The organism is Lysinibacillus sp. COL-1 (assembly GCF_059814265.1).
On the sequence record NZ_JCAWSJ010000004.1, the window covers coordinates 2,763,103 to 2,820,773 of the forward strand.

Genomic DNA, 57,671 nt, shown 5'->3' on the forward strand with positions numbered 1-57,671 from the left:
TTCTTCAGTACAATAACAGGTAGTAATGTAATGACAAACGCAATAAAGATAGAAACAACTGTTTGATAACCAATAAATAACGTCACTGTTTTTGCAGTAAACATTAAATACAATAAAAGACCAATAACTGCACAGGAGATGGAGCCTAACACTTTCTCCATTCCTTTTGGTAGCTTATCAATGATATATCCACTACCATACACACCAATAATCGTTGTAATGGCAGGAATTGTTTGTGCCCAGCCAATGGACATTAGATCCAATCCCCGATTTTTTTGCAGATAAGTCGGGATCCAGGAAACCAAGCCCCAGTTCACGGCATAAATACAGAAATAAGCAATAATTAAATTCCACATCAATGGTGTTTTCAATAGTTCTTTAAAGTTCACTTTATGTGCAGGATTTTCTGTACTAGCATCTTCTGCTTCGTTTTCTGGAAGTTTAATATATTTCCAATATAAAAAGGCAATAATAGCGCCAATAGCTCCAATAATGATAAACATCATGCGCCAGCCAATCGTCCCTAATAAATAAGCTGCTAGCAGCGGCACGATGAGTGAAACAATGCCACCAGAAGTAAGCATGATGGACATAGCTCTGCCTCTTTCCTCTTTTGGGAAGATTGTGGCAATAATTTTAGAGCTTGCTGGCTGAAATCCACCCTCGCCAATCCCAAATAAAAATCGAATCACAATCATCGCTGTTAATGACCAAGCAATCGCTGTTAGACCCGTAAAAATAGACCACATAATAACAGCCATCAATAAAATTCTTTTAGCGCCAAATTTATCTGCCAGCCAGCCACCTGGTATTTGCATAATGGCATAGCCTAAAAAGAAAGCGCTTAAAATGATACCCGTAGAAGATGCATCCAGTTGCAAATCACCCGTAATCGATACAACTGCATAGTTCATAATGTAGCGATCTAAATTACCTAAAGACCAACCTAAAAATAATAGTGCAAGGATGACATTTCTAGATTTTTTCGTTACTTCATTTGCTGTCATTCATATCCCTCCCATTGATCAGAAACATTTTCTTGATTGCAATGTTTGCTTCATTGCTCTTATTGTTCTTGATGATCTTTGCCCCCTTGCCATAACTAGTAAAATCAACACCCCTTTTATATACCGACATTTTCGTTATATATTCGTATAATAATCAAAGTTCTATGAAATGACAATATTTTTTTGAAAATTTCTAATAGATAATCGTCTTTGATTTACTAAAAAGGTGTACAATTCGTTGATGTAGCTGGGTTGCTCAAAAAATGCCTAATTCTAAAAATAGCAAAAAAATGCCCCAAACCATTTAATGGTTTGGGACATTTTTGCCAGATTCTAAACAAGCTGATACATTTTTATTGGTCTACCACGTGTATGCTGTAACTCTTCTCCACAGATTCTCGCTAAATCTACATTACATAAATCAGCTACGATCCGTTGGGCATTTCTTTCGCTCATTTGAAGCTGTGTCGCTAAATCCTTTGTTGTGAAATGCTTCCAGTGCATTTTCTGCACGAGTGCATTTATTTTCATATACGTTTTAATACTAATATTACCCTTTTTTAGTTTTTCTAAAATATAAGGATCTTCTGCTCGATAGGAATAAGCAAGCTCTTCTACATTCCCAACCGATTCAATAATCGTGCCATCATCCTGAATCATGACAATATCAATCGCTTCATTTTCCTTTGTCTGTCTTAGTCCTCGATGTGCATGTAACTCGGCATTAAATACCGTTTGAGCAAAGCCAATGCCTGCTGTCACCTTTGCTTCCATTTCGATCGACAGCTGGTACATTTTTTCTTGTAAAAATTTTATTTGTCCTTCGATGGCTCCCCTTGTACTAAAAATAGTATACTTTCCATTTCCCTCTTCAATAAGAGAGCCATCTATCTGTTCACAAAGCTGGAGCAAATATTCCTTCGTGCGCAATTCTAAATATTGAATGCGATAACCTTGCTTCATGCGCTCTTTCAATGAATCGAAGTCCTTTATTTCAAGCATAACTGCACCAATTTGTGTTTCTTTATAGTAGGATGTTTTGATTTTTTCAGTAAAAAGCTGAACGGTATGGTAAATTTCTGTTTTCGTCGGTGAAACCCAATAAGATGGAACACCCTGTTTCCTCAGCTCTTCATCAACAGAAGGATAGCAAGTAATGGCAAAATCAATCTTTCCTTCCTGCCAGAGACTATAGTGGAAATCAAATAACTCCTGCGGATCAATGGCCACATCGAATTCCTTTAAATACATGTGATTTACATTGTGCTGAATCTCCGCGAGACTCTCTGACGCCATTTGAGAAGGGGATGGGATGATATCGATACTAACATTTTCAATAAACTTTTTTTGTTGATAGGACTGCTCTAAAAATCCACGATAAATGGCAGCCTCTGAAAAAATAATATGAGCCAATTTCTCCTGAGAAACATTCGTTTGACGAGCAAGCTTATAAGGGATATAGCCAGAAAATAGCCAGAAATCCACGTCCTGATTATGTTTCTCTACTAGATGCTTTGTTTCAGTTGCTACTTCATAAACATACGGAATAAATTCCATATCCTGTTCAATTTCCCGTGCTAATGCAATAATTCTTTCAACGGATTTAACGGGACCAACAACACCTATTTTATACATCTTTCGTTCCTACCTTCTTTGTGCAACTGCAATCATTATGTAAAAATTTTCTTTCTCTGTTGTACATAGTATAGCGGACAATTAAATGACAAGACAAATAAAAATGGCTTCCTGTATAAAGAAAAGCCCCGAAAATAGTTCGGGGCCATCTTTGAATAAAAATTATTTTTCAGTTGGATACATTTTTGTATAAAGTAATTCTAATTTTTTGGAAAGCTTACCATAAGCAGTTTGCCATGCCTTCCGAGCCGCATCATCGCCATCTGCTTTGTATAAAGCATGGACTTCTGCTACCTTTTTCAAATCATTTTCAGCCTGAGTTAGCTTCGAATAATTTTTAACAATTTTCTTATCAGTAGCACTTAATTCATCATACTTGGCACGTATTTCTTTCACTTTATCTTCTAAACCATCCACATACTCGCCTTTTACAAGTAGAGAATTTATGGATTCAATTAACATTAAAGCATTTTCATTCGTTTGTTGCTGACCTTGTTGCTTCTCCATAATCAATTGTCTAGTCCCTGCATCAATAAGACTCACTTGTTTAGACGTTAGCTTTTCAAATGCCTTAATGACTGTGCTCGGATTACTACTAAACGATTTTTCATAGGTCTTCATAAAGGATTCTACTTTTTTCACATCAGCTATTGCAGCTTTTAAAATATCATAATTCGTAATCAGCTTTTTATCACTTGAGCTAAGACTACTATATTGTGTAGAAAGATTTTGAATTTTTTCCATTGAGACGGTATAGAGTTCATTTGAAACGATTATTGCAATTTCATTATTTAGCTGTGTGATATTCGGTGCATTTTCATCGATAATTTGATTATTTAATAAAGCTTCATACTGTTCTTTTGCTAAATGCTGCTGATTTGCAGGTAATTTTGCATAAGCCTTTTGCACTGTTTCAATTTTTTTAGCTTGTTTCGCAGCATCTGTTTCTTCTCTAGCTGTCTGTACTTTTTTATGGAATGATTTTACACCTGAAATATCCTTCTTCGCCGCTGTTAATAAGTAATAATTCGTCACGTATTTTCTTCCACCAGAAGATAGTGCTTTATAGGATTCTGATGCTGTATCAACAGCAGATTCTAATTGTTTAAATGTAAATGTAGTAACATTTGCCAATTTCGCGATATTCGCCTTTAAAGCCTCAGCTGCTGCCTTATCAGCAGGCACTTTACCATTGTCATCAATCGAAACTTTTGGCGTATTCAGTAAAAAATCATCTGCATTATATACAAGAGACTGTTGTAATGTCGTCAGCTTATTATAAGCTTTTAACGCACTGGAATAACTTGAAGTCAATTTACTTTCCTTAACACCTGTTATGCCCATCAACTTCTGATAAGCGTCCATATCTTTTATTACTTTTTCAGCCGTTTTCAAATCCTTTTGTAGCGTGACAAGATCATCATATCCAATAATTTGTGCTGCTGACGCTTTTGTTAAGCTCTTATATTCTTTAATCATTCGATTAACATTATTGACATGACTTTGCCATGAACTAGCCGATGGATTGATTGGATAGATATCATCGCCAATATAGCTGTCTATATCATGATTTAGTGCAGCAATTTGACTTTCTTCAGCACTTTCTGCAACTGTTAAACGCTGCAAATACGTATCTGATACTAATTTTAATTGCTTATATGTTAATTTTTCATAGGCAGAACGAATGGACTTGGCAGCCGTAACTTGCTTATTGGGCGTATTGTTTGGTGATAATTTATCAAATGACTTAATAAATTGCTCAACCTTTTTAATATCCGCTTTAGCTTCCGTTAAAATAGTCTGATTTTGAATAGCGCCTCGGTAATTTTGGGATAGCTTTGCGATATCCGCTTCAATGCTAGTAACTAGCGTTTGTAGGGCATCCTTATCTGAAGGTACATATTGCGCGAGAGAATTCTCGTAGGATAGTAAATGAACAATTGCTTGATTTAGTCTTCGTACTTCTGTTATTTCCTCAAGGTCATTTGGCTCATTTAAAAGATCTTTAATGTTCGTATATAGGGTATCATTCACATCTAAGCTACGTTGTAACTGATCGAGCTTATTATATGCCTCTTCAATTTCTTGAATATATTTAGGTCGGTCTTTTTCATTAACGTCCTTTATTTTATCGACTTTTTCTTCTAATTTACTGACTAGTTCCACATCAGCAAGTGCTCTCTTTAGGACTTCATAATTGGATACATTTGCTTTAGCTGGTACTGATAAGGCTTGATATTTACTTTCTAATGCTGTTAGCTGTCCCTTAAATGATTCTAGGCTCGATACATTGTATTGATTATCATGCACCAGTAAGGCCTTAATATCATTCATTAACGTATCCGTTGGTTCTTTAGATACAGTAATAGCGGTAGAAAAATCTGACTCCACAAACGCAGTACCTACCTGTGCTTTTACTTTAACAATAATATCTTTGATGCCCTTTTCAATGGCATCCTTTGGTATTGTATATGTGCCACCAGCGGCTCCCTCAATAATGGTAAAGGAACTATCACCAAGTTTATAAAACCATTGATAACTATATGTAATTTGGCCACTCTGTAATTTCGCGCCTGCTTTATCCGTTACAGTAACACCTGCCACTTTAACGGTTTCCCCAGGTGCAACAAAATCAGAAGCGGAATAGCCCTCCAGCGTTGGAGCTGTTATCTCAAGATCTAATTGATTAATCTTACGTGTTTCACTTTGAAACTTTTTACCATCAGTTGTAGTAGCCTCCACGAAAATTGATTTTCCAGCCGCTTCAACCGGTACTTTTAAAGTAGACGATGTAGCACCTGAAATTGGCTTATTCGTCGCATTTTTTGAACCATCTTCACCATCAATTTTCTCTAAATAATACCATTGATAAGCATTAACTACTGTATTTTCTGGCAATTTATCAACTGTTAATGTTTCATTGACAATATTTTGTCCAGTAATGATAACCGTTTCTGCTGCACCTGCTACGGTTGGTACAATAAGTGCTACAGGAATAGCTGCTGCTGTTAAAAATAATTTCTTATTCAAATCGATTAACCTCCTCTATCCATCTAATGAATTATATCGACCATAAAGCCATAATTTCCTTTGTTCTGCAGAAAGAATTCTAAAAAGTGTATTTTCTCCTGAATTAATATTAAGACAATAATAATATTTTGATTAAACAATAAAAAATCTAGCAGAGATTGACTGCTAGATTGCTGTTTATTATGAGTTTATTGATTCATATAGCTGTTCTAATTTCTTAGATAATTTATTATATGCCTTTTGCCATGCTTCCTCATCATCTTTAAGTAATATTACTTCTTTCACTTTTTGTAAATCACTTTCAGCCTGTGTAAGCTTGCTATAATTTTTGACAAGTTTTTGTTGCATAGCTGTTAAGTGATTATATTTGTTCTTTATATCAATTATTCGATTTTCTAAGTCGGACACATAATATCCATCTATTTGTAATTCATTGATTGAATCAATCGTCTCTAATACAAGATCATTGGCTGTTTGCTCACTTGTTTCCATTTTTTGAATCTCTTCCAATAAACTCGTTAACTGTCCATTCATCTCGGCCTCATAGCCCTCTAATAAACTAATCTGTAGCGTTGTGAGCTTTCGAAAATCTTTAATAATCGCCGATGGATTTTTTTCTAGATTCGTCTGGAATTTCTTAATGAAGGACTCAACAGCTTTGACGTCACTTATTGCTTGTTTAAGATCCTGAGCATTGGTAATTAGTTTTTTCTCAGCAGAGGAAAGAGCATTGTACTTGTTAATCATATCCTTTACTTCAGTTAGCGAAAAAATATAGCCATTTGCATCCATAAGTTCTTTATTTAAATCGTTATAATTCTCTGTATATTCTTCGATTTTATTGCTGATTTTTACATAAAGAGGTTGAGCTAATCCTTGCTGAATGGCATTTAATTTGCTGTATGCTTTTTGAACAGTCTGTAGCTTCGAATATTGTTTAGTGGAATCTGCTACAGATAATGCCTCATTGACCTTCTTATCAAAGGATCTGACCGCTCTCACATTGGCTTCGGCAGCTTTTAAGTCTGCATAATTTATCACATATTTCTTTACGCCTTTAGGCAACTCTTTATATTTATTGACTAATTCGTCCACAGCTCTAGCATAGCTTTCAAAGTCAGATGAATCGTTAAGAGCATTTTTAATGTCATCACTGAATTTCTTACCTACAGTTGCATCGTTACTTGTCTCACCAGGAATCTCATTATTCGTAGGAATTTCATTCAAAAGAGTAGCATTATAAACATACTTTTGCTGAGATATTGTTAATTTATTATACGCTTTTAATGCAGAATGAAAGGCTGACTGTATTTTGTTAAATTTCGTTTCAGGTTTCAATAGCGCCTTATATTTTTCTATTTGGATAATGACTTTTTCAGCTGCCTTTAAATCCTTTTGCATTTGAAGCATTTCGTTTTTTGTCGCCATATCATTATAGGACTTTAAACTTTTTTGCAGTGAGATGATGGTATTAACTTTCGATTTAAGTGTTTCCCATTCATTCGCTAATCCTGCTGCCCCTTTCACCTCGGCTAGCAATTGCTCCAGCTCTTCGATTGTCGTACGTTCTGCGTTTTCAGCTTCCACTAGGAGGGGTAGCTTATATTCTACCAATCCTTGCTGACGTAAGTTCAGCTTCAAATAGGCTGACCGAATGCTTTTAGCTGTTGCTACCTTTTGTTTAGGCGTCTGTCCTAGTAATTTATCAAATAGCTTTTCCAATTTTTGTGCACTTTTTAAATCCGCTTTTGCCATTGTTAAAATGGCTTGATTTTGCACAACCGTTTTATACTCCGGTAAAAGGGCATTAATTTTAGCATCTATATCTGCTATTTTTTCCGCTAAGACATTCGTTGTTTCTGGAGCGTATTGTGGGATCGGATCCATACCGCCTCCCAATAACTCTGTAATCAGTCTATTGATTTCACCAAGCTTTGCAAGCTCCTTTTGACTATCTGGATTTTTCAGCAATAAATCTACTATTTGCTGATAATTATTACCTGCATCTAAGCTTCGTTGTAAATAATCCAGTTGATCATATTCAGCCTTTAGTTGTTGAAGCTGTTGGAGGCTACTCTTTCCATCTAATGCTTTTATTTGCGCTGCAATACGCTCTACTTTGGCAATATCAGCTACAGCACGCTGCAATATCGAGTAGTTTGTCACCTGTGCCTTTGCTGCTGGTGTTAATTTTTGATATTGATTGTCTATCTGAGATAGAACTGACTTTATATCTTCTCTATAGATAACACGTTTTTGGGTATCCATTGTGAGCAACGTGACAATTTGTTTTTCAATAGCTTTTATGTGATTGTCTGAAATACGGATTGGCGTTACGGCAATACCAGAAATCACTTGATCTCCCACTTTTGCAGTAACCTTCACCACAATATCCTTCATTGCTGAATCCTGTGTATCTTTAGGAATCATATAGGAAGGAGTGGAGGCATTGGGGATGATAGAATAACTACTTCCTACCTTATATAGCCATTGATAGGTAAACGAAATTTGTTTCGACTCTAACGTGATTTTTTGTGAAGTATCCGTTTCTGTTGTAACGACAGGGATTTTCACTTTAAGCGTATCTCCAGGCACGACAAAATCTCCACCTGTGAAGCCTTCAAATTCAATTGCTTCTATACTTAAATTCAGCTTCTGAATCTTTTTATTCGGACTTACATATACCAATCCATCTTCTGTTTTGGCCTCCACAAAGATCAGTTTATCAGCAGCTAAAGGTGGTATAACGAGCTCTAATTTCGTTTCATTTGCAATGGGTTTCGCCTTATTATCTTCTAGGACATACCATTGAAAATTTGTAAATACAGTCGGTTTATTTGTGTTACTTGATAAACCTTCAATTTTAGCGACTAACTTACCATTCACATAATCATTGCCTTCAGTGGAAAGAGTTCCTTTAACAACGATTTTTTTACTTTCATACATTTTCCCACGATCATCTGTAACCTTAACAATAATGGATTTTCCTAATGCATCTGAAGGTATTAAATAGACGTTGCTAGTTTGTGAAGAAAGCAGCTCCTCTACGCCCGCTTTCACAAAATACCATTCGTACTGATAATTAGCATCTTTTGGTAAGGAGGTGATATCAGCCTTTAATTCTGTCCCTACCATACCACTTCCTTCAATAGTTACCTGCTCTGAAGCAGCATGTGCATCGATAGGCATAATAATAGCTGCTGGGGCTACTGCCATTAGTAAGAATTTTGCCTTAGTCATTCAAAATCCGCTCCTTACATTATGTATATATCACATATTATAGCAATACTTTCCACCTACTAGCAATGACACTTCAAATAATGGGATCTCTAATGAGAGCGTTTCACTAGTATAAAATGTTATGAAAAAACAAAAGCCTTCTAATCCACATTCGTAGCATCGACGAAGAGATTAAAAGGTGAAAAAAGTATGCCTATGTGCTTCTGCTTCATTTGCTTATCCACGAATCATATAAGTTGGACGGTTCAGGGTACTATACGTATAAGAGTGTGTATGATTCGTTTCACTTACGATAATTCGAATGGTCATCCCTTCTCCTACTTTGCTGTCTAAGGTGAATTTCCCATTAAAAGCCTGAACTCGCTCTTGCATACCTTGAATGCCCATAGAATCGGCAAGTAAAATATCATCTATATGACAACCCACCCCGTCATCGGTATACAATATTTCAAAGCCCTCTTCGGTACCCAATAAATAAATTTCTACTGTATGGGCATACGAATGCTTTAAAGCATTGTTTAATAATTCTTGGAACAGTCGATAAATCATTAAATTCAAACGCTCATCCTCTAAATAAAGACGGTCAATGGTATAGATCAAGACAAAATCAGCGCGTTTATGGATTTTTTGTATAAGCTTCTCAAGGGCTGCATTTAAACCCAATGTATCTAAGAGTGGAGGCTTTAAATTTTCACAATAGCCCCTTAAATCATTCAATGAGGTAAGCATATGTTCATGAAGCTTCACAAGTTTTGTGGGGATCTCCTCTTTTTCCTTTGTATGCATGAGGACACCCATTTCTCTGGCGATATGAAGCTGTTCTTGTAAAATCGTATCATGAAGTTCTTGAGCAAGCTGATATTTTTCTTCCTCGAAGCGTAGCCAAAGTAATTTGTTGAGCCATGGCAGCTGTCGATTATCAGCCTCTTTCATATGCTTTAACTGATTTAGTAGCTCCTCGACCATTTTTGTATTTTCGATAAAATTATTTAAATAGAGCAGCAGCAATTCGAGCCATAACAATTCCTCATCCTTCAGATAAATCGATTTATTATGATCCACAACAAGAATGCGTTTATAATTTGCATCTTGATGAATAAAGGCGATATAGAAATGGTCTGTTTTTTTAATATCCCCTAAACCTAATCGTTCGACTAGAACCTCATCAATCTGATGCTGCGTGTATTCCTTGGATTTGTTCGTCAATGTCACTTGATGTGTTTGAAAATCATAGGTTAAAACATATACCCTTTCCATTTCAAGCTGGAGCACAACCTCCTGCACAAATTTCTCCAATAAATCCTCAATCTTTACAACTCTCCCAATACTATCGACGGTTGTATACAAGCGGTGGATGTAATCCCCTTTTGTAGAAAATAAAATTTTCCGCTTACGATAATCAATCCGCTCTTTTATATAAAACAAAGCCATTAACGATAGAAAGGCGAAAAAGAAAATCTCCGTCATGCGCGTAATGGATAGATCGGTCAATAAATATAAACCGGCTAATAACCAAATTGTAAAGCCAAAGGAAAAATTAAAATAATAACGTAATCGAGAAATAAAATACTCCATATCGAAAATACGTTCAGTTAGCTGTGTGAATATGAAGCTAAATGGAATAAGCATTAAAAATAATGAACATACGTCGGCGGATAATAGTTGTTTATGAAATAGGATTTCAGGTAGTGCGTAAAGAAATAAAAAAGGCAAAAATGGGATGATGATACTACTTAATAGTATTTTTAATTGTGGAGTTCTATATTTGAAATATCCTTCTATTATAATTCCAAGAATTAATAGTAATAAGAAGAAAAATAACCCCAAAATGATATATGAATTTTGAAAATGAGTTGAAGGATACAGAACACTGAAAATACTAAGTAATACACCAAAAATAGGAATGACATAAACAGTACTAATTCGCTTTATAAACAACCATTTTATCTCTATGAATTCAAAATATATCTTCAAAAAGTGCATTAATATCACTAAACATAGTAACATGCTGCTACGGTTGATTATAATACCTACAATATTTAATCTACTAGAAGCTCCACTACTAACATAAGCCAATGAAACTGTTAAAATAAAAAGAATTAACAAATTAATAAGAATCGTATTTTTTTGTTTATATTTTAAATATAAAGTGATAAGCAAAGTTAGTATAAAATAACAAAAAGGGACTATTAAAACATAATAAAATTGTTGAGGTATATCAGATAACTTTATTTTTAAGTTTATAACAGTCCCATTACTTTTCATTACAGTCAATTCTCTAGCAGATCGAACTACAGGTTCATACGCTAAATCTTGAATATTGTCTATTTTTATACCATTAACTTCTAAAATTATATCCCCTGTAGTAAGTTGCTGTTTTTCAGCCCACTCTTTGTAATATGGCTCCGTTAAAATCCATTGTCCATCCGCTTTTTGTACCTTCAAACTCAAAACAGGCTCACTATATGTAACATTTAGTAAATATAGACCTAATACCAAATAAATACTTATAGTGAGCCAAAACCATTTTTTTTTATTTAAATTTAATACCAAATTGTGCTTTCTAAACATATATCTTCATCAAACGAATCCAAGATTGCCTTTTGTTCAAGTGCTGAAATACCAATAAGAGAAGCTTTTTTTTCTTTTAACAATGTTACCAACGACGGATTTTGCTCTAAATATTGAATAACGTTAATCATTAAAATCTCCTCATTTCATTAGTTTTTTTAAGATTATAGTTACAAGTATTTGCCAATAAGTTCTTTATTAAAGTAATTATTAACCATATATGTAACTATATTTTCATTATACTATCTCCCTCCAATAATTCAACATAATTTTCTAAAAAATACAAAAAATTAATAGGATATGTAATAATTTTGCTATATTTCTCAAATCAAATTCTCCAAAAATAGACATAAAATCAAATAAAAAGCCTATTCCCAATAGTAGGAATAAGCTTCTAATAGTTTGCATAGCTATATTGTTTCAAACTGACAGCCATCTTGTAGCCACTTGTTTAAATCGGATGTGATTAACGTAGCAAGTTGGGGATTCATAACACCACAATCCACCGCAAAAACGTGACCATCCTCTCCTTGTCTATTCATTAGAAAAACCATTCCACCTCCATCATCACCAATGGCTATATAGCCCTTCGCATATTCTGCTACTTCCCAAGTCTCGTTTCTTTCTAGCAATTCTACTGTACCGTAAATTAACACGCCGTTAGTGAACGATAAACCATTCATCTCTTTTAAGACATATCGATAAACTTGAGGGAGATGGAAAGTCAGGCCCTTCTCCACATGTAGAATTTCGTGCTCTGTAGCAGGTGGATTGGCCGCCGCACTATTATGTAGTGGGTACATTTCGTCACCATCCTTTCATTTGAAATAGCTTACACCTAAGCTGCACAAAATTCGTAAAATGCCATGATTAAGTGGTCAATCTCTTCTTTCTTAATCATTTTATCTAACCATTCATGTGGAATTTCATCCATATTCTTATACATACCCGCAATAGCGCCCGTAATGGCTGCAACGGTATCTGTATCTTCTCCCAGATTTACAGCCCTTAGAATAGCCTCTTTAAACGTTGTAGAATTACCTACACACCAGATTGCGGCCTCTAGTGAATGGACAATATAGCCACTTGAGCTAATATCACGCTCTGCAATCTTTAAAAAGTTTTCCTTAAAAATCCTTGCATATGCATTTAGCTCCGCTCGCAGATCATCCTGTAAATGACTTTGGAGCAATGAATATACCTCTTTTAAGGCTGTTTCTAGCGTATTATTTCGATATAAGCTTAATAGCAATTCAATATAAATGATGGACCCAACGATTGAACGTGGATGGGCATGCGTAATTTCTGTATATTGTTGTACCCATGCTTTTCTTTTATCAAAATCTAACTCATTCATCACCACAAATACGATAGGCGCTATCCTCATAAGGGTGTCATTGCCATTATCAAACTCGCCCGTTTTTCCACAATGCTCAGGTAAAACACCATTTTTATAGTTCGTAACGGCTTCAGCAGTCGTGATGCCTATATCAAACATTTCTCCAAATGGTGTAAGATAGCCCTGCTCCATGTATCGTACAAACTTATTCATTAAGGTTTTCGTATCGCCTTTTTCAATGATATTTTCGACTAAACATAACGTTAAAGAAGTATCATCAGACCAAGTACCTGGTGGCTGATTGTAAGTACCATACCCGGTCACATCCTGCACATGGAAAGTCCCTCTTTGCTTAAACTCAACAGGTACTCCCATTAGATCACCGATAATTCCACCATATAATGTTGCAAACACTCGTTCCTTCAAATTTGTATCTACCATCGGATGTCACTTCCCCTTTCTATGTCAAACATAATACAAAAAAGACGATAATTGAAGATGTGAATCTTCCCCCATCGTCTGTCCTATAAAGTGGACTCTATTGATATTTTTTCATAAATATTTATGTTTAAACTAATACCTCAATTGACTTTAGCAAAAACATATCTTTTATCTTCGTGTGGACACAAACAGAAGAGCATTTAACTGTTTCCAACAAACTACTTGTAATAAATTATAAAATTTTCGATAGTTTACTACCGACAAACGAATGCCCCCACCCGTTATTCGAGCCTATTGAAAATATAGTGTTTTTCTATGCCAAATTCCATATATGTAATATCCAAACTTTCTTCTGAAACCTGATATTCAATATAGTAATAATCAAATCCGATTTCTTTAAACAGCTCACTTTTGTCATCAAAACATGCTGATCACATTTCTACCATTCCATCCATTACCAGTATCATTTTCGCTCGTTTGAAAAAGCATACACATTTCTCGTTCTTTAAGAACCTTTAAATCTCTTAATTATATTATTACTGACCCTAAGTGTCTCCTATTGCTTTTACACGAAAACCAACGAAACATAAAAAAACTATTGGTAGACAGTTAAGTAGTATACAAGCACCTCTGAATTCAAAACATTAAAGCTCTACTTCACCTGCTTGATCTTGCTCTAGATGAACAAGTGGAACAGGAGAGTAAATAAACGTATCCCCGTCGTCTTCAAGCTTATACATGATACAAAACAAAGCTGAACCTCGCTGATTGCCACTCGGTATAGAGAAAATCATAGCTGGACAACGCAGCTCAGCAGAATGAACGCTTGCACAAAGATCTTTATAAGTAATAGTAGCAAGGTTATCGATATCTACAAGATGCTGTTGACAATCTCCCATAACTAGCATGTAATACTCTATATTCTGATTATACTTATTCACAAAGCTCTGCTTATACTCCTCAATGCTAAGAAAGCAGCACTCCCAATCTAAAGGTGGGAAACTTAACACATAACGATAGAACTTCAATTCCTTATTCCTCCTCTTTTTGAAATCAAGCTACTCAGAATAATTAAAAAGGGGAATTTTTTTGATAACCCCTTTTTTAACCTTTTCGATTTCTTCAATGGCTTTTCGTTTCCATTGCTTCTTTACTCTAAAATCTCCATCATAAAAAATCACGTTATGAAGCCCTATTAATATAACGTCTCTATTTTTCCCCTTTCCCGTTCTAAGCCTGTATATAATCAAATATCATGGCCCAACCATCCATTGGGCTGCCATATCCCCATAGGGGGCCCGTCATTTTTTCCAATTGATCGATCTTTTCCTGATATTGCTTCACCATGGATTGACGTTCTTTTTGCGTGTACGCGTTCAAATGTTCGTCACTTACTTTAAGTCGCATATTGTGCAGGAAGTTGATCATGTCACAATAAAGTGAATTATCCTCAAACGTAATGAAATCTGGGAAAATAGCAATGACTTCGTCAAAGGCATACTGCAAATGCTGCAAGCCAAATTTCCCCAAAACCTCTGAAATATACGGCACAAGATGCGGTTGATACGCAATGATACCATCCCAGCCATCCGACTGCCAGTTGCCAATCATATTGATGGCGATGTGAAGTTGAAATAACTCTGGTGACACCGTTTCTTGGATTACGTGCAGTCCACCAATCTCCCATATTTTATCCGATAACTCCGCTAAATCCATTTCATCTGCAGGGATTTTTCTATCCCATATCTCATTCAATCCAATACTCATCTTAACACCTCTCCTGGAATCAGAATTCTGCTCGTTCTCACTGCTCTATTATGATATTCTCAAATAACTTCTCATCCGTGCGTCTTTAATCGTCTTAGATATCATATCACTACTTGTTATTTGTGAACGATTGCCTAACTCGTCATAACAACTCGAAATCCAATGGTCATTTTGCCACTCTTTGATTACTTGACAAGATGGGTCTCGCTATAGCTTTTTGGTTATATCCTCATTTTCCATCTCTAGTAACGAACCATTTTTAGGCAAATGTTTCCCAAGTACCGTCATAGTAATCTGATCGAATGACATTCCCTACATTGTCATGCTGATACGCTGTCCAGCGATTTCCTGGACGTTGAATGCGCTGAACCAATCTTGCCAGACATGACCTTGGCCATCATGCCATTACCATAGTACTCGTACTTCCACGTATCCCCATTCTTTTCGACTTTCTCTACGAGATTTCCTTCTTCATCATAAGAGAATTGGGCATCTTTTGTTTCTAGTAATCTACTACCAGCGCCATAGACACGATCTTTTTTGTCTTTTGTTTCATATAGATTGCCAACATCATCGACGCTACGGTATAAGAAATCAAATTGACCGCCTTGATTAGACCATACGAGGTTACTAAATTCGTCGTAACCATACGTCACTTTTATACCCGTTAGCTCATTGACCATGCTGCGTAATTGGTGATTCACATCCCAATTATACACGCGTCTTCGCGTATCGCGGTTTTGACTACTTACGCGATGGTGTGTCGGTCTACCAGTTATATCATATTGCCATTTACTAATAACATCCCCTGGTAGGATTCTTTCAATCTCTTGTTCGAGTTCATTGTACTGCATCGATGCTGTCCAATGCGCTTGCTCTGAGCTAGAGGCTGTGATTTGTGATACATCTCCCATTTCATTGCGAGCGACATCTATTTTTGCACCTAAGCTACTTGTAATCTGAGAACGGTTGCCTAATTCATCATAACTACTCGCAATCCAATGGTCATTCTGCCACTCTTTGATCACTTGTCCAGATGAATCTCGCTCGAACTTTACTGTCACATGCTCATTTTCAGTTTGAATTAACGACCCATTTTTGTCATAGCCAAACGTTTCCCAAGTATCATCATAATAATCAGCACGGATGACATTCCCTAGACCATCATGCTGATATGTTGTCCAACGATCGCCTGGACGTTGAATTCTTTGAACCAATCCCCAAGACTTCGCTCATACTAGGTCGGCACCCTATATTAAACCTAAAAATGTGGCGTTTGTTGCACATGCCGTGCACTTAAAAAGCCCTTTTGTCACAGAGGACAAAAGGGCATACAAAACAAAAATATTATTAGCCTTAAAATATCACGTAACCCTTTTCAGCCTTTGTAAACTATATTCTTGAAGGCTAATCTCTTCTTCGGTTTTCTCGCTTTTGACGATTGAAAGTCGAGCGTTCTCTATAATGCAAATACAATTGATTTAGTCACCTTTTTTATATGGGATATTTTCTGGATCAAGAAGCATCCGGTGCTTATCTCTATAGTCTTTAATTGAAGAATGATTTACAGAACTTATACGCTCTATATCATTTTCCGATCCGCCATCATCCTCCCACATACAGACGCGGCACACTTCATATTCGCCTCGAGTTGAAAGAGTAAGATACCCACAGCATGGACATTTATATAAAACTTCCTCATCTCCAATTATATTTACTTCGTCTTTAAAACAATCTTCAAGAAATTTTTTTAAAAAGTTATTTGATATTCCAACAAGAATAGTAGTAGTAAAATGGCCAACTAAAAAGTTTTGAACATTTGGAGAGTAAACACTATCATATTCTTTTGTTTCACCTTCCTCATCCAAATAATCGGAACAAAGGATATTATCGATTTCGTTTTTGGATAAAGAAGAGATTTTGTATATCGCGTAACTTGTTAACGCAAGTTCCCTACTAAATATTAACATTTGTACTTAACCTCTGACTTTGATAGTTTTGTTTTTTCAAGCGCGTAATTAACTGCATCTGTAAAAGGATCCTCTACAACGAATTCAGGAAGTGCTATATAAAACGAAAGAATCTTTCCATCTTTAGTATGTCCCGCAAGTACTCGATTAGTAGCTGGATCAACTTTTATAAGTTGGTTTCCAACTTTAGCTTGTTTCATACCCGGAGATTCATCTGCTAGAAATTGCTCCATAAGATCATGATATTCATTCTGAGAAATATCACCAAATTCGCCTTGTTTTACTACATGTTTGTTATAATGAGTACCTAATTCCCCGCTTTTCCATTTATTTTTTCCTTTTTTCCACTTTACATCACTAAAAAACAATCCAAGCGGATCGATACTAATGTTGGGATCACCAACATAACCATACAAAGTCGGATTTCCACCCGCTAGTCCAATCAGGTCTGACTGTGTATAAATTCCCTCAATAGGCGAGTAGTATCTGAATCGGTTATAATACAATCCTGTTTCAATATCTTCATACTGCCCTTGATAACGGAATGGAATAAAGTCTTTCTCACCTGTGAATTCTTTCATTCGTCCATAAATATCAAGTTCTGCTGACCAAACACTGTTGCCTTGTTCATCATAGGCTTCAACAGGCGTTCCTAGATAGTCACTAACTATACTGTAATTACCTTCATTCGTGATTTTAGCTGAAGGAATGAATCCTTCATTAAACACCCATGTCACTAGATTATCTGGTATTTGAGACTTATTTTGTGAAGAATACTCATCTAGATTTTCAAATATATCTGAATTATCCTGCGAGTAATACTCATGCAGGATATTATTCCCATCCCATACGAATCTCGTTGTTTTTTCGTCAAAGCTCTTCTCTATACGTCTACCTAGCGAGTCAAACTTGAATGTAACTACTGTCTTATCTGGGCGCACGACTTTCGATATCATGCCATTGCCGTTATATTCGTACTTCCACGTATCACCGTTCTTCTCAACCTTCTGAATCAGATTACCTTCTTCATCATAAGAGAAGGTTACTTCTCTAGTTTCAAGCAATCTACTTCCGGCACCATAGACACGATCGGTCTTTTCTTTCGTTTCATACAAATTTCCGACATCATCGACATTGCGGTGTAAGAAGTCAAATTGATCGCCTTGATTGGACCAGACGAGGTTACTAAACTCATCATAACCATAGGTAACTTTTACACCTGTTAACTCGTTTACCATGCTTCGTAAGCGATGATTGACGTCCCAATTATACACGCTTCTTCGTGTATCTCGGTTTTGACTACTTATTCAATGGTGTGTAGGTCTACCTGTCACATCATACTGCCATTTACTGATGACATCTCCTGGTAGGATTCTTTCAATCTCTTGACCGAGTTCATTGTACTGCATCGAGGCTGTCCATTGACTTGCTCGGAGCGAGAAGCTGTCATTTGTAAGACATTGCCTAGCTCATTACGTTCCACATCGAATCTGGCACCGAGGCTGCTTGTTATTTGGTGGTTGTTTTGCCACTTTTTGATGACTTGGCCAGATGAGTTTCGTTCTAGCTTAACGGTTACATGCTCGTTTTCCATTTCTAGTAGCGGACTGTTTTTGTCATAGCAAAACATTTCTTAGATGTAACGGAATGATAACTGTTCACTTATGAATGGTATAAAAAAGAAGGCTTAAGCGCCTTCTTTTTTATTTTTCAGCTATTATTTATCAAACTATGAATATTGCCAATATCCTACTATTGGATCCTTTATCGAATCCTTCGTCACAATTGCATACAAATACACAGCACCAAACCCAAATGGAAGACTTGTGCCTGAATGGAATAATCCACTTGGATAGCCGTCCTCATCAATTTGACACAAGAAATTATATCCATTTTTTTCCAATTCTCTGTAATAATATTCCTCTTCTTGGATATGGAAAGGATTCCCTCCAAATTTAATAAAAAAAGGAGTTTCAAATGCTTGTTCTTCACTTACTAAAATACCTTCTGAAATATAGTGTTTATCTATTCCAAATTCAGTGTAAGTAGAATCCAAACTTTCTATCGAAATTGGATGTTCAAACACATACAATGAACAGTTTGGATATATATTTTTTGAAACCCGATTTTCGTATTTTTTTGGTATAAAGATGGAAATCATGTTATTTTTATCTAATGGATTAACAAAACAAAGATAGAAGTTATAGTCAAATCCAATTTCACTTAAAAGTTCACCTTTATCGTCAAAATATGCTGGAGCATTTCCACCAATCCATCCATTACCAACATTTCGGTTTTTGTCTAACTGAAATAAAATACTTTCTTTTCGCTCAACTAATATGTTATTTTTATTCTCCATATTGTTCATCCGAAAAACTTAATCCGGATTTCACACTCCTTTGCATTTAGTTATTTTCTACAGATTAATCCATGTCTTTCACCATGTTCAATTGCTTGTTTTCTTAATTCCATAACTTTTTCAGTTGCAAATACTTTTGCTTCCTTACTGTCCCAACCTCTCGTAATGAGTTCATTCATAATCCCACGTCTTGTTAACGCGGCATTTCTATTAATGTTCTGCAAAGCACTTTGTTTTCTTAAAGTTTCTTCAGAATGCATACCATATTTTTTCTGTAAATTTGTAATACTTTGATGAAGAGGACTCTCTTTTAATGCAATTGCAGGGTTTTGTCTGGAAAGTGGTCCTGTACCTCTTCTAGTTACTCCAGCATTGTATTTTAACCATGCATTTTGTAATATTTCATGTGCTGTAAATCCATCTTTCACATGTAATTTACTTGCATATTCTGCAATTTCAAATTCATTTAACAAACCAAATGGATCAATCCATGTATTCGAATCTCCAACATACCCATAAAGCGTAGGATTCCCACCTGCAAGTCCAATCGGATCAACTTGAGTATAATTCCCTTGTTCTGGGTCATAGTATCGGAATCGGTTATAATACAATCCAATCGCTACATCTTCATACTGCCCTTGATAACGGAATGGAATAAAGTCTTTCTCACCTGTAAATTTCTTCACTCGTCCATAAACATCAAGCTCTGCCGACCAAACCTTATTTCCTTGCTCATCATAGGCTTCAACAGGCGTTCCAAGATAATCATTTATAATACTGTAATGACCTTCACTCGTAATCTTTGCAGAAGGGACAAAACCATCATTGAACACCCATGTCACTAGATTATCAGCTATAGCAGTATCAGCCTGTGAAGATTTCAGATTTTCTAAAGTATCCGCAACATTCTGGGTGGAATACTCATGCAGAATCGTATTGCCATCCCATACAAAATGGGTAGCCTCTCCTTCCGAACACTTCTCTATCCGTCTACCTAGTGCGTCATACTTGAACGTAATCTCTGTCTTATCTGGCTTAATGACCTTCGCCATCATGCCATTGCCATAGTACTCGTACTTCCATGTATCTCCGTTATGTTCGACTTTTTCTACGAGATTTCCTTCTTCGTCATAGGAGAATTTGGCATCTTTCGTTTCTAGTAATCTACTACCAGCGCCATAGACACGGTCTTTTTTCTCTTTTGTTTCATATAAATTGCCGACATCATCGACGCTACGGTATAAGAAATCAAATTGGTGACTGACAATAGACATCATGTTTTTTCTCTGATAACTTAAATGACCTTTAATATTATGAGAATTTGTAAAATTAACCAAGCAGAAAGAGTAGCAAAAAATCCCTCAAATAGGGATTCTTGCCACTCTTTATTTTTCCTGATACATAATCACTCTTCAAATTTGAAACCTCGATTTTAAATGAAACTATAGTTAATAATAGGATTTACATTCTCTATCCTTTCTTCACTTCTTTCAAGAATATACATTGGAATTAATTCATTTCCGAGTTCACCTGACCAAGTACATAAAGAAAGATCAATTTTTTCACCAGTACCCTCCAAACGAATGATTGGCCATTTTTTTTCAAGACATGCAGGCCATGTAAGTAATTCGTCACCAGGAATTACAGATAACTCCTTTATCTCATTTTTTATTTTGTAGGTTCCTCTAACTATGCATTCATCAAGTAGAATTGAATTACTCATTGCTTGAATATAATAATGCCAAGGTTTAATCCCCCAAGTAATAATTAATATTCCCTCTTCAAAACATTTATCAACTAAATTGGTTGTAGTAAATAACTCAACAAGATTTAATGGCTCATCACCAACTTCAGTTCTTATTAATTCACTAAAAAGTTTTAAATCCACCATAAAAAACCCCAGACTTCCCAAACTTCCATAAACTGAAGAATCAAAAACTTTATTGTTCTTTTTAATATCAGTTGTGTTTTTGAATATTAGCACATAGACAGTGACTGTTTCAACTTTTTGTTCATAATCCGTTAGAAACGGTGGAGATTCCGAGGATAAAAATTCAGGCTTATGAACTCCATGTCTAAAAACTTGAATTTTAATATTGTATTCCCCATATAATTCTATACAATCCTTTCGATAAGAAATTTTTTTAAGTAATACATTATCTCTAAGAGCTTGTTGAATAGTCTCATTTTTATTTTTTTTTATTAATTCCAAATTATTTTCATGTGTATAACAAATAAAATCTTGTTCAAAGAAAGATACATCTTTATATATTTTTTCTGTTATTTTTTTACCTAATATAGCAGAATCCAACAATAGCTGATCTTCATTTTTCACTTCTTCAACAATTAGTTTAAATCTACAAATATCGTATTCGCTTATAGTTTCATTAATAGGGATTTCTAGTGCTAAATTTTTAGTTTTCAAATGTGCATCTTTTATATGGCTAGTACAATAACCTTCTTCAAACCATAAAGCTGTATTTTTCATTAATTTCACCCCTGACAATTTATTGGATATCCTTTTTGAGACGCCCATTCCTTTGTTTCTTCCCAAGCTAGTGCAGGTGTGACATCCGCCTTTAATAACTTCCCTTTGGTGCCATCTGAATTAATAACATGCAAATCTCCTTTAAATTTCTGAATTTCTGAATTATTATAGTGATTTTGCAGACTATCTATCCATTCTTGATTTGTTAAACCTGACTTTTTAAATTGATTTTCTGTAAGTACAGGTTTTGTTCCTGCACCAAGCTCATTATAGCCATGCATCGCAGAATGATTAAGTCCTTCACCTTCTAACCATTGCTCTGATGAGAAATATAAAGCAGGCACACCTGTTTGAGAATTAAATGGTTGGATGCCTAATTTAGTGGCAAGTGTATGTGGAACCATGTGATGTCCTTGATTTACAGGGTTCGATAAAGGCATTAACCCAAAAACATCTATCTGTCTATTCGTGTCACTAACATACCCATACAATGTTGGATTATTTCCTGCCAGTCCAATCGGATCAGATTGGGTATATATCCCCTCACTTGCCGAGTAATAACGGAATCGATTATAGTAGAGCCCTGTTTCTTCATCTTCATACTGTCCTTGATAACGGAATGGAAGAAAATCTTTTTCCCCAATGAACTTCTTAACTCGTCCATAAATATCAAGCTCACAAGTCCAAATTTTCTTTCCTTGTGTATCATATGCTTCAACAGGGGTACCAAGGTAATCTCTGATAATACTAAAAACACCTTCTCTTGTGATTTTAGCTATTGGATTAAATGATTTATTATCGTATACCCATGTTATCAAGGATTCATGTATATTTGATAAGTCTTCTGAACAATTGTTCCACTCATGCAGAGTCGTATTCCCATCCCATACAAAATGGGTAGCCTTTCCTTCCGAACACTTCTCTATCCGTCTACCTAGTGCGTCATACTTGAACGTAATCTCTGTCTTATCTGGCTTCATGACCTTCGCCATCATGCCATTGCCATAGAACTCGTACTTCCATGTATCTCCGTTATGTTCGACTTTCTCTACGAGATTTCCTTCTTCATCATAAGAGAATTGGGCATCTTTTGTTTCTAGTAATCTACTGCCAGCGCCATAGACACGATCTTTTTTGTCTTTTGTTTCATATAGATTGCCGACATCATCGACGCTACGGTATAAGAAATCAAATGGACCACCTTGATTAGACCATACGAGGTTACTAAATTCATCATAACCGTACGTCACTTTTATACCCGTTAGCTCATTGACCATGCTGCGAAATTGGTGATTCACGTCCCAATTGTAGGCGCGTCTTCGTGTATCGCGGTTTTGACTACTTACGCGATGATGTGTCGGTCTACCTGTTATATCATATTGCCATTTACTAATAACATCCCCTGGCAGGATAATCTCTTGCCCAAGTTCATTGTACTGCATCGAGGCTGTCCACTGGGCTTGCTCGGAGCGAGAGGCAGTCATTTGTAAAATATTGCCCAGCTCATTACGTGTGACATCGATTTTGGCACCGAGGCTACTTGTTTTGGAAGCGATTGCCTAATTCATCGTAGCTACTCGCAATCCACTGTTCATTTTGCCATTCCTTGATCACTTGTCCAGATGAATCTCGCTCTAGCTTGACGGTTACATGCTCGTTTTCCGTTTCTAGTAGCGAACCGTTTTTATCATAGGCAAACGTTTCCCAAGTGCCATCCTAGTAACCTTAGCGAATGACATTCCCTATATTCATAGGAATTGTCCTTTAATTGAACGTCGTCTCCATATGAAAGTTGGCCCGTACAAGACGATTTAAATAGTCATGACAGAACTTCTACGGTTCCTATCTCACGAATATTCCCATCTCTTGAAATCACAGTAAGATTAAAAGGGCAATAAATCCCTTTAAATGGATTTATCGCCCTATATAATTGATACTAATGTATTTCTCTTATTACAATTTTAAGAATATACTGATTCAATCTATCTTTGCCACATTAAAGTTATATTTTTCATCTTCACGTGGATCATTAAATCCTTCAAATTCATTTACTTTTTCAAGAGAAAATAAAAAACCAAAATTTAGACTAGGAAAATCTAATTTCTTCATACGAGCATATCCTTTTATAGATACCGAATACTTACCAGAAGGAACACTGTATCTAAATCCTGAATATAGTGTTTTACCATCTAATGTTTGATAAGATACCTCATCATTTTTTAGAAACTCATTTTTATCAAATTCATAAAATGAACCAATATCTGCAATCCACAATGAATCTTTAACTTCAATATTGAAGTCATGATAAACGAATTTTTCTTCCCATTCATCGTCAAATGACTGATTACAATTTTCAAGTTTGATAATATACTCTATAGAATTTATAGGTAGAAAAGGTATCCAAATACCATTTTCAAGTGAAGCTAAATAACGGTTATGATTATCCTGAAAATTTTTTAAAATTTTTTTTGTCCTAACTTTTTCTTTCTTTAAAAAGTCTTGCAGGACGTCTATTGAAAACAAACAAATTCCGTAACTTCCAGTATCTAGAATTCTATCCATTATAACATCTCCTTTTTTCCTATTTACAAGGTATTTTTCCATTAGAATGTAATTCTTTTAATTTCTCTAAAGCTTCTGCAGGAGTTAAATCTTTGAATAACTTTTCTTTTGTGTATGGTATTTTTAAATAACCTTTAACGTCAATATCTTTGTATGCTTTAGCAGCTTTTTCAAAAAACTCATCTGTTGTACCAGTGAATTTTGAACCATAATAAGGTATTCCATCTTCTATAAGTTTTCTATGCAATTTTTTGTGAAGTTCTGCCGTTCCAGCTCCTTCATCTGGATACCAAGAAATGGAATGAATTTGACTTAACTCTGAAATATCTAAAGCCTTGGCTATTGATCTTGGCATCAAATGATGTCCCATGCCAGTATCCAATAAATCTGAATATAAGCCAAATTTATCTATATTATTATTTGTATCCCTGACATAACCATACAGAGTTGGATTCCCACCCGCAAGTCCAATCGGGTCAATTTGGCTATAATTCCCTTGCACCGGATCGTAGTATCGGAATCGGTTATAATACAAGCCAATTTCTACATCTTCATACTGCCCCTGATACCTAAATGGAATGAAATCCTTTTCACCAGTGAACTCTTTCACTCGTCCATAAACATCAAGCTCTGCCGACCAAACTTTATTACCTTGCTCATCATAGGCTTCAACAGGCGTTCCAAGATAATCACTAATAATACTGTAATGACCTTCACTTGTGATTTTTGCAGAAGGGACAAACCCTTCATTAAATACCCATGTCACTAGATTATCTGCGATATCGGCATCTGTCTGCGAGGCATTCTCCACTGAATTTTCCAATGTATCAGAATTATCCTGTGACAAATACTTATGCAGAATCGTATTTCCATCCCATACGAATTCGTCAAAGCTCGACAGATATTATCCATAAAATTGTTTATTTAAATTAACTGTATTATCTAATATTCATATGGTAAAATTAAACAAAAAAATATTGGAGGAATAATAAAATGATGCCTTTTGAAGAGAACATGAGAATTTGGAATGACACCTTAGAGGAAATTAGTCATCCTATTTATAAATCTATTTAAATAACTTTCATACAGATATGATTCAAGAAATTTCCTTTAACATCAAAGCTGGTATTGTTCAAAAGGATTTCGATTCAATTATGAATTATTCATTAAAATACATTTTACAATCTCTTTTCATTCAAATTAAAAAGTCAAAAGAATTCGAATTAATGGAATTAGTTTTTGAAGATAAAGTATGCGATGAGTTTGAAAAGCTACTTCTTATGGATGCTATTGATATTTCTTACCATATAGATGATTTTATTACCGAGAAAGAAATGGAGGAAGAAGGTATTAGTGTGGACGACTTAGATAACTTTCTTAATATCATTGTGAATTTTAATGAAAAGCAGTTTGCAATATTAAAACTTACTAACTCTGTCTGTGAGCTAGGAGAATTAGCTTTTCTAAATCTTGACACTTCAGATACATTCATTAATGGTAACCATTATAGTGACTATGAAGAGAAATAATTCTCTTCATAGTACTGAGGAAATTCATATTATGAAATAAGAGTATGTTTAAAATATGCTATTCGTTTATTAGAGTTAAAGTCCTGTCCCTACTTTCATAAAACGCAATCCGTTAATTCCATTTTTTTCTATAAAATCTTTAAAATTTTGTGTACAGAAATAAAAGTTGTTAATTCTAATATCTCTAAAAATAGTTTCATTTTCTATTTTTTCTAAATTAAATGTAATGTTTTCACCTCGCAACATTGCAAGAGATTCTTGCATATCTAAACCATCAAAATTAATTGCTGTTAAAACATTTGTTATATTTATATATATATAATCCTCTGAAATACCTTTGATTTTTATGGGGAGGGTTTCTGTAATTTCTGAAAATTCATCAATAAAAAACTTTTCGAATTTCTTTTTTACTATTAATGTAGCTCCATAACAACGTGAATCAAAATCTAACAATTTTCCTCTATTCAGTTTATCTTCTGAAATACCAAATATCTCTGCGTTCCAATCCAGAGTAATTTTTTGCCCTGTAAAAGTTGAAAAAAGACGAACATAGTCCTTATTTAAAAAGGTTAAATCTTTAAAAACATCATCATTTACAAATCTATATACATTCATTTACAAAACTCCATTTACCAAATATTAACATTAAATAATAAATCCTCCCTAATATTTTCTGGATCAGCTAATACTGCTTCTTTTGCTTTTGCTCCACCAAAACGTTCTGCAGACTCCAACCTATCAGCAACATTTCTAAAATAATCATTAGTATGGATTATTCTATGATAAGCACCAGGTTATATACTATTTGGATCCATGTTTTAAATAAATCCCATTATCTGCACTATTGACATCAATCTTATGCCTTTCTAGAATATCCCTAGCTCTTTGAGCATTTGGATTTGAATGGTCCCCCGCCACAATATGATGAGCTGCTGAACCTTTATACTTATGCCAAGCACGTTTCATGTACCCTTCATTCTTTCTTAACTCACGATTAGCTTTGTTCATATTTTTCTTTAACTCTTTAGTACAAGAAAGACCAAAAATATCTATTGAGTTATTTGTATCTTGTACATAGCCATATAAGACCAAACCTCCATTAAGCCCAATTGGATCCTTTTGCGTATACATACCCTCAATTGGTGAATAATATCTAAATCTGTTGTAGTAAAGGCCAGTTTCTTCATCCTCGTATTGCCCTTGATATCGGAATGGTATAAAATTCTTGTCACAGGTAAACTCTTTTGACTGACCATAAATATCTAACTCATTGGACCAAACCTTATTACCATCAGTATCGTAGGCTTCAGAAGGTGTACCTAGATAATCACTAATAAGGCTTCTTCAACTAATCAATCGATCTAATAAATTCCTTAAATTGATATATTATTTACACCGCACTCATCAATTTAAAGTCTTTCCATACAAATTTCACATAACTAATTCTTTTTTAGCGTGGGCCTTTTATTCATATATCTTACCTACATATAGCATAATAGATAATAGTTTCCAGTCAATATTTTTAGGAGTATCTAAACCAGAATTTTCATAAAATCCTTCCATATCTTCCATCCATCCCTCAATGGCTTGAAGAAATAAATCTATAGATTTATTCTCCCATTCATCTATATTTTTTTTATAATCCGCTGATAATAAATTTACAAATTCTAAGAATTGTTGCTTGTTTGATACGTTTTCAATTTTGTTATACCAATCCATATTATTCACACCTCTCTATTTCAACTATTGACTCTATTTTTTCCTACAAATCACCTGTCTAGATCCATCTTCCCTCTTTAAAACAATTGATGTTCCACCATTTTTTGTTGACATTTTAAACCATTGATTCTTCACTTGTTTTTTACTTGCCCAGTTTACTGGAATTTCATCAATACCTGCGAGTCTAAATGCTGCGAGTCTTCTATGATCCAACGTCCATATTTTACCGTCTGTATCCTTCCAAACATTAACTGTAGGTAAGTCACTTACTTTAAGTGAACCATTCTTTAATGATTCAGCATTTTCTAAAACTGTAAATGCACCCGTACTATTCTTGATATTACTCTGCATAAAATGAATTTCATTTGGATCTAACGAAAGAGGTTTATTTCCTGATAACTCAGCAAAATTAAATTTAGGTTTTGGCTTTAATCCAAATGGATCATTTATAGCATTCGTATCACTAACATACCCATAAAGCGTAGGATTCCCACCCGCAAGTCCAATCGGATCTATTTGAGTATAATTCCCTTGTTCTGGGTCGTAGTATCGGAATCGGTTATAATACAATCCAATTTCAACATCCTCATACTGCCCTTGATAACGGAATGGAATAAAGTCTTTCTAACCTGTAAATTCATTCACTTCACCATAAATATCAAGCTCAGCTGACCAAACCTTATTTCCTTCTTCATCATAGGCTTCTACAGGCGTTCCAAGATAATCACTAACAATACTGTAGTTACCTTCACTCGTGATTTTAGCTGAAGGTACGAACCCATCATTGAACACCCATGTAACTAGATTATCATTTTCTAGTTCAGTTGAATCATTCTCTGAGAAACACTCATGTAAGATAGTATTCCCATCCCAAACGAAACTTGTTGTCTTTTCTTCAGAACACTTCTCTATCCGTCTACCTAGCGAGTCATACTTGAAAGTAACTTCTGTGATGTCTGGTCGGATGACCTTCGCCATCATGCCATTGCCGTTATATTCGTACTTCCACGTATCACCGTTCTTCTCAACTTTCTGAATCAGATTACCTTCATCATCATAAGAGAATGTTGCCTCTCTCGTTTCAAGCAATCTACTTCCGGCACCATAGACACGATCGGTCTTTTCTTTCGTTTCATACAAATTTCCGACATCATCGACATTGCGGTGTAAAAAGTCAAATTGATCGCCTTGATTGGACCAGACGAGGTTACTAAACTCATCATAACCATAGGTAACTTTTACACCTGTTAACTCGTTTACCATGCTTCGTAAGCGATGATTGACGTCCCAATTATACACGCGTCTTCGTGTATCTCGGTTTTGACTACTTATTCGATGGTGTATAGGTCTACCTGTCACATCATACTGCCATTTACTGATGACATCTCCTGGTAGGATTCTTTCAATCTCTTGACCGAGTTCATTGTACTGCATTGATGCTGTCCAATGCGCTTGCTCTGAGCTAGAGGCTGTGATTTGTGATACATCTCCCATTTCATTGCGAGCGACATCGATTTTTGCACCTAAGCTACTTGTAATCTGGGAACGGTTGCCTAATTCATCATAACTACTCGCAATCCAATGGTCATTCTGCCACTCTTTGATCACTTGTCCAGATGAATCTCGCTCGAACTTTACTGTCACATGCTCATTTTCAGTTTGAATTAACGACCCATTTTTGTCATAGCCAAACGTTTCCCAAGTATCATCATAATAATCAGCACGGATGACATTCCCTAGACCATCATGCTGATATGTTGTCCAACGATCACCCGGTCGTTGAATTCTCTGAACCAATCCGGCTAGACTTCGCTCATACGTTCTTTCAATCTCATCAAAGCCGATTTCCTTGATGATATTCCCTTTCGTATCGCGTTCAAACTGATACGCTTCGCCTTTTTCATTGATGACAGCGTTTAACTGCTCTTCTGTATCATAGGTGAAATTGACTTTCTTCCCACCTTGTTCTCGAGCCTTCAAACTGCCGAGAATGGTGTAATCAAAGGCTACTTGCGTATGGTTATCTTTCGCAAAAACAATATCTTCATAGGCATTGTACTTCAATTGTACGTCGTTACCATCTAATTTCTTTGGCATTTTGAAGTTAGAATTTCTATACCTTACAAAGCTTGAAAGTGTAGCACATTTTAAAATTGAATTAGAAAAATACATAACATATTAGAATACAAAACGAATTAAGGGCCACGTTAAAAGACATGAGTCCGATACAAAATATCGAACTCATGCCCAAACCTCTACATAATGAAATAACTCTGTCTAACATTTGAAGGTCACTTCATTACCATGGGGAATTTTACTATTTTTTTGCTATGCTTACTGAACTAAAAGTCGCTATCGAATAATTCAATATAATGCAGACCGTTTTATAGTTTGTTTATATCAATAATTTCTATTTTCCGAATCGAAATAATAAAAAATAGTGTTTATTTACAATATAGATTGTAGATAGTTAGGCACTGAATCTAAGTCCATAAATTGAATCCCTTTAAGATTATCTTTTTCACACAATGATTTAAATCTCTCTGAACAAAACAGGTACCTTCCCAGTTTTAAATCGCTTAATTGAAATAAATCAAGATCAGTGTCTTTTATCACCAACTTTATATACTTATCAACGAAACTTCCACCAACTTTTAATTTTGCATTACTTGGAACTTCTCTTGTAAGGTACTCAGATTTATCATAATCAACTAATGAATGTCTTTTAATACATTTAATAAAGAAAAATAAATCTTTTACTTTTGGTTTACCTTTTGTACTAACAACATGTAAATTAGCTATACCATAATCCTGTAATATATTTACTTGATCCATTGAAGATAAAAATTTTTCAGAGATTACATGACCAAAGAAATTTTCGTAGTAGTCAAATTGAACTTTGCTTCTCGTTATTAACCAAAGTTCTTTTGGGAAATCCATTTGTTCAATAAAAGGTCGATTCCAATTATAGCTCATTCCTTCGTCATATTTCTCATCAGTATAGCTTTCGTGCAAAACACCATCTAAATAGATGGGGGAATTTGCACTATCATTGACTAACATAAAATATTTCATAAAATTACCCCAATCGTTTACAAGTTGGATATTTTTTTGATGGTACATAATCTTTACTAAAATGTCCTGTTTGCAGTTGATTTTTAAGTTGCATTTGCAGTTTACGTACTTTTGTTCTAGCTTGTTTTTCATTTATAAAACCATCATCAAATTCTTCATATATAGTGGCTACTCTGTTCATTACATTCTTATTATAAGCACTATGAGAAGTATTATGAATAAAATCAAATGTACTACCTTTTAAAGTATCCGGATTACTAGGAATCATCATACCATTAAAAGCTTGATCTCTTAAACCTCCAATACCAATATCATTGAAAAATGTTTGATATTGCTTCCAAACATTTGTCGGAATCACATGATGAGCCTGAAAACCTGTAAAGTTTCTCCCTTTAAAACCTTTTTGAACATTACCTGAGAGTATTGTACTTGGCGCTCTCGATAATCCAAATGGATCAATACAACTATTTGTATCACTTACATATCCATATAGTGTAGGATTGTTTCCTGCAAGTCCTATAGGGTCTTGTTGGATATAAACCCCTTCGTTCGGCGAGTAATATCGGAATCGGTTGTAGTACAAGTCTGTTTCCTCATCCATATACTGTCCCTGAAAACGGAATGGAATGAAACCTTTATATCCTGTAAGTTCCTTACCTTGTCCATAGATGTTAAGTTCTATAGACCAGACTTGGTTTCCTTCCTCATCGTACGCCTCTACAGGAGTACCTTGATAATCACTGATAATACTAAAGTTACCTTCATTGGTAATTTTAGCTGATGGTGTAAGTGAATTATCTTCATACACCCATGTTACGAGATTTCCCTGTTGGTTTGTATTCGCATCTTGGGTACTTATCGTACTTGCCTTTACTACCCACTCATGTAAAGTCGTATTGCCATCCCAGACAAAGTGAGTCGCTTTTCCTTCACAATTTTTTTCCACACGTCTACCAAGTGGATCGTATTTGAAAGTAATCACTTTGTTTAAAGTTGAATTGTTCTTTGATAAGAACACAACCTTTGACATCATCCCATTACCATCGTATTCGTACTCCCACGCATCACCAGTTCTTTCAACTTTCTGAATCAGATTACCTTCATCATCATAAGAGAATGTTGCCTCTTTCGTTTCAAGCAATCTACTTCCGACACCATAGACACGATCTGTCTTTTCTTTTGTTTCATACAGATTCCCGACATCATCGACACTGCGGTGTAAGAAGTCAAATTGACCGCCCTGATTGGACCAAACTAGGTTACTGAATTCATCGTAACCATAGGTCATTTGTACACCCGTTAACTCATTTACCTTGCTTCGTAAGCGATTATTGGCATCCCAATTGTACACTCGTCTTCGTGTTTGACGATTTTGACTACATATTCGATGCTGTGTCGGTCTACCAGTTACATCATATTTCCATTTACTAACGACATCCCCTGGTAGGATTTTCTCAATCTCTTGTCCAAGAGCATTGTACTGAATCGTTGCTGTCCAATGGTCTTGAACTGAGCGAGAAGCTGTAATTTGCGACACATTTCCAATTTCATTACGAGCGACATCGATGTTTGCACCTAAGCTACTTGTAATTTGTGAGCGATTACCTATTTCATCATAGCTACTTCCAATCCAATGGTCATTTTGCCACTCCTTGATTACTTGTCCAGATTGGTCTCGCTCAAACTTTACAGTCACATGTTCATTTTCAGTCTCAATTAACGAACCATTTTTGTCATAGCCAAACGTTTCCCAAGTGTCATCGTAATAATCAGCACGAATTATATTTCCTAGGCCGTCATGCTGATACGCTGTCCAACGATTACCTGGACGTTGAATCCTTTGAACCAATCCTGCTGGACTTCGCTCATACGTTCTTTCAACCTCATCAAAGCCAATTTCCTTGATGATATTCCCTTTCGCATCACGTTCAAACTGATACGTTTCGCCTCTTTCGTTGATCACAGCGTTTAACTGCTCCTCTGTATCATAGGTGAATTTGACTTTCTTCCCACCCTGTTCTCGAGAAATTAAACTGCCAAGAATGGTGTAATCAAAGGCTACTTGCGTATGGTTATCCCTTGCAATAACAATATCGTCATAGGCATTGTACTTTAATTGAACGTCGTTTCCATCTGAAAGATTTGCCCGTACAAGGCGATTCAAGTTATCGTAACGGAATTTTTCTGTAGCCCCTAGCGGATTGGTCGTTGATGTACAGTTACCACGACGGTCATATGTCCATGTGGAACTCGTCCCGTCTGGCAATGTCACCTGACTCAGGTTTAGATCAGCATCATAAGCTAAGCTTACCACATGACCTTGCGCATTTGTCACTGTTTCAATCAAACGATGCTCATTATAGGAAAATTCCGTTTTTGTATCATCCTCTAAAATAGTTGCCTGTAATGTACCGTCCTCATTATAGATCCATTGACGACTTCCACCCTCTGCGTTCACTGCTTGAATCAATCGATTCTTGTCATCATGCAGCGAGGATAATGTACTGCCATCTGCAAAAGTCACCTTTATAGGGTTTGCCCATTCATCATAGCTGAATGTTGTTGTGCGGCCATCTTCATCTACTTCTTGCAGTAATTCAAAGTCCTCATTATAGTCATAGCTGATCTCACTACCATCTGGATGAACAATTTTCGTACAGAGATTATCTTCATTAAAATAATAATAACTTTTATGGCCTAAGCTATTTGTAATTTCGTTATAGCCCTCGTGATATGTAAGCTCACCTGCAAGAACATTGCCATCTCCCCATGTTTTGACTACTCGTGCACCTGTAGTTGGGCCATCATAGCGCCAGAAGAAGCTATTTTTATTGCGATCTGTTTTTTGCATCATTAAGTGATTAACATATTTAATATGCGTACTTTGCCCTAACGCATCTTGGATTTCGATTAAATCTTGTCCATCATTGTAAACGTAACGAACTAAGACTTCACGGCTCATCTGGTTGCGTAAAGCAACCTCTGTCATTCTGCCTACCTCATTGGTCGTAACCTCAAGCACTCTACCAGCACTGTCGGTTACTTGGGATAGGAAGCCTTTAAGGTTATAGGCAAATTGAATATGATGCGCTTGCTCATTTCTTACTTCTTTTAATCGGTATGTTGTTTCTGTTACTTGTTCAAATACATAAATCAATCGTGTATCATGCTCAAATAGATGATACTCCTCACCTGTATTTGTTAAGGTCATTCTTTCACGTTTGTTAAAATACGGCAAGTTTATTGGTAAAATTGGAAATCTAACAGCGCGACCATCCGTCACAACAATCCCAATCAGGTCATCTTCTTCAAATATCTCTAAGGCTAGATCGTATGTAAAGTGCATACCATGACCTGTTAAGCCAATCCGACTGCTATCACTGTACCAAGCGCGTTCCCATGACAGTGGGATAGGTCCAGGTAGTTCGAAATCGACACCTTCATAAATCATACGCCCTGTGATTAAATCAACAGGTTCAAAGCCTCTTTTACAGAACTTTTTACTTAAGCCTTGTGTACAATTAAATTTCTTTAATACTCCATGATTAAATTTCGTTAGCCCAGCTTTCGCCATAGCTTTCATACCGTCTACTGCCTTCGACGCAGCGAGCAATTCATCCATCGAAGAAATGACTTTATCTGCGGCCGTCTTCACAGCTTTAGAACTCATGCCGTGCTCATTAAAGCAGCCCTTCTGTCACAGAGGACAAAAGGGCATACCATAACAAGGACTTATTAACATTCAAATATTACGCGTAGCTCTTTTCAGCCTCTCTGGATCGTATTAAGGGAAATTTGTTTCATGATATCAATATCCGCTGTATTCGTGCTTATACATACGAAATTTCGCAAAGACATGTTACTAATCTACTAATCCTTTGTATTTGAATCCCCAATCATAGGAAACGCTCCTTTTTTCACTCCTCAATGTTGTTAGAATGAAATCTCTCAAGATTTTCAAGTAAATAAAAATCTACTAGATTGGTACCATCATATCCAGTTTCTATCAATACTTTTTGTAATTGATGCAATAGCTTGAGCCACTCTTTTATAAATAATTCAGTTTTCATCATGATACTTCTATAGTTTTCACGACTATCCCAATTAATTTTAATATCACATTTTTCAATTTTACATATCCATGTCTCGAAAAATGCTTGACTTGGGAAAGTTACGACAAACCGTTCCTCTCTTCTTTTTATTGCCTCTAACATTTTAATTACATCGCTTATACCATCAGCTATTTGTGTTCCATAATTGATTCTTAATGACGTATCACACCATTTCATTGTGAAATATTGGTTATTAACATGCCTATTATCCAGTGCTTCAGATATCGTTGTATCTTCTGGATCACGTATTCCAATCTTAAAATTTGGATTGATTATTATTTTAAATTCCACTTTACTCACCTCAATGACATTTAACTTTTGCATGACTATCGTTTCTAATTTCTTCTGCTGTATGATCAATAGGGAATCCATGGAAAGTTCCGTTTCCATTATTTCTTAATCTATAATGTGTTGGTGGATGTGCTTTTGGTGCATTAGAATCACCATTAGGATGAAATACAACACTCTTGCTGTCCGGATTTACCGGGAAGTCCTTGAATCCTCCTGGTTCTAATGTGTCCGCTAATTCACCCGCATATGCTAAATCCTTTTTATTTCCCCATTTTCCATGTGGAAGTTTATCATTATTTGAAGTTATTTGAGCATCCTTGTCTGATAGCTTCAATCCATGCCTTTTCCCTCTTAAATAACCAGGTTCTGGCTTCAAAATTAATCCAAATGGATCAATCTGAATATTTGTATCATACACATACCCATACAATGTTGGATTATTTCCACTTAAACCAATCGGATCCTTCTGTGTATACATCACTTCAGTTGGAGAGTAGTATCGGAATCGATTATAATACAATCCTATTTCTACATCTTCATACTGCCCTTGATAACGGAATGGAATAAAGTCTTTATCACCTGTGAACTCTTTCACTCGCCCATAAATATCAAGTTCTGCTGACCAAATCTTATTACCTTGTTCATCATAGGCTTCAACAGGCGTTCCAAGATAATCACTAATAATACTATAGTTGCCTTCATTCGTAATTTTAGCTGAAGGTACAAACCCATCATTAAACACCCATGTGACTAGATTATCTGGTATTTCTGAGTCGTTCTGTGATGAATACTCATCTATATTTTCAAATGTATCTGAATTATTATGCGAGAAATACTCATGTAGAATAGTATTCCCATCCCATACGAATCTCATAGTTTTCTCGTCAGAGCACTTCTCTATTCGTCTACCAAGCGAGTCATATTTGAAAGTAACTTCTGCGTTGTCTGGTTTGATGACCTTCGACATCATGCCATTGCCATAGTACTCGTACTCCCACGTATCACCGTTCTTCTCAACTTTCTGAATCAGATTACCTTCATCATCATAAGAGAATGTTGCTTCTCTCGTTTCAAGCAATCTACTTCCGGAACCATAGACACGATCTGTCTTTTCTTTTGTTTCATACAAATTCCCGACATCATCGACACTGCGGTGTAAGAAGTCAAATTGACCGCCTTGATTGGACCAGACGAGGTTACTGAATTCATCGTAGCCATAGGTAACTTTTACACCTGTTAACTCGTTTACCATGCTTCGTAAGCGATGATTGACGTCCCAATTATACACGCGTCTTCGTGTATCTCGGTTTTGACTACTTATTCGGTGGTGTGTAGGTCTACCTGTCACATCATACTGCCATTTACTGATGACATCTCCTGGTAGGATTCTTTCAATCTCTTGACCGAGTTCATTGTACTGCATTGATGCTGTCCAATGCGCTTGCTCTGAGCTAGAGGCTGTGATTTGTGATACATCTCCCATTTCATTGCGAGCGACATCGATTTTTGCACCTAAGCTACTTGTAATCTGGGAACGGTTGCCTAATTCATCATAACTACTCGCAATCCAATGGTCATTCTGCCACTCTTTGATCACTTGTCCAGATGAATCTCGCTCGAACTTTACTGTCACATGCTCATTTTCAGTTTGAATTAACGACCCATTTTTGTCATAGCCAAACGTTTCCCAAGTATCATCATAATAATCAGCACGGATGACATTCCCTAGACCATCATGCTGATATGTTGTCCAACGATCACCCGGTCGTTGAATTCTCTGAACCAATCCGGCTAGACTTCGCTCATACGTTCTTTCAACCTCATCAAAGCCAATTTCCTTGATGATATTCCCTTTCGCATCACGTTCAAACTGATACGTTTCGCCTCTTTCGTTGATCACAGCGTTTAACTGCTCCTCTGTATCATAGGTGAATTTGACTTTCTTCCCACCCTGTTCTCGAGAAATTAAACTGCCAAGAATGGTGTAATCAAAGGCTACTTGCGTATGGTTATCCCTTGCAATAACAATATCGTCATAGGCATTGTACTTTAATTGAACGTCGTTTCCATCTGAAAGATTTGCCCGTACAAGGCGATTCAAGTTATCGTAACGGAATTTTTCTGTAGCCCCTAGCGGATTGGTCGTTGATGTACAGTTACCACGACGGTCATATGTCCATGTGGAACTCGTCCCGTCTGGCAATGTCACTTGGCTCAAGTTCAGATCAGCATCATAAGCTAAGCTTACCATATGACCTTGCGCATTTGTCACTGTTTCAATCAAACGATGCTCATTATAGGAAAATTCCGTCTTTGTACCATCCTCTAAAATAGTTGCCTGTAATGTACTGTCCTCATTATAGATCCATTGACGACTTCCACCCTCTGCGTTCACTGCCTGAATCAATCGATCCTTGTCATCATGCAGCGAGGATAATGTACTGCCATCAGCTAAAGTCATCTTTATCGGGTTTGCCCATTCATCATAGCTGAATGTTGTTGTGCGTCCATCTTCATCTACTTCTTGCAGTAATTCAAAGTCCTCATTATAGTCATAGCTGACCTCACTACCATCTGGATGAACAATTTTTGTACAGAGATTATCTTCATTAAAATAGTAATAGCTTTTATGGCCTAAGCTATTTGTAATTTCGTTATAGCCCTCGTGATATGTAAGCTCACCTGCAAGAACATTGCCATCTCCCCATGTTTTGACTACTCGTGCCCCTGTCGTTGGACCATCATAGCGCCAGAAGAAGCTATTTTTATTGCGATCTATTTTTTGCATCATGAGATGATTCACATATTGTATATGCGTACTTTGCCCTAATGCATCTTGGACTTCGATTAAATCTTGGCCATCGTTGTAAACATAGCGAACTAAAACTTCACGACTCATCTGGTTACGTAGGGCGACTTCTGTCATTCTGCCCGCTTCATTGGTCGTAACGTCTAATACTCGCCCTACACTATCCGTTACTTGAGATAAGAAGCCTTTCAGGTTATATGCAAATTGAATATGATGCTCTTGCTCATTTCTTACTTCTTTTAATCGGTATGTTGTCTCTGTTGTTTGTTCAAATACATAAGTCAACCGTGTGTCATGCTCAAATAAATGATATTCCTCACCTGTATTTTTCAGGGTCATTCTATCTTTTTTATTAAAATATGACAAATTTATTGGTAAAATTGGAAATCCTACTGCGCGACCATCTGTCACAACAATCCCAATCAGGTCTTCTTCCTCAAATATCTCTAAGGCTAAATCATATATAAAGTGCATACCATGACCTGACAAGCCAACACGACTACTATCACTGTACCAAGCACGTTCCCATGATAGTGGGATAGGTCCAGGTAGTTCAAAATCGACACCTTCATAAATCATACGCCCTGTGATTAAATCAACAGGTTCAAAGCCCTTTTTACAGAATTTATCACTTAATCCTTTTGTACAATTAAACTTCTTTAATACCCCATGATTAAATTTCGTCAGCTCTGTTTTGGCCATAGCCTTCATACCGTCTACTGCCTTCGAAACGGCAAGTACTTCATCCATCGAGGCGATAACTTTATCCGCGGCTGTCTTCACACCTTTAGAGCCTTTGTTGGCTAACGCCGAAACTGTATCTAGCGTTTGTGATACTTTTGTATAGGCCGCTTTCATCCCTTTTACTGCTTTTGAGGCATCCACTGCCTTATCCGCAGCCTTGGCGGTTTTACTTGCTGCCTCTGCCACTTTTGCGGCTTTATTGACCTTGTAAGCAGTTTTCGCTGCATCGCCCACTATTGGAACTGCGCCCACTAAGTTCATGGCTGCTCCCATATAGTCTCCTCTTGCCAAGCTAATACCTGCATTCGCAATATCTGCAATGGTCCCGATACCTGGAATAAATCCAGCGACATCTAACGCTAAACTAACATTATCAAGCAGCTTACTAAAGAAGCCTTTTTTCTCTTTCTTCTGCTCTGCTTTTTGTGGGAAAATGACGTCCACTTTTGTTGTAGCTTCGATTGCTTCTTCATTTAGCTTCGGTGGTTGGCTTTGCTTCTCCGTACCCTCTTGATCTATGAGTGTACTAATTAACTGTGTGTCAGCTGCAAGGATTACATGACTTTGCTCCTTCGCTGAAATAGCAATCCATTCCTCCGCCTCTACAGATAGCTCTTTCATTCCACTAATTTCAAGTGTTTCATCTGCCGCTAGCATGATGGTACTGTTACTTTGAAATGTTACACCTTCTCCATCATCCATCTTGAGGTCCAAAACGCCATCTACTGCACTAAAGGTAATATCTCCAATACCTAATGTCATATCTTTTCCCGCGTTGGTCGCTAATGATTTCACGGTCGTGTCTGCCATTTTTTTCGTTTGTTTTTGTCCACCTTCAGGTGTGGCTGGATTAACACGTACCGAGCTAATCACAATGGCATCTTCTTCCACAGCACTTGGAAAATGCAATTGGGCACGGGCCCCTTTTTGTGGCATTAAGTACATTACACCGTTAGCATCTGCTGAATAAGCAAACCAGTGCGCTTTTTCTTTCTCCTGTTTTTTATCGATATCTAAATGAATTTTAACGGTGTTTTGCGTGACATCAATAATCTTTCCTGTAAAAGCTGCCCCAATCAAATCTAAATTGCGTACCAATCGTTGGCGAATACTTTTCTCTGGTTGTGCAGTATATTGAAACTTTAATACACCATCATCAAGATGGACTTCTCGAACCGTTATAATATAGGGCCTTCCCTTTAATTGCACCGAAGTGCCTAGCTCAAAGGCCTTTGTGCTTTCAAACTCACAAAATGTATAATCAGCTTCGCTTACATCCGAACCATCATTTTCTGTAATCAACCGATACGTATCGACATCCATACGTAATATGGAAGGAAGATGATCAATCGTTATGCTTTTCCTGCTTTGGGGTGTACCAAACCAGAATCGTGGACCCTTCCCTTTTAGATCAGGAAAAACAACCGCATGTAGATTGGAGGCCATTCTTTTAATAAATGCCCAATCCGTTTCCAAATATTGAATCGCAATATGACCAATGGTTTGACTATTAGAGGCATGGTCAATGTAATCTCCATGAGGATAGACTCCCACAATGTTATCCATTAACTCCACATATGTCATATTTGCATCTTGAAAAGAACGTGAGCGCTTCTCAATATCCAGATTTGCTGTAAATGACACTGCCTCTACTGTGACAGTGTGCACACCTTGAGATGCCTGTAACTCTGCATTTTCAATTCTTCCTGAGAACAATATGCTCTTATCTCGTCCAAATTTAACAACAATCTCATCTGTATGACTAACTCGCTGAATATACTTTTGTGCTTGCTCTTCAGCAATCATTCCGGTAAAGGACAACCTCGCATGATCATTACCTTTATGTTTTATTGTTAGTTTGTCTAAATGAATAAGTGGATAAGGCCATTCGACTACAAGATCCTCATACGTACTAATCATGTGGACTTCTTTTTCTCCTAGCGCTTTCATTGCTTACCTCCTTTCAATCAATCTATTCTTTAAAAACCTTGTTTCGGTATTTCTAAGTCCTCTTGCCCATCATGAACAATATCGATTTTGCCTCCGCCTGCAGAGCATTGCGTATGACAACGATTAAGTAACGCTTGCTTCCCCTCGATATTGACATTTTCCATCCCTTCCATCCAGTCGATGGAGCATACAGGTGTACATGGTTTTTTCAACTTTAAGCAAACACCAAAGGTTGGGATGTTATCAGGGTTTCGATCCCCAACATTCATTACAGCTTTCTCTTTAATATAAACACCATGATCTTGCGGCAAATTTAAATAATTGAGGTGGCTACCATGCTCACAGGCAATGATTGCGCCATGTACTACATAACTAAATTGCTCTTGTTCCGAACCTTCTGTCTCCAAATTTTCTACAACTTGAGCCATTAAATATCCTTCCCTTCCTATCATTTGTAATAAATTTCCGCTTTAACAGTACATAGCAACAAATGATTTATTAAAATTACTTACTTTCCAATCTTACTCGCTGCAACTGAATCCCAAGAAAGGGGCGTCGCAATATACTTTCTGCTACATCTAAATTGATGACGGTGAAAGCTTCCTTTTGGCCTGCGACTTCAAAAATACAATCCAGTTCCACTTTCTTGGGGTCGATCACTAGCTCTTTTATTCCTCCGTCAGGATAATAAGCGGTTTCATGAGAAATACAGTCCTTTTTCACTATATCCATAAGCCAATACACGCGCTGTGTCCCTTTCTTGACATCCGTAAAGACAATAGCTGTAAAACCTAAGTTATCCTCGTATTTCATTAACAGCGCTTTTAAATCATCAGACACGATTCTTCGAGGCTTGTCTAAATAATCTAGATATACCGCATTCTCTTTTTCTACCACTTCCCCGAATACAGAAGAACAGACAAAGTTTTCATCGAGGTCCGTTTTCAAAGGGATGATTGGATTGAGAATGCTTAGATCTTGCCGAAGAATAAAATATTCCATCTTTTCCTCCTGTATCTATCAGTGCTAATAAATCCAATGAACATCTTTCATCTGTTCTGCGCTAAATTGATACTTCTCTTGATCACGTTTAAAGAAGGTAGCCCCCTTTAAATTAGCACCTGTAAAATTGGCACCTTCAATCTGCGCAAAGTCAAATCTCGCATTTTCCAAATTGGCATTACTGAAATCAGTACCGAGGTAGCATGCCACTTCCCCTCCGGAAAGCCTTAGCGTTTTTCCTTGAGCATAACTAAAATTAGCGCCTACCAAATTGGCATTTCGAAAATCAGTATCTTGAATAGCTGCATAGGAAAAGTCAACATTCTCTAAACCACAATCTACAAAGCTAGTACCAACACAAATACTTTGCTTCAATGAAGACCCTGCTAAATCACAACTGTTAAAAATTGCGTAGGAAAAATCCATCTGGTTAAAATTTTTCTGTTGTAATGGTAGGTTTGAGAAGTTTTCGAATGTATACGATTTGTCCATCTCTTTTTGCTCTAACCATGAGAGAAGGTTTTTATCCACCCGTTCTCGTTCGTCAATGATAGCAACATCCTCACTAACCCCTTTGTACTCACCAACACGAAATCGCAAGCACTCTGCTCGTTGAAAATGGAGTTCAGGTACGCTTTCCTTTTGATAACGAAAAAGATAGCGAACCAATTGAATGATATACTGATGAAATAGAACTACTATCTTTTGAATAATCCCTCTAACATCAGCTGCTTGAATCATGAGATACGGTTTTCTTTCTTTCTCAAGTATCTTTTGTAAATCAACCATTGCCTCACTAAGCCATGTTGCTTCATAATGTGCTGTACATTCGACCCAATCGAAGTACCATGCTTCACCATATGCCTCTAGCAAATACGTACACTTGTTTTCTAGTAATGAGGTTCGCAGCAAAGAGAGATGAATAAAGGCAATTGGTGCTAACTTTCCCTGTCTTTGCTGATCTCTAATATTCGCAAACAGCTGTTCAAGTGAGTAAATGATTGGCTGTAGCAAAATTTCCTTGTTTTGGTGAAACTGTCGATCAACTTTCTCTTGCAATCGGCTGACATGAACTGAAACGCATTCATCCATAAAATGCTGTAATGCTTCTTCTCGTTTCATACATTCACATCCTCACTAATTTGCTCGCACTTCTGTTCCTTTAATTTCCATTTTATCTTCCATCTTGATTGAATTTTCTTTACAGGTCATCTCAATTTTCTCGTTCGCATTAATCATTATTTGTTTGGCATTAATGACCACTTTATCTGTAGCTTTTAAGTTAATATTCTTATCACTTATTATTGAAATGCCATTATCATCCATCAGTGAAATCATCAATCCTCCACCCGATATGACAATCCGATCAGGTGCAAGTAGAATTTGTTTTCCATGCTTTGTTCTGAGTGTTTTTACATCTGGATCAGCCATACGTCCTGGATCTTGGCGGCTATCCTCTGGTGGTGTGGCACTTGACCCGCCACCCCCATCTTGACTAGTTGGATTAGTTGCTGCTAACATCGTATTTGATTGTGGAGGCGCTTTTGAAACAGAGCTAATCGCAATCCCTTCATCCTCATGATTGCTTGGAAAATAGATTCTTACATTATCAGATAGCTCCGGCATAAAATACCATCCTGTGTTATCTTCTGATGCATAAATTGTTGAATATGGAAACCAATAGGCCGTATCCTTTTCTTGCCCCTCATCGAAATCGACATGAATACGAATTTTGTCCCCGGCAACATCAATTACCTTTCCTTGAATGGAAGCACCAATAATAGCTTGATTATAGGTAGTGTGGACACTGAAACCGTTCCGAGGTGTTAACGTATAAATATGCTTGAACAAGCCATCTTTTAAAGTTGAAAAAATTTTATAAACATACAATTTTTTAGATTGGAAAGTAACTTCATTGCCTATTTTGAAGGATTGCAGCGATTCTACTTCATAATACATGTAGTCACTATCAGTAATACTTTCGAGATGATTTTTACTTGAGATAAGAAAATTGCCAATAGCCTTTTTAACCCGATAATTAATGGCCTCCATTTTCTTTGTGCTTCCAGCTTGAAATGGAATACCAAAATAAAATTTTGCAGATGAATGAACTGTATCTGGCACTAGACCTGTATGAAAACGCGAGGCCATTCGTTTAAGAAACTCCCAATCTGTCTCTATATATTGCATTGTAAAACGACCAATACTAGCTCCCTTTGTGACATGATCTATGAAATCTGCACCTTTTTGATCGGCAATACACACATCGATTAATTCACTGTATGGCATACTAGCATTTTGATAGGTTTGATTTTTTTTCTTAACATCTAGTAAATACGTATGTGAAACTGCTTTAACTTCCAAATAGTAAGTGCCCATCACCGATTTCACTTGTACATCTAACGCTAACCCATTAAAAATAGGCTTCGATTGACCATTACCATCTATTTGCAATACCTCTATAGATGTTTCTGCATCTGTCATATATACATAGGAATCTTCAAGTTCATCTGGAATTACACCCGTTAAATGCAATGTAGCATGATCGTTCATTTGTTGCGTAATTTCGATTTGATGGACGCGAATGTTATAGGGCATCACGATCATATCTTTATATGTTAAGGCTGTTTCATTTTTTATCCGATCCATCAAATAACACCCTCTCCATCTAATTTATTTTGGATTGAGATAGTTTCCATCATCCCATAAGCAATAGGTTTCCAAATATTCATCTCTTTCTTCAAACAATTTATAGAGCCCATCGTCACATTTTCGCCTACTATAAACAAAAACATTAAATTATAAATCTTGTTATCTAGTGCAGGTGTTATGAAATCAAAGTAACCAATTTGGACATCGTTCACTTCATTAAAGCCGATATCCAACATTTTTGTTGTTGGCTGCATTTTTTGAAGTATCTCCATCATCGTCTGTGTGAAATCTTCTAATTCCTCTGCTTTTATTTGTTGTTCCATGATTTTCAGCGTGACATTAATAGATGTACTTTCACTTGTATAGATGTAATCGGGTCTTCGGCTGGACGGATATTTAATATCCATTAAATCAGATTCCATTACTTCAAAAGCGGCTGGAATACGCATTTGGATTTGACCATCATAAAAGTCCATTTTCGTAAATTCGATTGTTTCATCTTCGATTATTAGCTGACCATCTTTAATCGCTTGAACAAGGTCCGTATGTAACAATTGTTTTTCTATGTTGTCCAATCGTTTCTTCTGCCTTGCTTGTTTCGTCATCTCAATGACTTCTTCATCCATGAAATTCATCTTTTACCACTCCTTTTCGTTCAACTCCTGTTTATGCCTAAACGTTGTTCACCAACTGGATTTTAGTTAATCGACTATCATACGCTTTGGTCGGTCTGGACTATGTCCTCCTCGACGACCACCGTTCTTTGATTCAGATAATATACGGTACAAATATTTATGAATTTGACTATTGGAAAACGCTTGAAATTCTAACTCTAATCGATTGCAAATATACATTTCAATGACATCCCGCTGTACCCGCTCCTGATTCAAACACTCAAAAGCAAAGGTAATATCATATACATTGGTTGGGCGATTTTTTAATAATTCCTTTGCGTAAAACTGTAAAACTTTAGGGTGGTATGTGCTTTCTTGTATACCTGCATACTGACAGTGCAGATAATTCACTGTATTGTATTCCGTGGCAAAATCTAAAAAATTATTTGGCTCGGATCGCAGCCTTGCTCCAGCCTTTAATTTAAAACGGGCTATTTCTAATTCGTTTAGGGCAAGATTCAGAGACTCATCGAGAAAAATAGTGGCTGTAAAATCCGTGAAGTCTAATTTATTCACTGCTTCAGCAAACTTTATTTTTATAATGGTTTCTTGCCCCGTTGCCTCATATGGAAGTTCATAGCTATTATGCAGTAGATAAAGCCTATTATTATGTTTAACGATCCCTTTTGTAATATGGATAATGGTATCTGCAATCGTAATATTGGCACCTGCTATAATGCCATTTGAATAATCCTGGAAATATAAATCTAAAAATTCCCTTGGATAATCGCGCAAGTTCTCCAGCATTTCTCTTTTTAAAATTCTGCCTTTTTGAAAATGTGGATATTGATTGGTAAACATCTGTCACTCACCTCTTTTATTTTTTGGCAGATGCCTACTTACTTTAATCCATCAAAGAAATCTAGCTCTGATAAATCTGTTTCAAAGGCAAAGAATTCCTTGCTCCCGATCATTAGCTGCTCCTCTTTCCTAGCCACTGGCACGACATGGAAGCCCCAATGATCCTCTCCTGCAAAGACAAAGAATTTAACCTCCCCATTGACGATTGAATCTGTTTCGTCCTGTGGAATTTTATCAAAATAATTCGATGCAATACTTTCATATAGCACAGGGACAAAATCCTCTTGACGATTAATATAAGTATACTTATGTGCTGCTTGAGGATCGCTTCCAGTTAGGAAAAATTCAACCTCTGTGACGCCCCATGGACGGGAGATAGTTCCATGAATTTGATTCAGTCTCTCCAGACTACTAATCAGAAGCTTTTCCTGACGATTATGAGTAAATGCACTAACCGTATACGGTACAATAGGTGCAGCATTTGTTACTTCCGTTTCGATCATGCCAATCTTTTTCGCATTTAAGTAGCGTAATGCGCCTCTTAAACAAGCGAGCTTTAATTCTGGCACTTTTCCAACGTTTTCAGCCTTTTGTCTAAATTCAATGCTACGACCTGGTACAAATTCTTTTAAAGCCTCTCGAAAAGCGTCAATTCTACAAGATTGCCCTGTCAGCTTAATAATGGAATATTCCCCAAGCATGCCACTTTCATAAAAACCTTCTAAAAACTCTCGTACAATATCATAAATATCCGCCTTGATTAGGTGGTTAATTTCTTTAATATTGAAATAAACGTTTGGATAGTCATAAACATCTTTAAATTGGTGGTTTTCTAATAGGGATAAACACCAGCGATCTACCGTTGTGATATTCAAATCACTATCTTGCTGTATATCGCTTTCTGAGTAAAAGCGACTCCTAAGAATACCGGTTTTTCGGAAAAATTCTTTCTTCATTTCCTCGGCCATTTCCCATAAGAAATAATGATTATTACGAACCCTTAAATACTCATCACGTGTATGATTTTCATATTCTTTAAAACGTGTTGGGATAATAGACTCAGCATCCTCAAATGCCTTTTCAAATTGCTTGTAAACCGCCTCGACGCCATAATCATCCACATACCGATAAATATCCTTCCCTGGAATATCAATTAACGCATCGATGTCATAGGCATTTTTCCCACGACTATAATAATTCGCAAAGACAATTTTCATAAATTGAAAAATTCGATACGTAATATTATTACCACCAAAATTGGTATCCCCATTTTCATAGGTTGTATGAATATCAATTTTGTAGGAAATATGTCCGTCCTCTATTCGAAACTTACAGGATGAGAGGTCTGTTGTTCCCCCTCCACAATCGATTACTAGAGCCTTGTATTCCTTGCCATCCATAAAGCTCTGATTCTCTATTTGATTGGCTATCGTATTATAGAGCACTGCCATTCCTTCATCGAGAGCATGCTCAATTTCAATTTGATATTCAGGTAAAATGGCATGAAACATATCTAAAAATTGAGTTTTCAGCTTAACAGGGCTTGAAATATGCAAATGTTTAAAGCGACATTTAAATTGATGCTCAGCCATTTGAATGATATAGAGTAAAAATTCTCTTAGGATTTGACTACGTGGGATAACCGCTGTATTCCCATTCGCATCCATTATTTCCTCCAATTTGGCATAATTACTAACCCAACGTTTGATGCCCTGAAATTTAGTGGCTAATGATGTATAGCTATTTTTTTTCATAACCTTCAAGGCTTCATAGCCGAAATGATAGTTTATGTGATCAGCGTTTGAGCAATCTGCAACCGCAACCACTGTAGGCACAACTTCAATCCATTCATTTTGGTGTAGTGGGTCTGGGAATTGTACAAAATTGATGCTATTGAGTGTAATTCTCTTATTTAAAAGATCATGGCTACAAGGTGATGAGACATAATCGCTATCCAAAAATACACCAGCTGTTGTATTGGTTGTGCCAAAATCAATGGCAAGAATGGCATTGGTTGTCTCTAACTGTTTCATCTCTAAATCTGGTATTGGCACTTTGTAGTAATGTAGATTTGTTGGTGGGAGTGGCGTCTCCTGATAATATGTTTTATAGATGTACTCTGAGTCTTGCTTTCGCAAAAAAATAAAGCTATAATTCTTATTCTTTGTCTCGCGTATCCCTAGCGCTTGATCTGCTACTAAGTAATAGCAATTCGCTTTTTCATCGTCTTTTACGATATTTAGAATGCCACATAACTCAAAATGCTCATTTACTAGTAGCACATTGGATTCTACAAGAAAGCCACCTGTTTCAATGAGGTATTGATCTGGCTTATCTATTTTCATGCCTTTATAGAGATTCATTTTGGCAGGTATTTTAATATCACCATTATCTGAAAGTGGTGTTTTTAAATACTTTTGCAGTGCCTCCTCGACTCTCTCAAAGCCCCCATCTTGATTTTCTTTAATCAATAGATGTTCTTCCGCTCCACGGTATCTTAAAATCTTCTCGATTAGTTCGTCCCTAGTTAGCGTATTAATTAAACCTGTTATGAGCTTTTCTTTATAACAAATATTTCTAAGCTGAAAAGTGGTCATCTCCATCAACTCTACACGTGTATAGGTCATATATTTCTTTTCTGTAAAACGCTTATTCGCATAAAGCTTATATGAATATTTGGTCGTCAATTTATACCCCTCCCCACTTTTTAATAAAGAGCTATTCGATCTAGCTTCATCGTCTCTTCTACGTCAATGATGCCAAAATGGTATTGCCAGTAAACCTCCATCTGAAAGCCAATAGGTAAAAAGATTTCTTGGATTAGCTGAACTTTATTGATATTTTCTATTGTCTTTTTTTGATGAATGTAAAGCAGTAATTCATCATTTTCCTCTGACTTCACATAAATAAAACAATTTCTAAATATATTTTTCAGCGTGTCCTTTATCAGATATAATGCTTCTCCTGTTTGATAGAGTCTGAGCATATTAAGCGCAATAATTTCTTGCTCTTTCTTTGAAAAAGATTTGATTTTATCGCGAACCAGTTTTCCAAATACATTTGCTTCAATGTCTCTCAGCATAAAGCGAATATAATATTCCTTTTTATTCAAGCCTTGCATTCGATCAATTTCAGCTAAAAAATGCAATATAATATCTAATAAAGCGTCTCTAAATGCTTCATCAGTCGTATGATCAGGATGAAAGAGATCTTTAAAAATATCGAAGTACCGATAATAGGGGTTTACTTCCACATGTTGCTCTATTGCCTGTGAATTTAATAGTTGTGGACTAAGCTCCATATAAGGTGAATAGATTTTGGCAAGATGAAAGTAAATATCCTTTGTTAAAAAGCCCTCTTCTTCAGCTTGTATAAGTAAATCCCAAATATAGTTCATAACCATTTACCTACACATTTATATTCAGTGAAATGCCTTTGGACTTCAGCAAGGAGAAAGCTTAAGACATCATTCGTCATAAAATCTCGCTCTTGTTTTGATAGGAATTGTAATAGCATCGTCTTTTTATGACTGGCATCTTCTGTTGCGTCTTTTAAAAATGGATGCACGAAGTGACGATTCTCTAAATGCCCTTCCAAAATATCTATTCTCAAAAGTTCAAGATTGTCTGCTGCCTGAAAGGAGTTTATCAGTCTAATTATTTCTCCTTTTGTTGAAACATTGACATTATATTTACTAGAAAGCTTGTGCATAAAGTGTTCATTTCGCCGATTCGAGACTAGTTCATAAGTCAATTTACCTACTTGTTCTTTTTCTACTTTAGCAACTTTAAGTAGCTGCCATACTCCTGATTGATCCTGAGGTGAAACAATGGTTAATTCGCTATCTGAACGTTTTATATATCTAATATTGTCTTCTTCCGCATCAATGAGATAACCATGTTGAGTACCTGTTTTTCGTAACGATAAGACATGCTCATAATTTATTCGATCGATGGCCGGAAATGGAAAACCGCTATTCTTAACCTCGTGACGCTGAACATTCCAAAGCGGAACCATATTCAATCGTTTTTGCTGCTCATATTCCTCTAAATCAATCGTAACCTCGAAAATTTCTACATCCTCATTTAATGGTGGACAGCCTATCAGTATGACATCAATGAACTTACTCACAAAAGGATGATTGATTGTTTTCCAAGGTAGGCCATTTCTTTGGAAGATTGAATAAAGGTCTTTAATTTTTTGCAAATAGCGATTATTTTTGGTAAGACTCAGTTTTATTTCGACCAATCCCTGCGATGTAGCAAGATGACCATTGAAAATTCGTTGCTGTGCAAGTAAATGCTGTATTTCGATAGAATCACACTCTAAAAATAATGTCTTGAGTATTGCAGGTTCATTATTTTTAATGGATTCAAGAAGCTTCTCCATGTCTATTTTTGTCTCTTCCAAATCTGTTGGACATATCGGAAACAAACAATCATGAATGGGGTCGACATCTTCTCGGGCACTAAGCGTTGTGTAAATGTCATATCTATTCTCGTAATCATCGATTTCATTAAAAATACGTTCTTCAAGCTTTTTGTTCATATCTTCTTGATAATCAATTAGATTTACAAAAACGCCACTTACAATATCCTTTAGTAATTGACGTTGCTCTAGATTTTCTATTTTTCGTAAACGTTCAAACATGAGCTCTTTTAACAATTTTCTTTCCTTCTTTCATGACTCAGGATTTGAATGCTAACTGGCATCAGTTACTTCATCTCCTGGAGGTTCTGCTTCATTAGGAAGTGCATTATCTGCTGGTTGAACCTGTGGAACAGGGTTTAATTTATCATTTGCATTCATAATCTTTCTCTCTAGTCCAAGAACTTTTGCCAGTAATTCTGTTTCTTGATAAATCTCCTGCGCAAGCGTATAGGACTCTATCGCTTGAACGTATTCCTGACGGGCATAGCTCTGATCCCCACTTTTTTCTAACCCTTCTGCCTTTAATTCTTTTTGAACCTTCTTCAATTCATTTATTTTTTCTTGTGTATCTTCAATTTTTGTTTTAATTTGTGTCTCTCCAGTAAATGAAATGGCGAGTGCTTTTTTTCTAGCTTTCTCATAAATGGCTAAAGCCCCATTGTAGTCCTCTGCCTCAAAACGAAAATCTGCATCTTTTATAGCATCAACAATCTCCACAACGGAATCCATGTTGGCAATTCTTTGCTCTACTTCTTCCTTACCAAATCCATTAATGAGTTTGCCCTCTTTTTTAGCTTTTTCATAATGTTCTAATGCCTCTGTAAATTTTCCAGTTTCCGCTGATTTATCACCATTGATAATTAGTTGTGTCACTCTTAATTTTCTAGCTAGTAAATTTCTATGTATAGGATCTTTTAATTTTTTTGCTGCATTTCTTCCCTCACTATATGCAAGTAACGCTTCATCATAATTTCCGTCTTGAAAGTAAACATTTCCACTCTTTTCATGGTCCTTCATCTCGACTGTTAACTCTGCTAATTTTTTTGCTTGTTTTACTTGATAAAAAATCGTGCCGCCACCTACAACCAAGGCTAAAACTAATGCAGCAGCAATCATTTTTATATACTTCATCTTGTTTTTGTTTGTTTCTTGATACACTTTGTTCACAAATATGGCAGCAACCGTATAATTTTCTACAACTTTTCTTTGCCTACTCAACAATATTTCTTCCAACAAATCTGTATATTGTTCAGAATCTTTGACACCTTCCAAAGCGTCAGCCATCTCAATCTCACTGACATCTCCCCAAAAGCCAGCTGTACAAAGTAATAGGACATCACCATCAGTAAGCTTCATTTTTTTAGACACAAAGGGTTGAAATTTGTTTGGTTTACCTAGATAATTCAACAAATTCCCTCTTTCTTCATGCTGGCTAATATCTAATGAACGGTTCTGACTGTTTACTATTTCCTGTGCTAAACTTTGGTCTGTACTTTTGTAGGTTAATGTACCGTTTCGGAAGTGATACAGTCGCGAATTCCCCGCTACTCCAACAATCATTTTTGAGTAGTCGGAAACAACTATGACAATACTAGCCTTTAATCTTACTCGTAAGCTTTGCGCTTGTAGTATATTTTGTGCATGTCTAAGGTATTTATTGATAGCTCTCCTTGACATAGCTGGCTTTTCCATAAACTTCTCCAAAATAGCCTTTACGGCAAGCTCTGCACTACTAATTTCCTGATCTGCATCCAAGCCCTTGACAGCTACCCAACAAGCTACATCGTCGAGTTCTGTATAGGCAAAATAGTCTTTATTTTGCAGAAAGGACCCTGCTTCAGATAAAAAGCCCGTTTTAAAGTCGCAATTTTCCTTTCTCATACGTCTCCTCCTTCTCTATTCCCTATTCATCGTCACCAAGTTTTTTCTAAAATTACGATGGTAGCATTATCTTGATTTTTTAAGCGTTTTTGTTCAACGGCTTTTATCATGCTTTGTGCTAAATCATAGGGTGGAGCTTGCTGAGAGAGAATTTTTTCCATTTCAACCTCCGTTAAAGCATCATAGATTCCATCACTAAAAAGACATACCTTGTCCCCTCTATTTAGCTGAATCGGATTATTTCCTGTATCCAAATTTTTAAAGCCTGCATATCCTAAATAATTGATTAATCTCTTTTTTAGAGGATTTTCCTGAACCTCAAGTTGCGAAATTTCACCTGAAATATATCTTTCGGTTAAAACTGACTCAAAAATATGTTTTTGGTTAATCTTTAGAAATTCACCATTTCTAAAGATCGTGAGAACACTATCCCCTACTGCCCCCCAATGAAGATAGCCTTCACTATCAATAACGGCCGTGACTAATGTTGTTCCTCCATTGGAGCCATTTAAGTTTTCCACAATCATATGATTGCTTGCTATAGCAGCTTCCTTAAAAAAGTTTTGTAGATTATTTAAGCTACTAAGCTTTTTAAATTCTTCTATGAAGGTTGTCACTGCGATCGTGCTAGCCATCCGACCATTGGCTAAGCCGCTAATTCCATCTGCAAGCACCGCGATTGTGCCATATGTCGTTTCGGCAGTTGAGAAATAATCATCCTGCTCATCACGTCTTCCGATTGTTTGACCATTTCCAATATAAATTTTCCCTTTATCCATTTTTTGAGCAAGTATACTTCTTATTAGCAGTAACAAGATAAGGACAATGATAAAGATTAAGGTAATTATGTACGGCAATAACTTTTGGTCCATATGTCATCATTCCTCACTTTGATTGTTTTCCCATTCAAAGTGAACACCACAAAGTGGAATAAATAAAAATATACTTCTCCCTAGCTGTATCACATCATAGGCTGCTAATTCCGTTGGTGTATAAACGGCCTCATTATTTAGATAGGCTAATCCTGATGCATCTCCTGGCAGTAAGTAAAAATTACGTTTTTTAGGATCATACACAATGACTGCATGATTTCGCTTAGAGATGGAATTGTCCCCTGCAATGCGGATATGCATATCTTCTGCTCTACCTATAAAATTCTTTTCAGATAAGATACGATAATCTCTACCCATTTGCGGCCCTTCAATACAAACTAACCATCCTGTTACAGGATCTATCCCATCCATTTCTCCTAAGTAAGGCAATGTTTTATCATCTGCTTCAATGACAGGTGAGGAAGGACTATTTTGTCTTTGCTCCTGTTCCACCATCACGTTACAGTAAGGACAAATATTGCGATGTCTCCTTGAACTAAACATATGACCATTTGTACATCTAATCAAACTCATTTTGATATCCCCCATCTTTGTTACGAATTTTTTTCTCTATTTAACCAAAATTCGCGTATTCGCTATGTATATTGTGTCTCCATTACCTAATGGGTAAGGAATCTCATGTTTTAATCTATTTTTTACCCGCTTATTCGCTTTTTTTAAGCCAACACCATTAACCGAATCTATATCCTCTAAATACCAAATTCCAGCTACACAATTTAGTACAGCATGCTCATAATTCACAAGAGATTCATACTCTGTTCCACTTAAATCAATATCCGCCTTGTGTTCAGCTGAACTTTTTCCAATAAGCAATGAAATTTGATCGCCAAGTTCCCATTCATCTATTTCTACTCCACGTTCATTAAGAAGAACAAGCTTTGAAATGTCCTTCTTAGCCATCACTTGAGTGATTGCCTTTGCTTCGTATTTAAGCGATACATATATAATGGCGAGTATGACTATTACCGTCCCAATAACGAATTTCAAAAGGACATCCTGATTCATTACAAAAACATATAAAATGAAAAAGAAGGCGATTGTGACAATAATGATATCGATAATTTTTATAAACATTTTTTTTCGTGTATTTCCACTGTAAGCTTCAGCTGAAAATGGCTCATACATATAATCACACTCCTCTCTTTTTGCCATAGCTTATTTATTAAAAAAACGTTCAAATAAATCCGTTGTATCCAATGGATTTTTCTTCGTTTTTTTATGAAGCGTTGAGGACATCTCCTTTGTTTTAGGATTGAAGCCAAAGAAATGTTCAAAGTTTTTTTCAATATTATTCATATTAAAATCTGGCTTTTTCTCTGTAGACTGATGTCCGTTTGAATGCTTTTCATTTTGTTGTTCATTTTGCCAGCTGGTACCTTTGCCATCGAGACGGGCATCGTAAGTCTCTTTCAGCGCTGGATCCTTAAGCACCTTATATGCCTCTTGAACCTCTAAAAAAATTTTCTCTGACTCTTGATTTCCACCACTCACATCAGGGTGATGCTTTTTGGAAAGCTTTCGATAAGCTAATTTTATTTGCTCTTGTGTTGCATTTCGGTCTATACCCAATGTTTCATAATGCGTTTTCATGTTTTCAACCCCAATTTAGGATTATTAAAAATAATCTAAGGAACTATAAAAGTTCCTTAGATATAGTAGTGTTTTATCGTGCTGCAATCTTAGACAGCGTAGCCGCCTTCGATTTTTGCCAATTCTGTTTTGTCTTTCTTTTGCTTAATAAATAAGAAGAACTCACCAATACCTTCAGTGTCACCATATCTTTCTGTATAGTCCACAACGAAAGCATTTGGGAAATGAATTTTTCTTACTACTTGATCAGCTGAGATCACTTCAAGTGTCACTTTGCGGTAGCAATCAGCTTTTTCAGCTGGTACTAATGACCATAATCCTAATTTCATCGTATCATCAGAATTATCACCATCAGTGGCAGTTAAAATTTTACCTTTTACTTTTAAAGTTGCCCCAACATCTGTAGAGCGCGCGTTAGAATCATTCGGTGTATCTGTCTCGTATTCGACAGTCATGATGCTTTCTAACCCTAATTCAATTGCTTCTGATCCTTCTACTTTTAATACAAAACCCATTTTTAGTACCTCCTAAATTTTGTTGAATCGTAACTTCTGACTGTTCTAATGAAATAAATTTAAGTACAGCTATTCATTTCACAGTGCCATGTTTCATACCGACACGATGAAATATGTAATATTTTTCATTTTAGCAATTAGTCGTTCGATTCATATTTATGTTAAAAGATTTATGAATGATAAATCTTAAACACCCTACTTAAATAATTGAAAATGGTGATAAATAAATTGTTAGGCTTTAACAGCACTTGTCCCTTTAGTAATCGTGACCTCAAGATTTTTAACATTACCGTTAAATACAAGATCGATCTGACATAAGCTTGTTTTCTCATCAATGATATAGCCAATATCATCTCCGTCATGAATGATAGAGTTTACATGACCTTTATCATTCAGCCACTTACTTTTTTGACTACTTGGATTATTACTAAAGAAGCGAACGATATTCTCGTGCTTAAAGTCACCAGATTGGAATCGAAGTATTCTTTCAATATACGTACTAACTTGCGTTTTATAGATTGAATCGAATCCATCTTCTTCCATTGCTAGACTTCTTGCTTTATAAACAGTAATACGTCTAATATCTTTATCCTGTAGTTGGGCATTTTCGGAAGAGAATACAAAACCGAAGCTTCTGCTGTTAATAGCGTCTTTAATATTATTCGTAAAACCTGAAATTTCCTTCGCCATCGTAGTTACAGCTCTAAGTGAGTTGTCTCCGGCTTCAATATCAAATCGAACTCCAGGGTAATTACGTTTTACATTTTTAAATGATTCCTTTAAATACTCTGGGCATTGGTAGGCGGAAACGATACCTGCTGCTACATAGCTAGCACCTACATAAACGCCTTCTATCCAAAGCTTTAAAATATCTTCCTTTTCTTTCGATAGACGAGCTCCATTTTCGGTAGTATGCATTCTCGTATCAATAACTACGCCTGATTTATCTTTTGGAATAATCGTAAAGTTTGGTAGGCATGGTATCGCGAACTCACTAAATTCTTTTCTGACAAGAACTGAGCATTTATCGATCAGGCGATCAATCCCAGCAGTTGCGATGCCGTTGAAGGTAGTTTCTTCTTCAGCCATAAAGTTAAAGAAAATTTGAACCTTGTAATCTTTTACCGTATCTAAGAGGATTGATAAAGATTCCATTGTGTTACCCTCTTGCTTTGTAACCTTTTCATTCCCTTTGAATCTTGAACGGCTAACTTTCATTTTTCCAGAAGATTCTAATTCTAGAGCAGGTACAATGCCATACCATACAGTATCTGTAAAATCATTTTTAGCGTTAACCGTATTTAAATACGTGCGTAATCTTGGCAGGTTATTACTTTTCACAAGCATATCGAGCTTCGTGTTTGTCACTAATAATGACGGCTGCATCCCTTTATTTTTCGTAACATATTGATCGAAGTACATTTTGACACCTAATAGCTTTTCGACTAAAGGCTTGACCGTTTTTACAAATTCATCCTTTGCATCCTTATAGAACTCCAGGTATGTATTGTAATTTTGAACTTCTGTTTCAACATCAAATTCGGCTTTTATAGCTGGTAGAGGTGAGAACGTTCTCACAACTAAATCTTTTACATAGGAAGACGGCGATTCTGTAATAGCCTCATAGTCTTCTTCGAAAACTGTACTCAAGCCGTAATTACTATTTTCTTCAATGACCATCAGTTCTGAACTATTCGTTTGAGGTGCCTCAATAATTTTCAATTCACCATTATCACCAATAGTAAGCGTACCTATTTGTAATTTTTCGGACTCATCCTCATCTTGACTAGCACCTAATAATAATCTTGTTTTAATATCTTCAATTGCTAAAGGCAGCATCGCCATTACATTGTTGTAGTTTCTACTAGCTACTTCAAACATAAGATTTAGCTTGTCACCAGTATCTAATTTTTTCGGATCTCCCTCATCCAGCTTGTCATACTCACTGTATAGGTAATGAATTTCCTTACGAACTTGGCGAATATCATCCATGACTTTTTTAGGAGAAATCATGTCTAGTAAATTTTCAAATTTAAAATCTACATTCGTGATGCCCTGACTTCTTTTTGTATCAATGAGCGTAAATAGCATCTTTAAAAAATCGTTATTTTGGTCGATTGCTATTTCAGATATACAATCATCTTGAATTCCTTCAGGCTTTTTCAAGGTATACATAACCTTTTGATTTGCCGCGTTATAAAATGAATACACAGTAGGTGAAAACTTATCTAAAAATTCGTCGAAGCTTTTTACAAGAAGATGTTGACTAATTTCTTTGATCTTTTCATCACTTAGACTGTCGATTCCTTTTACATCGCCAACAAGCGTAATTAAATCCAATTTCTCTGGGTTTATTTCTTCAAAGAGCATTGTTCTGTTCGTTTGACTAATAATCTCCATTCATTTGGCTGTATATTACTACAGCCATCCCTCCTTTAGATAACGAATTTCGAGTAAGCATAAACATTAGTGCGTAAAAAATACAGAATTAGAATTGTATAACTACTTGAATCGAGCATCTTAAAAGAACATTTAGACACTTAAATTAAGTCGATATATACATTTAAGATAAAATTTTACAATAAAAACAATAA

The 57,671-nt window shown here is 36.1% G+C and carries 46 protein-coding genes and 1 pseudogene (1 of these 47 running past the window's edge); 2 read left to right on the forward strand and 45 right to left on the reverse strand.

What is annotated here, in order from left to right; all coding sequences use genetic code 11:
- The 20 genes from AC6BKE_RS21970 to AC6BKE_RS22065 form a co-directional block, all read right to left on the reverse strand.
- A protein-coding gene (locus AC6BKE_RS21970) for an MFS transporter (RefSeq protein ID WP_089934563.1) crosses the window boundary here: on the reverse strand, positions 1-1,007 show its 5' portion. The gene continues 214 nt to the left of window position 1, outside the view; the window shows 1,007 of its 1,221 coding nt (coding positions 1-1,007); its start codon is at positions 1,005-1,007; its stop codon lies beyond the left edge, outside the window.
- Between the two features lie 333 nt (positions 1,008-1,340).
- Positions 1,341-2,642 (reverse strand): hypothetical protein, encoded by a 1,302-nt coding sequence (locus tag AC6BKE_RS21975; protein WP_089934565.1) that lies wholly within the window; start codon positions 2,640-2,642, stop codon positions 1,341-1,343.
- 162 nt (positions 2,643-2,804) lie between these two features.
- Positions 2,805-5,672, reverse strand: coding sequence for a hypothetical protein (locus tag AC6BKE_RS21980; protein WP_499858034.1), 2,868 nt, complete (start codon positions 5,670-5,672; stop codon positions 2,805-2,807).
- A 180-nt stretch (positions 5,673-5,852) separates the two neighbouring features.
- Positions 5,853-8,912, reverse strand: a complete 3,060-nt coding sequence (locus AC6BKE_RS21985) for a coiled-coil domain-containing protein (RefSeq protein WP_499858035.1) — start codon at positions 8,910-8,912, stop codon at positions 5,853-5,855.
- Between the two features lie 216 nt (positions 8,913-9,128).
- Positions 9,129-11,483 carry an ATP-binding protein gene (locus AC6BKE_RS21990; RefSeq protein WP_342534952.1) on the reverse strand — a complete coding sequence of 785 codons (2,355 nt, stop codon included), beginning with the start codon at positions 11,481-11,483 and terminating at the stop codon, positions 9,129-9,131.
- The gene (gene comX / locus AC6BKE_RS21995; protein WP_036125665.1) at positions 11,456-11,614 is read right to left on the reverse strand and encodes a competence pheromone ComX; all 159 of its coding nucleotides are present in this window, start codon (positions 11,612-11,614) and stop codon (positions 11,456-11,458) included. The genes AC6BKE_RS21990 and comX overlap by 28 nt, the downstream gene beginning before the upstream one ends.
- Before the next feature lie 279 nt (positions 11,615-11,893).
- A complete protein-coding gene (locus AC6BKE_RS22000; RefSeq protein ID WP_036125669.1) occupies positions 11,894-12,286 on the reverse strand; it encodes an SMI1/KNR4 family protein in 393 nt (130 codons plus the stop codon).
- 35 nt (positions 12,287-12,321) lie between these two features.
- A complete protein-coding gene (locus AC6BKE_RS22005) occupies positions 12,322-13,263 on the reverse strand; it encodes an ADP-ribosylglycohydrolase family protein (protein WP_036125673.1) in 942 nt (313 codons plus the stop codon).
- Positions 13,264-13,907: 644 nt separating this feature from the next.
- On the reverse strand, positions 13,908-14,291 hold the full coding sequence (locus AC6BKE_RS22010) for a hypothetical protein (protein ID WP_036125675.1): 384 nt from the start codon (positions 14,289-14,291) through the stop codon (positions 13,908-13,910).
- 202 nt (positions 14,292-14,493) lie between these two features.
- Positions 14,494-15,030, reverse strand: coding sequence for a hypothetical protein (locus AC6BKE_RS22015; protein WP_499858040.1), 537 nt, complete (start codon positions 15,028-15,030; stop codon positions 14,494-14,496).
- Between the two features lie 320 nt (positions 15,031-15,350).
- Positions 15,351-16,247 (reverse strand): RHS repeat domain-containing protein, encoded by an 897-nt coding sequence (locus AC6BKE_RS22020; RefSeq protein WP_499858042.1) that lies wholly within the window; start codon positions 16,245-16,247, stop codon positions 15,351-15,353.
- Positions 16,248-16,511: 264 nt separating this feature from the next.
- The gene (locus tag AC6BKE_RS22025) at positions 16,512-17,000 is read right to left on the reverse strand and encodes a CPCC family cysteine-rich protein (RefSeq protein ID WP_342503645.1); all 489 of its coding nucleotides are present in this window, start codon (positions 16,998-17,000) and stop codon (positions 16,512-16,514) included.
- Positions 16,994-18,274 carry an RHS repeat domain-containing protein gene (locus AC6BKE_RS22030; RefSeq protein ID WP_499858043.1) on the reverse strand — a complete coding sequence of 427 codons (1,281 nt, stop codon included), beginning with the start codon at positions 18,272-18,274 and terminating at the stop codon, positions 16,994-16,996. Before AC6BKE_RS22030 ends, AC6BKE_RS22025 begins: the two co-directional genes overlap by 7 nt.
- A 56-nt stretch (positions 18,275-18,330) precedes the next feature.
- Positions 18,331-18,594 carry a hypothetical protein gene (locus tag AC6BKE_RS22035; protein WP_499858044.1) on the reverse strand — a complete coding sequence of 88 codons (264 nt, stop codon included), beginning with the start codon at positions 18,592-18,594 and terminating at the stop codon, positions 18,331-18,333.
- Between the two features lie 135 nt (positions 18,595-18,729).
- On the reverse strand, positions 18,730-19,359 hold the full coding sequence (locus AC6BKE_RS22040; RefSeq protein WP_230593887.1) for a hypothetical protein: 630 nt from the start codon (positions 19,357-19,359) through the stop codon (positions 18,730-18,732).
- Between the two features lie 50 nt (positions 19,360-19,409).
- Positions 19,410-20,636 (reverse strand): RHS repeat domain-containing protein, encoded by a 1,227-nt coding sequence (locus tag AC6BKE_RS22045; RefSeq protein ID WP_499858045.1) that lies wholly within the window; start codon positions 20,634-20,636, stop codon positions 19,410-19,412.
- Positions 20,637-20,791: 155 nt separating this feature from the next.
- Positions 20,792-21,847: a hypothetical protein gene (locus tag AC6BKE_RS22050; protein WP_036127269.1), complete on the reverse strand. Its 1,056-nt coding sequence runs from the start codon at positions 21,845-21,847 to the stop codon at positions 20,792-20,794.
- Between the two features lie 5 nt (positions 21,848-21,852).
- Positions 21,853-23,289, reverse strand: a complete 1,437-nt coding sequence (locus AC6BKE_RS22055; RefSeq protein ID WP_499858046.1) for an RHS repeat domain-containing protein — start codon at positions 23,287-23,289, stop codon at positions 21,853-21,855.
- Positions 23,290-23,824: 535 nt separating this feature from the next.
- Positions 23,825-24,409, reverse strand: coding sequence for a hypothetical protein (locus AC6BKE_RS22060; protein ID WP_230593993.1), 585 nt, complete (start codon positions 24,407-24,409; stop codon positions 23,825-23,827).
- Between the two features lie 19 nt (positions 24,410-24,428).
- Positions 24,429-25,232, reverse strand: coding sequence for an RHS repeat domain-containing protein (locus AC6BKE_RS22065; protein WP_499858047.1), 804 nt, complete (start codon positions 25,230-25,232; stop codon positions 24,429-24,431).
- Positions 25,233-25,563: 331 nt separating this feature from the next.
- On the opposite strand from AC6BKE_RS22065, the gene AC6BKE_RS22070 reads away from it, so the two are divergent.
- The gene (locus AC6BKE_RS22070) at positions 25,564-25,938 is read left to right on the forward strand and encodes a hypothetical protein (RefSeq protein ID WP_499858048.1); all 375 of its coding nucleotides are present in this window, start codon (positions 25,564-25,566) and stop codon (positions 25,936-25,938) included.
- Between the two features lie 75 nt (positions 25,939-26,013).
- Here AC6BKE_RS22070 and AC6BKE_RS22075 read toward each other — a convergent pair whose 3' ends face one another.
- The 5 genes from AC6BKE_RS22075 to AC6BKE_RS22095 form a co-directional block, all read right to left on the reverse strand.
- Positions 26,014-26,553: an imm11 family protein gene (locus AC6BKE_RS22075; protein WP_036128862.1), complete on the reverse strand. Its 540-nt coding sequence runs from the start codon at positions 26,551-26,553 to the stop codon at positions 26,014-26,016.
- A gap of 186 nt (positions 26,554-26,739) precedes the next feature.
- Complete coding sequence (locus AC6BKE_RS22080; RefSeq protein ID WP_340835679.1) at positions 26,740-27,273, reverse strand: RHS repeat domain-containing protein; 534 nt, start codon at positions 27,271-27,273, stop codon at positions 26,740-26,742.
- A 129-nt stretch (positions 27,274-27,402) separates the two neighbouring features.
- Complete coding sequence (locus AC6BKE_RS22085; protein ID WP_036127392.1) at positions 27,403-27,657, reverse strand: DUF7660 family protein; 255 nt, start codon at positions 27,655-27,657, stop codon at positions 27,403-27,405.
- 33 nt (positions 27,658-27,690) lie between these two features.
- Positions 27,691-28,272 carry an RHS repeat-associated core domain-containing protein gene (locus tag AC6BKE_RS22090; protein WP_340835681.1) on the reverse strand — a complete coding sequence of 194 codons (582 nt, stop codon included), beginning with the start codon at positions 28,270-28,272 and terminating at the stop codon, positions 27,691-27,693.
- 9 nt (positions 28,273-28,281) lie between these two features.
- The gene (locus tag AC6BKE_RS22095) at positions 28,282-29,754 is read right to left on the reverse strand and encodes an RHS repeat domain-containing protein (RefSeq protein WP_499858050.1); all 1,473 of its coding nucleotides are present in this window, start codon (positions 29,752-29,754) and stop codon (positions 28,282-28,284) included.
- On the opposite strand from AC6BKE_RS22095, the pseudogene AC6BKE_RS22100 reads away from it, so the two are divergent.
- A pseudogene (locus AC6BKE_RS22100) lies at positions 29,720-29,920 on the forward strand (IS3 family transposase); the annotation flags it as partial. The gene AC6BKE_RS22095 and the pseudogene AC6BKE_RS22100 sit on opposite strands and share 35 nt — an antisense overlap.
- Before the next feature lie 185 nt (positions 29,921-30,105).
- Here AC6BKE_RS22100 and AC6BKE_RS22105 read toward each other — a convergent pair.
- The 20 genes from AC6BKE_RS22105 to AC6BKE_RS22200 all read right to left on the reverse strand — a co-directional run bounded on the left by AC6BKE_RS22105 (position 30,106) and on the right by AC6BKE_RS22200 (position 57,477).
- Positions 30,106-30,732 carry an Imm43 family immunity protein gene (locus AC6BKE_RS22105; protein ID WP_036124943.1) on the reverse strand — a complete coding sequence of 209 codons (627 nt, stop codon included), beginning with the start codon at positions 30,730-30,732 and terminating at the stop codon, positions 30,106-30,108.
- Positions 30,733-30,736: 4 nt separating this feature from the next.
- Entirely contained in the window at positions 30,737-34,402 is a 3,666-nt protein-coding gene (locus AC6BKE_RS22110) for a DUF6531 domain-containing protein (protein ID WP_499858052.1), read from the reverse strand.
- Positions 34,403-34,649: 247 nt separating this feature from the next.
- The gene (locus AC6BKE_RS22115; RefSeq protein WP_155273232.1) at positions 34,650-35,135 is read right to left on the reverse strand and encodes a hypothetical protein; all 486 of its coding nucleotides are present in this window, start codon (positions 35,133-35,135) and stop codon (positions 34,650-34,652) included.
- A 10-nt stretch (positions 35,136-35,145) separates the two neighbouring features.
- Positions 35,146-40,638, reverse strand: coding sequence for a DUF6531 domain-containing protein (locus AC6BKE_RS22120; protein ID WP_499858053.1), 5,493 nt, complete (start codon positions 40,636-40,638; stop codon positions 35,146-35,148).
- Between the two features lie 29 nt (positions 40,639-40,667).
- Positions 40,668-41,066 (reverse strand): DUF4280 domain-containing protein, encoded by a 399-nt coding sequence (locus AC6BKE_RS22125; protein WP_051891603.1) that lies wholly within the window; start codon positions 41,064-41,066, stop codon positions 40,668-40,670.
- A 76-nt stretch (positions 41,067-41,142) separates the two neighbouring features.
- A complete protein-coding gene (locus AC6BKE_RS22130; protein ID WP_051891604.1) occupies positions 41,143-41,640 on the reverse strand; it encodes a hypothetical protein in 498 nt (165 codons plus the stop codon).
- A gap of 24 nt (positions 41,641-41,664) precedes the next feature.
- The gene (locus AC6BKE_RS22135; protein WP_340809222.1) at positions 41,665-42,762 is read right to left on the reverse strand and encodes a pentapeptide repeat-containing protein; all 1,098 of its coding nucleotides are present in this window, start codon (positions 42,760-42,762) and stop codon (positions 41,665-41,667) included.
- 15 nt (positions 42,763-42,777) lie between these two features.
- On the reverse strand, positions 42,778-44,289 hold the full coding sequence (locus AC6BKE_RS22140; RefSeq protein ID WP_036120168.1) for a phage baseplate assembly protein V: 1,512 nt from the start codon (positions 44,287-44,289) through the stop codon (positions 42,778-42,780).
- Positions 44,289-44,927, reverse strand: coding sequence for a hypothetical protein (locus tag AC6BKE_RS22145; protein WP_499858056.1), 639 nt, complete (start codon positions 44,925-44,927; stop codon positions 44,289-44,291). Before AC6BKE_RS22145 ends, AC6BKE_RS22140 begins: the two co-directional genes overlap by 1 nt.
- Positions 44,928-44,993: 66 nt before the next feature.
- Positions 44,994-45,767: a hypothetical protein gene (locus AC6BKE_RS22150; protein ID WP_036120174.1), complete on the reverse strand. Its 774-nt coding sequence runs from the start codon at positions 45,765-45,767 to the stop codon at positions 44,994-44,996.
- 38 nt (positions 45,768-45,805) lie between these two features.
- Positions 45,806-48,394, reverse strand: a complete 2,589-nt coding sequence (locus AC6BKE_RS22155) for an acetate and sugar kinases/Hsc70/actin family protein (RefSeq protein ID WP_089934865.1) — start codon at positions 48,392-48,394, stop codon at positions 45,806-45,808.
- Between the two features lie 80 nt (positions 48,395-48,474).
- Positions 48,475-49,170 carry an iron-dependent peroxidase gene (locus tag AC6BKE_RS22160; RefSeq protein ID WP_330493186.1) on the reverse strand — a complete coding sequence of 232 codons (696 nt, stop codon included), beginning with the start codon at positions 49,168-49,170 and terminating at the stop codon, positions 48,475-48,477.
- On the reverse strand, positions 49,161-50,432 hold the full coding sequence (locus AC6BKE_RS22165; protein WP_499858059.1) for a normocyte-binding protein: 1,272 nt from the start codon (positions 50,430-50,432) through the stop codon (positions 49,161-49,163). The genes AC6BKE_RS22160 and AC6BKE_RS22165 overlap by 10 nt, the downstream gene beginning before the upstream one ends.
- Before the next feature lie 36 nt (positions 50,433-50,468).
- The gene (locus tag AC6BKE_RS22170) at positions 50,469-52,079 is read right to left on the reverse strand and encodes a PP2C family protein-serine/threonine phosphatase (protein ID WP_499858062.1); all 1,611 of its coding nucleotides are present in this window, start codon (positions 52,077-52,079) and stop codon (positions 50,469-50,471) included.
- Between the two features lie 32 nt (positions 52,080-52,111).
- A complete protein-coding gene (locus AC6BKE_RS22175; RefSeq protein WP_036120181.1) occupies positions 52,112-52,951 on the reverse strand; it encodes a PP2C family protein-serine/threonine phosphatase in 840 nt (279 codons plus the stop codon).
- Between the two features lie 6 nt (positions 52,952-52,957).
- Positions 52,958-53,485 carry an FHA domain-containing protein gene (locus AC6BKE_RS22180; RefSeq protein ID WP_036120184.1) on the reverse strand — a complete coding sequence of 176 codons (528 nt, stop codon included), beginning with the start codon at positions 53,483-53,485 and terminating at the stop codon, positions 52,958-52,960.
- 36 nt (positions 53,486-53,521) lie between these two features.
- Positions 53,522-54,097, reverse strand: coding sequence for an FHA domain-containing protein (locus AC6BKE_RS22185; protein WP_036120187.1), 576 nt, complete (start codon positions 54,095-54,097; stop codon positions 53,522-53,524).
- Positions 54,098-54,127: 30 nt separating this feature from the next.
- Positions 54,128-54,562, reverse strand: a complete 435-nt coding sequence (locus AC6BKE_RS22190) for a J domain-containing protein (protein WP_036120190.1) — start codon at positions 54,560-54,562, stop codon at positions 54,128-54,130.
- Between the two features lie 89 nt (positions 54,563-54,651).
- Positions 54,652-55,077 (reverse strand): hypothetical protein, encoded by a 426-nt coding sequence (locus AC6BKE_RS22195; protein WP_036120193.1) that lies wholly within the window; start codon positions 55,075-55,077, stop codon positions 54,652-54,654.
- A 231-nt stretch (positions 55,078-55,308) separates the two neighbouring features.
- Positions 55,309-57,477 (reverse strand): transcriptional regulator, encoded by a 2,169-nt coding sequence (locus AC6BKE_RS22200; protein WP_338651478.1) that lies wholly within the window; start codon positions 57,475-57,477, stop codon positions 55,309-55,311.
- Positions 57,478-57,671: the final 194 nt, after the last annotated feature.

Coding starts and splice junctions, on each gene's coding strand:
- AC6BKE_RS22095 (WP_499858050.1), bottom strand. CDS start 29,754: ATGCCAAAGAAATTAGATGGTAACGACGTACAATTGAAGTACAATGCC.
- AC6BKE_RS22155 (WP_089934865.1), bottom strand. CDS start 48,394: ATGACCTATACACGTGTAGAGTTGATGGAGATGACCACTTTTCAGCTT.
- AC6BKE_RS22045 (WP_499858045.1), bottom strand. CDS start 20,636: ATGATGTCTATTGTCAGTCACCAATTTGATTTCTTATACCGTAGCGTC.
- AC6BKE_RS22150 (WP_036120174.1), bottom strand. CDS start 45,767: ATGTTTACCAATCAATATCCACATTTTCAAAAAGGCAGAATTTTAAAA.
- AC6BKE_RS22125 (WP_051891603.1), bottom strand. CDS start 41,066: ATGGCTCAAGTTGTAGAAAATTTGGAGACAGAAGGTTCGGAACAAGAG.
- AC6BKE_RS22005 (WP_036125673.1), bottom strand. CDS start 13,263: ATGGTAGATACAAATTTGAAGGAACGAGTGTTTGCAACATTATATGGT.
- AC6BKE_RS22140 (WP_036120168.1), bottom strand. CDS start 44,289: ATGGATCGGATAAAAAATGAAACAGCCTTAACATATAAAGATATGATC.
- AC6BKE_RS21975 (WP_089934565.1), bottom strand. CDS start 2,642: ATGTATAAAATAGGTGTTGTTGGTCCCGTTAAATCCGTTGAAAGAATT.
- AC6BKE_RS22050 (WP_036127269.1), bottom strand. CDS start 21,847: ATGAAAAATACAGCTTTATGGTTTGAAGAAGGTTATTGTACTAGCCAT.
- AC6BKE_RS22075 (WP_036128862.1), bottom strand. CDS start 26,553: ATGAATGTATATAGATTTGTAAATGATGATGTTTTTAAAGATTTAACC.
- comX (WP_036125665.1), bottom strand. CDS start 11,614: ATGATTAACGTTATTCAATATTTAGAGCAAAATCCGTCGTTGGTAACA.
- AC6BKE_RS22170 (WP_499858062.1), bottom strand. CDS start 52,079: ATGAGAAAGGAAAATTGCGACTTTAAAACGGGCTTTTTATCTGAAGCA.
- AC6BKE_RS21990 (WP_342534952.1), bottom strand. CDS start 11,483: ATGTTTAGAAAGCACAATTTGGTATTAAATTTAAATAAAAAAAAATGG.
- AC6BKE_RS22060 (WP_230593993.1), bottom strand. CDS start 24,409: ATGGATAGAATTCTAGATACTGGAAGTTACGGAATTTGTTTGTTTTCA.
- AC6BKE_RS22120 (WP_499858053.1), bottom strand. CDS start 40,638: ATGAAAGCGCTAGGAGAAAAAGAAGTCCACATGATTAGTACGTATGAG.
- AC6BKE_RS21985 (WP_499858035.1), bottom strand. CDS start 8,912: ATGACTAAGGCAAAATTCTTACTAATGGCAGTAGCCCCAGCAGCTATT.
- AC6BKE_RS22070 (WP_499858048.1), top strand. CDS start 25,564: ATGAATTATTCATTAAAATACATTTTACAATCTCTTTTCATTCAAATT.
- AC6BKE_RS22015 (WP_499858040.1), bottom strand. CDS start 15,030: ATGAGTATTGGATTGAATGAGATATGGGATAGAAAAATCCCTGCAGAT.
- AC6BKE_RS22175 (WP_036120181.1), bottom strand. CDS start 52,951: ATGGACCAAAAGTTATTGCCGTACATAATTACCTTAATCTTTATCATT.
- AC6BKE_RS22035 (WP_499858044.1), bottom strand. CDS start 18,594: ATGGAAAACGAGCATGTAACCGTTAAGCTAGAACGAAACTCATCTGGC.
- AC6BKE_RS22000 (WP_036125669.1), bottom strand. CDS start 12,286: ATGTACCCACTACATAATAGTGCGGCGGCCAATCCACCTGCTACAGAG.
- AC6BKE_RS22130 (WP_051891604.1), bottom strand. CDS start 41,640: ATGGAATATTTTATTCTTCGGCAAGATCTAAGCATTCTCAATCCAATC.
- AC6BKE_RS22180 (WP_036120184.1), bottom strand. CDS start 53,485: ATGAGTTTGATTAGATGTACAAATGGTCATATGTTTAGTTCAAGGAGA.
- AC6BKE_RS22055 (WP_499858046.1), bottom strand. CDS start 23,289: ATGCAGTACAATGAACTTGGGCAAGAGATTATCCTGCCAGGGGATGTT.
- AC6BKE_RS22200 (WP_338651478.1), bottom strand. CDS start 57,477: ATGGAGATTATTAGTCAAACGAACAGAACAATGCTCTTTGAAGAAATA.
- AC6BKE_RS22025 (WP_342503645.1), bottom strand. CDS start 17,000: ATGTTAATATTTAGTAGGGAACTTGCGTTAACAAGTTACGCGATATAC.
- AC6BKE_RS22195 (WP_036120193.1), bottom strand. CDS start 55,077: ATGGGTTTTGTATTAAAAGTAGAAGGATCAGAAGCAATTGAATTAGGG.
- AC6BKE_RS22135 (WP_340809222.1), bottom strand. CDS start 42,762: ATGAAACGAGAAGAAGCATTACAGCATTTTATGGATGAATGCGTTTCA.
- AC6BKE_RS22160 (WP_330493186.1), bottom strand. CDS start 49,170: ATGGTTATGAACTATATTTGGGATTTACTTATACAAGCTGAAGAAGAG.
- AC6BKE_RS22105 (WP_036124943.1), bottom strand. CDS start 30,732: ATGAAATATTTTATGTTAGTCAATGATAGTGCAAATTCCCCCATCTAT.
- AC6BKE_RS22190 (WP_036120190.1), bottom strand. CDS start 54,562: ATGAAAACGCATTATGAAACATTGGGTATAGACCGAAATGCAACACAA.
- AC6BKE_RS22040 (WP_230593887.1), bottom strand. CDS start 19,359: ATGGAGAATAAAAATAACATATTAGTTGAGCGAAAAGAAAGTATTTTA.
- AC6BKE_RS22185 (WP_036120187.1), bottom strand. CDS start 54,097: ATGTATGAGCCATTTTCAGCTGAAGCTTACAGTGGAAATACACGAAAA.
- AC6BKE_RS22085 (WP_036127392.1), bottom strand. CDS start 27,657: ATGGATTGGTATAACAAAATTGAAAACGTATCAAACAAGCAACAATTC.
- AC6BKE_RS22110 (WP_499858052.1), bottom strand. CDS start 34,402: ATGAGTTCTAAAGCTGTGAAGACGGCCGCAGATAAAGTCATTTCTTCG.
- AC6BKE_RS22145 (WP_499858056.1), bottom strand. CDS start 44,927: ATGAATTTCATGGATGAAGAAGTCATTGAGATGACGAAACAAGCAAGG.